This is a genomic window from Brachybacterium sp. AOP43-C2-M15, assembly GCF_052446295.1.
Lineage (GTDB): Bacteria > Actinomycetota > Actinomycetes > Actinomycetales > Dermabacteraceae > Brachybacterium.
Genome location: NZ_JBQSWB010000022.1, coordinates 1 through 47,592, shown reverse-complemented (window position 1 = coordinate 47,592; position 47,592 = coordinate 1). Strand labels below are relative to the sequence as shown.

Sequence of the window (47,592 nt, the reverse complement as noted above, 5' to 3'; positions counted from 1 at the left end):
ATGCCGTGCCTCGGCACCACGCAGCGGCGCACCGGGCCGGGCGCCGCGGCGGGCGCCGGATCGCGGCGCCGCAGCGCTCAGAAGCCCACGCGCTCCCGCACGATGACGGCGAGGCGCTCGGCGACCTCGGAGGCCTGCTCGTCGGTGGGCGCCTCGACCATGACGCGCACCAGCGGCTCTGTGCCGGAGGGTCGCAGCAGCACGCGCCCGGACTCCCCCAGCTCCTTCTCCGCGGCGGCGACGGCGTCGGTCACCCCGCGGTCGATGGTGGCCTTGGCCTTGTCGACGTCCTTGACGTTGATCAGCGCCTGCGGGAGGCGGGTCATGACGTCGGCGAGCTCGCGCGCGGAGCGCCCGGTCCCCGCGATGCGCTGCAGCAGGTGCAGGGCGGTCAGCTCGCCGTCACCGGTGGTGGCGTGCTCGGCGATGATCACGTGGCCGGACTGCTCGCCGCCGATGGAGTAGCCGCCGAGGTTCATCTCCTCGAGCACGTAGCGGTCGCCCACTCCCGTCTGGCCGAGCACGATGCCGTGCTCCCTCATGGCGAGCTTGAGGCCGAGGTTGCTCATCACGGTGACCACGAGGGTGTCGTCGTGCAGCTTCCCGCGCTCCTTGAGGTCCAGGGCGAGGATCGCCATGATCTGGTCGCCGTCGATGACCTCCCCGTCGGCGTCGACCGCGAGGCAGCGGTCGGCGTCGCCGTCGAAGGCGACGCCGATGTCGGCGCCGTGCTCGCGCACCGCGGCCTGCAGCGGACCGAGGTGGGTGGAGCCGACGCCGTCGTTGATCAGGCCGCCGTCGCTGAGGTCCCCGATGACGTGCACGGTGGCGCCGGCGCGCCGCAGCGCCTCGGGCCCGGTGACCGAGGCGGCGCCGTTGGCGCAGTCGGCGACGACGGTGAGCCCGTCGAGGGAGCGGTCCAGGGTCGCCACGAGATGCTCGACGTACGCCTCGACGGCACCCTCGTACCGGGTGATGGTGCCGACGTCGCTGCCCTGGGGGCGGTCCCATTCCTCGCCGAGGCGGGCCTCGATCGCGTCCTCGACCTCGTCGGGCAGCTTCACGCCGCCGCGGGCGAAGAACTTGATGCCGTTGTCCGGGGCGGGGTTGTGGGAGGCGGAGATCATCACGCCGAGGTCCGCGCCGGTGGACTGCACAAGGTGGGCGAGCCCCGGGGTGGGCAGCACCTCGGCGTCGAGCACGTCGACCCCGGCGGAGGCCAGCCCGGCGCTGACCGCGGCGGAGAGGAAGTCGCCCGAGGGGCGGGTGTCGCGGGCGACGATGGCGCGGGGGCGGGTGTCGTCGCGGGTGCCGTTGAAGGCGCCGAGCGTGCCGAGCACGTGGGCCGCGCCCACGGACAGCTCCACCGCGAGCTCTGCGGTGATGTCGCCGTTCGCGCGTCCGCGCACTCCGTCGGTGCCGAAGAGTCGTGCCACAGGGTTCTCCTTGCGAGGATCGGGATCCGGGTGTCCGCCGCGGGCGCTGCCCCGCGGCGGGGCCGGGAGCGGGAGCGGGTCCGCAGGTGCGCTGTGAGACTACCCGCTGGAGGCCCGCTGTTCCGTCATGGCTCTCGTCACCGGCGGTCCGTGGCGGTTACTTTGGAGGGATGCCCGATCCCGTCCTGCTCCCCCGCCTGCTCCCCTCGGCGATCAGCCACCACGTGGGCGATCGCAGCGCGAGCCGGGGCCTGGCCGCGGCGCGGGCCGGACGTGTCGACGATCTCGCCTGGGATGTCGCGTCCTCGGTCGTGTCGGCGCGGGTGAGCGATGAGGACGGTGCGTCCCGTCGTGCCGAGGTGGAGCTGGTGGAGTACGAGGACGACTCCGTCTCGCGCCGCTTCCACGCCCCCGGGCCCGGAGGGCTGTGGCGTCCGCGCGGATCCGGCTGCGACTGCGTCGTCGGCGAGGCCTGCGTGCATGTCGCCGCGACGCTCTACCGGCTCAACGACCTCGGCACCCGGGCGATGCAGGAGGCCCCGCCCGCGGAGTGGCGCAGCGTGCTGCGTCCGCTGCTGAGCAGCTCGTCCTCCACCGGCTCCGGCACCTCGACGCCGCCGCGTCCCCTCGCGCTGCGCTTCGATCTCGAGGCGGGCACCTCGGGCACCGGCACCTCCCGCCACCATCGCGAGGTCGCGACCCCCGCCCGAATCGCCGCGGGCGCCGATCTGTGGCTCGGGATGCGGCCCCTGACGCGGGGGCGCAAGGGGGCCTGGATCAAGGGGGACCTGTCCTGGCGCACGTTCGAGTACCGCCTCGCCGGGCGCGAGTACGACCCGGCCCAGGGCGAGGCGCTCACCCGCCTCTTCGCCGCCGCCTCGGTGGAGCGCTCCTACTCCAGCGGCGCGATCGAGCACCTGTGGCTGAACTCGATCACCTCGCCGCTGCTGTGGCAGTCGCTCGAGCACGCCCGCGCGGCCGGGGTCGAGTTCCTGCCCGGCAGCGGGCTCGCCGCCGTCGAGCTCCTCTCCCACGCCGAGGTGGGGCTGGACCTGCAGTCCGACGGGGCGACCGGCGATCTCCGGGTCCTGCCGCGCACCGCGATCGCCGGGGAGAGGGCCGACGGGAGCCGGCTGCTGGGCGCCTCCGGAGTGCTCGACGTCGAGGCGGCCGACGACGATCTGCTCATCGCGCGCATCGCCCCTCTGGGCGCTTCGGTGCCCCGCGATCTGCGGGCCCTGCTGCACCGGCGCGAGCCGCTCACGGTCCCGGCCCCGGACCGCGAGGCGTTCCTCGAGGTCGCCTATCCCCGGCTGCGCTCCCTCACCGCGGTCACCAGCGTGGACGGCAGCGTCGAGCTGCCCGCGGCACGTCGGCCCACCCTGCACCTCACCGCCGCCTACGCCTCCGGGGACCGACTCTCGCTGCGCTGGTCCTGGCAGTATCACGACCCCCATCGGGTGCTGCCCATGGACCGGCGCCAGGGCGCTCACCGCGACCACGCCCATGAGGACGCCGTGATCGCCGAGGCGATGACGCTGTGGCCGCTGAGCGCCACCGACTCCCCCGAGCTGCTCAGCGGCACCGACACGGCGCGCTTCACCGAGCACGTGCTCGACGACCTCGCCGCCCTCGACCATGTCGAGGTCGAGATCACCGGCACCCGGCACGCCTATCGTGAGCTCGACGGGGCCCCGCAGGTGCGCGTGACCCAGCAGGCCTCGCCGGGCAAGAACGACTGGTTCGACCTCGGTTTCGAAGTCACGATCGAGGGACGGCAGATCCCGTTCCCGAGCCTGTTCGTGGCCCTCGCCCAGGGCCGGTCCAAGCTGCTGCTGCAGGACCGCACCTACTTCTCCCTGGATCATCCGGCCTTCGACGCGCTGCGGGAGCTGATCCGGGAGGGCGAGGCGCTCTCCGAGTGGGAGCCGGAGCGCCAGCGGATCTCCCGCTTCCAGGTGGACATGTGGGACGACCTCCAGGAGATCGCCGACGAGACCGTGGCGAGCCGGGAGTGGAGCGCCACCGCCCTGTCCCTGCGCGACCTCGAGGTCGCTCCCGCGCCGCCCCTGCCCCGATCGGTGCGGGCCGAGCTGCGCGACTACCAGCACGAGGGATTCGGCTGGCTCGCCTTCCTGTTCGCGCACGGCCTCGGCGGGGTGCTGGCGGACGACATGGGCCTGGGAAAGACGCTCCAGACCCTCTCCCTGATCGCGCACGCCCGCGAGGAGGACCCGTCGGCCGCTCCCTTCCTCGTGGTCGCCCCCGCCTCGGTGCTGCCGGTGTGGCGGCGCGAGGCGGAGCGCTTCACCCCGGACCTGACCGTGCGGGTGCTGGACCGCACGGCGGCCGCGCGGGGAGCGGATCTGTCGTCGGCGACCGTCGGCGCGGACCTGGTGGTCACCAGCTACTCGGTGCTGCGCATCGACGAGGAGGAGTTCGCCGGGTCCTTCTTCCAGGGGTTCGTGCTGGACGAGGCGCAGTTCGTCAAGAATCGCCGTTCCCGCACCCACCGCGCGGCCCAGGGCGTGCGGGCACGGTTCCGGCTCGCGATCACCGGTACGCCGATGGAGAACTCCCTGGACGACCTGTGGGCGATCCTCGACCTGGTGACGCCCGGTCTGCTGGGCACTGCGATCGGGTTCCGCAAGCGGTACACCCTCCCGATCGAGACCGGGGACCATCCCGGGCGGATGGAGCTGCTGCGCCGACGCGTGCGCCCCTTCCTGCTGCGCCGCACCAAGGAGCTGGTCGCCGCCGAGCTGCCCGAGAAGCACGAGGAGGTGCTCACGGTGACCCTCTCCCCGGAGCATCGCGCGGTCTACGACTCGGTGCTGCAGCGCGAGCGGAAGAAGGTGCTGGGCCTGATCGACACCGATCTGGACCGCAGCCGCTTCATCGTGTTCCGCTCGCTGACCCTGCTGCGGATGATGGCGCTGGACCCGGCCCTGGTCGACGGCGAGGAGTACGCGGACGTGCCCAGCTCGAAGCTCGAGGCGCTGTTCGACCGGCTCGACGAGGTGATCGGGGACGGGCACCGGGTGCTGCTGTTCAGCCAGTTCACCTCCTACCTGGACCGCGTCGCCGCCGAGCTGGACCGGCGCGAGGTCCGCTATGCGCATCTGGACGGCTCGACGAAGGACCGCGACGCTGCGGTGGCGGGCTTCCGGGAGGGTGACGCCCCGGTGTTCCTCATCTCGCTGAAGGCCGGCGGCTTCGGCCTCACCCTCACCGAGGCGGACTACGTGTTCCTGCTGGACCCGTGGTGGAACCCGGCGGCGGAGAACCAGGCGGTGGACCGCGCGCACCGCATCGGGCAGGAGCGACAGGTGATGGTGTACCGGATGATCGCCGAGGACACCATCGAGGAGAAGGTGCTCGCCCTGCAGCGGCGCAAGGCCGAGCTGTTCGACGCCCTCACCGACGGCGGCGACGCCTTCCGCGCGGCGGTGACCGCCGAGGACCTCCGCGAGCTGCTGAGCTGACCCGGAGCGGCGTGCCGGAACGGTGTGCCGGAACGATGTACCGGAGCGGCGTGCCGGAGCGCCGTGCCGGAACGATGTGCCCCAGCCTGTGCCCGTACGCCGTCCGCGAGCGCGGTGTCGGCGGCGCGTCCGCTCCTCCCGCGCGACGTCGGAGACACACCGCGGGTCACCTCACCCATTCCCCCGAAACCCTTCACCGCTGGGAGAAATCGGGGGATCGGCTCGGCGCGTCGCTGTTCCGTCCGCTCTCAGACACGCCACGCCGCGCGGGCCTTCCCGAAGGGCCCCACCGCCTGCTCGAGCGTGCGGCCGTCGAGCAGGAGCGGCGGTGGAGCCACCACCAGCGGGCCGTCGGCCGACGGGACGGACACCAACGGGGCCCCGAGTGATGCCCCGGCGTCGGCCCGAGGCCCTGCGCCGGGCCGTCCTGCCCCCGGCGCCGCTCCATGCGCCGGCGGCTCCCCCGGTGCGGCGCGGTCCGGCGGCGGCTCCCCCGGTGCGGCGCGGTCCGGCGGCGGGATGTCGGTCAGCAGCGTCCGCGCCGCTCCGAGCAGGCTCGCCCGCACCGTGACGGCGCGGCCGCGGGCGAGGGCGTCGAGGATGTGCGCGGCCAGCAGGTGCCCGGTCGCGTGGTCGAGGGCTTGGACCGGCAGCGCTCCGGGCCGATCGACGCTGCCGCAGCGCACCGCGATCCCGGTCGCGGCCTGGACGATCGAGTCGAAGCCCGCACGCTGTCCCCAGGGTCCGTGCTCGCCCCAGGCGGAGAGGGAGCAGATCACCGCGCGCGGCGCCAGCCGTGCGAGATCTCCGGTCCCGACGCCGAGTGCGGCGAGGGCGCCGGGCCGATAGCCGTCGAGGATGACGTCGGCCCCCGAGGCGAGAGCGCGCAGCTGCTCCGCCTCGGCGCGACGGCGGAGATCCAGCACGGCGGACCGCTTCCCCATCCCGGTGGAGAGGTGCTGATCGAGGAGCTCGGGGCGATGCGGCGGATCGATGCGCAGCACGTCGGCCCCCAGACAGGCGAGCACCTGGGTGCAGGTGGGGCCCGCGATGACGCGGGTCAGGTCCAGCACGCGCACGCCCTCGAGCGGGAGCGGGAGCAGAGCGGCGTCCCCGGGGCCGACGGGCGCCGGCTCCACTGCTCCACGGCGGACAGGCGCAGGCGCCGCGCCGCTCCCGCCGACGGGCACCGGCCCATCGCCGATCGGACGCCGACCACCGCTCACCGGACCCGGGGCCGGGCGCTCGCCGCGGTCCTCGACGATCGACCACGGCTCCCCGGCGGTGGCTGTGGACTGCGGGTGCTCGCGCCACTGCTGCGCGGTGCGCACCGCGACCGCGATCCCTCCGGCGGCGGAGACCCGCTCCTCGATCTCGACCGCATCCCGGCGGCCGATATCGCGCTCGAGACCGGCCCGGTCGCGCACGCCCAGCGCATCGGTGAGCGCAGCGGCGTGATGGGGGTAGTTGCCGTGCAGGCGCACCCAGCCGTCCCGGGCCGCGACGAATCCGGAGAGCTCGCCCCAGGTCTGCGGGGCCCGGCCGTCGATCCGCAGGTGGTCGATCGCGGCGAAGGACGCGGCGATCAGCTCCTCAGGAGCGTCGATGCGCAGGTCCAGGCCACGGGCGGCGGCGAGCTCCCGGGCAGCGTCGCGGACGCGGAGTGCGGCGGTGCGTGCCAGCTGCTCCGTGTCGAGCGGGCCGCCCCACCAGCGCTGGGTCCGTGATGCCGTGGCCATCCTCGGAGCGTAGTGCCGAGGAGTGCTTCCGCCCATCCCCGGTCCTCTCTGCGTCCGCCGACCCCCGGCCCTCTCTGCGTCCGCCCTCGGCGTTCTCCGCGCGCCCGTTCCCGGCCGGTCCACGTCCCGGTGCGCCGTGGTGACGGGCGAACGGCCCGACGCACGACCACCGCCCGCGACGCGCCCCGGACGCGACGATGCCCCCGACCCGGAGGTCGAGGGCATCGTGCGTCCGGCGTGAGCGGTGCGGAGCGCCTGCTCCGCGGCCGATCAGCGCTTGGAGTACTGCGGCGCCTTGCGGGCCTTCTTGAGGCCTGCCTTCTTGCGCTCGATGATGCGGGCGTCGCGCTTGAGGAAGCCGGCCTTCTTGAGGGTGGCGCGGTTGGCCTCCTCATCGATCGCGTTCAGCGCGCGGGACACGCCGAGGCGCACGGCGCCGGCCTGTCCGGACGGGCCGCCGCCGTGCAGGCGGACGATGACGTCGAAGCGGCCCTGGAGGTCGAGGACCGTGAACGGGTCGTTGATCTCCTGCTGGTGCAGCTTGTTCGGGAAGTAGTCCTCGATCGTGCGGTCGTTGATGGTCCACTGGCCGGAGCCGGGGATCAGACGAACGCGGGCGATGGCCTGCTTGCGACGGCCGGTGCCGTAGCCCGCCTCGATCGCGGACTGGCCGGCGCCGACGGCGGCTTCGCCGGTCGACTCGGTGGTGTAGCTCTCCGGGGCGGACTCTTCGGTCACGGCCTCGAGGGTCTCGGGGGTGGTCTCAGTCACGGTTCTCCTTGGTTCTTCCGTGCGGCAGGGCGGAGTGGCGGGACGCCCCCGCTTACTGCGCCACCTGATCGATGGTGAAGGGGACGGGCTGCTGAGCGCTGTGGGGGTGCTCCGAGCCCGAGTAGATCTTGAGCTTCTTGATCTGCTGATCGGCGAGCTTGTTCTTGGGGAGCATGCCGCGGACGGCCTTCTCCACCGCGCGCTCGGGGTTCTTCTCGAGCAGCTCGGAGTAGGGGACGCCGCGGAGGCCGCCCGGGTAGCCGGAGTGGCGGTAGGCCAGCTTGGCCTCCCGCTTGTTGCCGGTCAGCGCGACCTTGTCAGCGTTGATGATGATCACGAAGTCGCCTGCATCCACGTGGGGTGCGAAGACCGGCTTGTGCTTTCCCCGGAGGAGCTGAGCAGCCTGGGAAGCGAGCCGGCCGAGGACGACATCCGCTGCGTCGATGACGTACCAGGAACGCTCGACATCGCCGGGCTTCGGGGTGAACGTACGCACTCGTGCCTTCTTCTCTCGTAGTGGTGCCCGGGCGGCGGACTGCCGTCCAGGCACGATTCGATGGACCGTGGGCACGCTTCCTTCGGGTAAAAGCATGGCCCCTGTGGCTGCACCCGGCCCGCTCCGCTCACGACGCGACGGCGGTCCTGGATGTGTGTGAGATGCCCTTTCGCGCCGGGCGTGAGAGAACGGCTGCGGAGTCGGGCACACATCGAGGCACAACGACCACTCATGCTACGGGGCGCCCGGCGGCAGCGTCAACGCGAGGAGGCCCTGTTCGGGGTGTGATCTGCGCCCGCCTCCGGATCCGGCTCCGCGGCAGTCTCGACGGACCCCGGGTCCGCCTCCGTCGGCAGCGGACGGCGCAGGGTCCGGGTGCGGGCGGCCCAGGCGGCGAGCTCCTCGTCCGGCGGGTAGGCAACATGGTCGAGGGTCAGGCCCTGCGGCGGGCACAGCGGCGCCGCGCCGGGGGCATCACGGGTGGAGGACTCACGGGTGCGGGCCGCCAGGACCCGGGTCGGCCAGCTCTCGTCCTTGCGCCCCTCCCCCACGCCCAGGAGCGCACCCACCAGGGAGCGCACCATGTGGTGGCAGAAGGCGTCGGCGACGACGGTGGCGACGATCAGGCCCTCGTCGGCCTGGCCCTCCCCGGGCCGCTCCCAGCGCAGCTCCCGCAGCTCGCGGACCGTGGTCGCGCCCTCGCGCGGACGACAGTAGGAGAGGAAGTCGTGCTCGCCGAGCAGCGGGGCGCTCGCCCGCGCCATCGCCTCGACGTCCAGCGGCCGACGGTGGCGCAGCACGTCGCGGCGCAGCGGGTCGTGAGCGGCCGGACCGTCGGAGATGCGATAGCGGTAACGGCGCCACAGCGCCCCGAAGCGGGCGTCGAAGTCGCGCGGCACCTCACGGGCCACGTGCACGACGACGTCCGCGGGCAGCACCCCGGCGAGGCGGGTCACGAGAGCGTCCGCAGGGCTGCGGTCCGAGCGCCCGGGCAGGGTGGCGAGCGCGTCGTCGGGCAGATCCAGATGGCAGACCTGCCCCCGGGCGTGGACGCCGGTGTCGGTGCGTCCGGCGACGGTCACCCGGGCGGGGAACCGGGCGATGCGGCCGAGTGCCTGCTCGAGCTCGCCCTGGACGGTGCGCTGACCGGGCTGGGCGGCCCACCCGTGGAAGTCGGTGCCGTCGTAGGACAGGTCCAGGCGCAGTCGCGTCGTGCGCGGTCCGCGCGGCGTCGGATCCGGTGCGGACGCGGCAGGGTCGGGAACCTGGGGCTCGGCGGGCATGCGCCCGATCGTAGCGGCGAGCGCACCTGCGGTCGCAAGACCGTCGGCGCGGCCGACGGCCTCGACCGGACCGGGTCTCCCCCGCACGGCAGAGCACCCGGATATGCTCGATCCCGACCTTCCGCGCACCAGGAGAGGTGCGCGGACCCCGGCGCCGGTCGACCTGGCGCGCCCGGGCAGATCTCACTGCACACCGGAGCGCCCCATGCCCACGAACACCCCTCGCGCCACCGCATTCGTCGATGGAACCCAGATGCTCTATCGAGCAGAGTTCGGGTTCCCTTCGCGCATCCGCAACCGAGCCGGCCATGACGTCACCGGCCTGTTCGGCTTCTTGGCTCTGACCAGGAAGGCTCTGTCCAACTCCCCGATCAGGCCCACGCATGCGCTCGTCGTCTTCGACGCCGACGCGCCGACGCGCCGCTCTCGCCTCGACGCGAGGTACCGCGCAGGGCGTCGGCTCCCGGCCGCGGGAGCTGAGCACAGTCCGTTCCGACACCTGCCGTGGATCGTGCGTGCTCTCGAGGTCTGGAAGATGTCCTGCATCGAGCACGAGAGCGCAGAAGCCGACGACGTCATCGCGTCCTCGATCGCCCAGGGCAGCGCCCGGCGGGGCCGCTCGATCCTGGTGAGCCGGGACAAGGACTTCCATCAGCTGGTGACTGCTCACGTCACCCAATGGGACTCCGCGCGCGGCACGGTGATGGGCTGGACGACACCCGAGAGGATCGTGGAGCGTTACGGGATTCGCGCGAGCCAGTGGTGCGACTACGTCGCGCTCGTCGGCGACCGGTCCGACGGCATGCCCGGAGTCCGGGGCATCGGCCCGATCACCGCAGCCCGCTTGCTCCGAGAAGGACGCGACCTCGACGACATCGCCGAGGAGCTCACCGACTCGAACCTCGCGGAGGCACGTCACCAGCGAGATCTCCATCGCCTGCTCACCGATGTCGAGCTCCCGTCCACGGAACCGTCTCCGCTCCCCGCCGAGGGACCGACCCCGGCAGCCTCGGTGCTCGATGAGCTCGGGCTCTGGGACGCGACCTATCCATGACGAGTCCACGACGAGCTGGCTGGCAACCGGCGTCGTCCCCACGGTGTCGCAGTGCGGGCACTTCTCCGGCGCCCCGTGGGCCGTGGGTACGCTGACCCGCGTGAAGATCCTCGTCATCGGCTCCGGAGGTCGCGAGCACGCGATCGTCCGCCGCCTCGCAGCAGACCAGCCCGCTCCCGAGCTGCACGCCGCGCCCGGCAACCCCGGCATCGCGCAGCTCGCCACCTGTCACGACGTCCCCGTCTCCGACCTCGACGGGCAGGTCGCCCTGGCCCGGGAGCTGCGCGCAGACCTCGTGGTCATCGGCCCGGAGGCCCCGCTCGTGGCAGGCTCCGCGGATCGCCTGCGCGAGGCGGGGCTGACCGTCTTCGGCCCGTCGGCCGCGGCCGCCCGTCTCGAGGGCTCGAAGTCCTGGGCGAAGGAGATCATGGCCGCCGCAGGCGTGCCGACCGCCGCCTCGGTCACGGTCACCGCCCTCGAGCAGCTCGACGCCGGCCTGGACCGGGTCAACCCGCTGGGCGACGTGCCCTTCGTGGTCAAGGCCGACGGGCTCGCCGCCGGCAAGGGCGTGGTGGTCACCGAGGACCGTGCCGCGGCCGTCGCGCATGCGCAGTCGGTGCTCGCCGCGGGCGGCTCGGTGGTGCTCGAGGAGTTCCTCGACGGGCCCGAGGTGTCCCTGTTCTGCCTCAGCGACGGCACCCGGGTGGTGCCGCTGGCCCCCGCGCAGGACTTCAAGCGCGCCCTGGACGACGACGAGGGCCCGAACACCGGCGGCATGGGCGCCTACTCCCCGCTCCCCTGGGCTCCCGAGGGTCTGGTCGAGGAGGTGGTGCGCACCGTCGCACAGCCCACGATCGACGAGCTCGCCGGGCGCGGCATCCCCTTCGTGGGCGTGCTGTACTGCGGCCTGGCCCTGACCTCGCGCGGACTGCGGGTGGTCGAGTTCAACGCCCGCTTCGGCGACCCCGAGACCCAGGTGGTCCTCGAGCGCCTCACCTCCCCCTTCGCCCCCCTGCTGCTGGCCGCCGCCCGCGGTGAGCTCGCCACGGAGGAGGAGCTGTCCTGGAGCGAGGAGGCCGCGGTGACGGTGGTCCTCGCCTCCGCCGGCTATCCCGGCTCCTCCCGCAGCGGGGACGCGATCACCGGGATCGAGGAGAGCGAGAGCCTCGGCGCGCACGTGATCCATGCCGGCACCGCCACCGCGGACGAGGTGCTGGTCAGCGCCGGCGGGCGGGTGCTGTCCGTGGTCGCGACCGGTGCGGATCTCGAGGCCGCTCGGACCCTGGCCCTGGCCGCGACCGGGCGTATCGGCCTCGAAGGCTCCCACCACCGCACCGACATCGCGCGCCGCGCCGCGGCCGACGAGCAGGCAGCCACGGAGGATCGCGCATGAGCTCCACCACCACCGCCCCGCTGATCGAGGCCCCCCGGCTGGAGGGCTGGGACCACGTGGTCTCGGGCAAGGTCCGCGAGCTCTACGTGCCCACGGGCGTCGACCCGTCGGCCGCCACCGAGGTGCTGGTCCTGGCGACCGACCGCATCAGCGCCTACGACCACTCCTTGCAGCCCGGCATCCCGGACAAGGGTCGCCTGCTCACCGGCATCAGCCTGTTCTGGTTCGAGCAGCTGGCGGACATCGTCCCCCATCACGTGCTCTCCGCGACCGACGTGCCGGCGTCGGTGACCGGCCGCGCGCTGCGCTGCCGCGGCCTGGACATGGTGGCGCTGGAGTGCATCGCGCGCGGCCACCTCACCGGCTCGGGACTGGCCGACTACCGCGCCGGCGGCTCCGTCGGCGGGCACGTGCTGCCTGCGGGGCTGGTGGAGGCCTCGCGGCTGGAGCCGGCGATCTTCACGCCCTCCACCAAGGCGGAGGCCGGGGAGCACGACGAGAACATCACCGTCGCCCAGGCCCGCGAGCTGCTGGGCGAGCAGCTCACCGAGCAGCTCGAGTCCCTCACCCTGGCGCTGTTCGAGCGGGCCCGCAGGATCGCCGCCGAGCGCGGGATCATCCTGGCCGACACCAAGTTCGAGTTCGGCCGCTCGCGCCTGGACGGCACGCTCGCGCTCGGCGACGAGGTGCTCACCCCGGACTCCAGCCGTTTCTGGTCCGCGGACGCCCACACCCCGGGCCGCACCCCGCCGAGCCTGGACAAGCAGTTCGTGCGGGACTGGCTGACCTCCCCCGCCTCCGGCTGGTCCAAGGGCTCGCAGGAAGCGCCGCCCGCGCTGCCCTCCGAGGTGGTCGCGCAGACCCGTGCTCGCTATGTCGAGGCCTACGAGCGGCTGACCGGCGAGAGGTTCTGAGTCCTGCCCGCTCCGGCGGGCACGGCCGACGAGGGTCAGTCGTCCTCGATGAGCGGCACGAAGCGGTAGGCCCCGTGGATGCTCTCGTGCAGCTCCTCGCCGTCGCGGACGATGCGCCGCATCTGCTCGGCGACGGGGAGCACCATCACGCCGCCGTCGGCGAGCTGCTCGACCAGTCCGGGCGGGTGGCGCCGCGCCCCCGCGGAGACGAGGATGCGGTCGAAGGGACCGTCCTCGGGCAGCCCGAGCACGCCGGGGAGGGCGGCGCGGATCTCCGCGCGATCGTCGGGGACGGTCCGCGCGATCGCCTCCCGGGCGGGATCGAGCAGGCTCTGCTGCCGCTCCACCCCGAGCACCCTCCCGGTGGGGCCGACGAGATGGGCGAGCAGCGCGGTGGTCCAGCCGGACCCGGACCCGAGGTCGAGCACGCGCTGCCCGGGGTGCACCGCGAGCAGACGCAGCATGTCCACGACGGTGCTCGGCTGCGAGTTCGTCTGTCCGTCGCCGATCGGCAGTGGGGCGTCGAGCCGCGCCCGGTCGCGGACCTCCGCCGGGAGGAACTGCTCGCGCGGCACGGCGCGCAGGGCGCGCGCGACCGGGTCGTCGTCTCGTGCGTCGTGCGTCCTCACCGCGTCCCCTTCCGTGTCCGCATGCCGCCCGCGCGACCGCCGCTCAGGAGGCCGGGATCTCGACCGTGCCGTTCTCCGGCCAGTCCCGCACCTCGGTGCCCTCGGGGGCGAGGGCCGTGGACTGGCGCAGGTAGATCGGGCGGCCGTGGTCGCTCGCGACCGCGTCGTGCACGGGCAGCGCGAGCACGGGGCCGACAGCCCGCAGGAAGTCGATGGTCTCGGCCATCTTCGACCAGGGGGCGACGACCGCGAAGGCGAGCACGTCGATGCCGTGGAACTGCGGGACCGGCTCGAGGGAGTCGCCGGTCACGCCCAGCCGGGGCTCGTCCCCCGCGGAGAGCACGATCCCGCTGTTGCCCACCCGCGGGATGTCCGGGTGGATGATCGCGTGGTGCCCGCCGACGGCCTCGATCCGCAGCGGCGCCTCGCCCTCGACGGCGGGCAACTCGTGGGTCGCCCCGGCGGCGAGCGACAGCAGCTGCTCGGAGGTGAGCGCGGCCGCACCCTCCCCTCCGGGCTCGGCGAGCACCTCCGCGGTCTCCGGCTCCGCGATCACCTCGGCCTCCGGCGACAGCGCGAGCACCTCGTCCAGCAGCGCCCGGTCCAGGTGATCGGGATGCTGGTGGGTGACCAGCACGGCGTCGATCCCCGCGAGCACCTCCTCGCCGAGCCCGCGCACGGCCTCGCCGCTGAAGCCGCCGGGATCGATGAGCAGTCGCCGGCCGGCGACCTCCACGAGCAGGCACGAATGGACGAGATGGCGGATCTTCATCGGTTCCTCCGGAGGTCGAGGTCTGAGGAGTGTGTCTGAGGAGCGGGGTGCCGGTGCCCTCGAACCTATCTCCGACGCGGTGCCTTTGCCCAGGGCGGCGGCGACCGCTCGCCCTGCTGTGGGCGCGGCGACTGCGACGGGGAGGCTGCGACGGGGAGGCGGATCGCACCCTGGGCGGCCCGGCGCGCCTCCTGCCCCACTCGGTACCATGAGCGAGGTCGGGTTCGCCCCGTCGGACGCCGTGTGCGCCGACGCCGCGCCCGCTCGCCGCATCCACTCGTCCGGCCCGCCCGTCGGACCGTCGTCCCCCAGGAGAGCACCCATGCCACGTGTCGTGGTCCACGTCATGCCCAAGCCGGAGATCCTCGACCCGCAGGGCAAGGCCGTCGCCGCCGCGCTGCCGCGCCTCGGCTTCGAGGGCATCGCCTCGGTGCGCCAGGGCAAGCGGTTCGAGCTCGAGGTCGAGGGAGAGGTCACCGACGAGGTCCTCGCCTCCCTCCGCGAGGCCGCGACCACGCTGCTGTCCAACCCCGTGATCGAGGACGTCGTCGCGATCGACGTCGAGGACGCGGCCGACGGGGAGGCGCAGGGCTGATGCGCATCGGTGTGGTGACCTTCCCGGGCACGCTGGACGACCGGGATGCGCTGCGCGCCGTGCGACTCGCGGGCGCCGAGCCGGTCGCGCTGTGGCACGGCGAGGACGATCTGCAGGGCGTCGAGGCGGTGGTGCTCCCCGGCGGCTTCTCCTACGGCGACTACCTGCGCGCCGGGGCCATCTCCGGGTTCGCGCCGGTCATGGGGAAGGTCGTCGACGCCGCACGCGGCGGGATGCCGGTCCTCGGCATCTGCAACGGCTTCCAGATCCTCTGCGAGACGCATCTGCTGCCCGGCGCGATGATCAAGAACGCGCACCGCTCCTTCCTCTGCCGCGACCAGCCGCTGACCGTCGAGAACACCCGCACCGCCTGGACCACCGGCTACGACACCGGCCAGGTGATCCGGATCCCGCTGAAGAACCAGGACGGCCAGTACGTCGCCGACGAGCGCACGCTCGCCGAGCTCGAGGACGAGGGCCGCGTCGTCTTCCGCTACGCCGCCGGCGCCACCCACGGCCCCGCCGGGTTCGAGCAGAACCCCAACGGCTCGCGTCACGACATCGCCGGCATCACCAACGCCGAGGGCAACGTGGTGGGCCTGATGCCGCATCCCGAGCACGCGGTCGAGGCCGGCTTCGGGCCGGACCATCCCGGCGAGGGCACCCGCACCGGCACCGACGGGCTGGGCATGTTCACCTCGGTGCTGCGCAGCCTGGTCCGCTGACCCTCCCCCTCTCGCCCCCGCCCCGCGACTCCCCGCGGCAGGACCTCCTCCGGGCAGCCCTTCCGCTAGGCAGATGTGCGCGGTGCGGGGCCGGTCAGCGCACCTCGGCGACCTCGCCGTCGATGATGAGCACCTGCCCGTCGCGCAGGCCCCAGTAGGGGGCCCCGGCAGCCTCGTACCGCCGCGCAACCTCGCCCAGCAAAGCCGTCTCCGGATGCCCCGGGGAGTCCAGATGGGGCACGACGGGACGATCCAGCACGCCCAGGGCATCGAATCGCACCTCGCCGTGCGCGGCGAGGCAGTCGTCCACCGGATCGCACAGCTCGAGCCCTTCGAGGGACGGTGCGAGCACGCACGGACCGGCGCTGAACCCGGCATAGACGAAGGCGTCCCGCGCTAGACCGTCCACGATGACAGCGTCCAGTCCCGAGCGTGCCATCGCCATGCGCAGGGTGAACACGTTGCCGCCGCGGATCCAGAGGAAGTCCGGCTCGCCGACCGAGTCCCGGATCGTGGACGGGCGGTGCTCGCGCAGGTCGAGATCCGTCGCCGTGAGCCCGAGCTCCGCGAGCATCGCGATCTGGCGACGGGTGTCCTCCTGCCGCCGTGTCTCATCGCCCCCGTCGAGGGCATTGGCGACGACGAGCCCGTGCCCGAGCCCGCTGCCGAGCACCATGTCCCGCAGCCTCGGCCCCTGCTCGCCCAGCTGATAGGAGGAAAGGTAGAGCCTCATGCCGCCGCGCTCCTCAGGGCCGGGCCGCGCGGGCCACGGCGCTGAGCACGGTGAAGCGGCGGTCCCGGGCACGCTGGCGGACGCCCTCGAAGCGGGCCTCGAGCTCAGGGCGGTAGCGCAGGTGGGAGTTGTGCACGAACCACAGTCGGCCGCCCGGGCGGAGCACGCGCGCCGCCGCGTCCAGCACACCCTGCACCAGGGTCGGGTCCACCACGGTCCCGTCATGGAAGGGCGGGTTCACCAGCACCAGGTCAGCGCCCTCCTCCACCGTTCCCGTCGGCTCCTGGGACAGTGAGTCGTCCCAGCTCACGCGCACCGTGTCACGCTCGAGCCCGGAGTCGGCGAGCGTCGCGCGGGTGGAGGCGACCGCGTCGGCGTCGTCATCGCTGCCCAGGACCGTCGACTCCGACAGGGCGGCGGCGAGATAGGCGGTGAGCAGTCCGTTGCCGCTGCCCAGGTCGACGGCGGTGCGCACCTCGATCTCGCCCGCGGCGAGCGCGGCATCGAGCGTCTCGAGCAGCAGCAGGCTGCCGGCATCGGCCCGGGCACCGCCGAACACGCCGCCGATCCCGCGCAGCGCGAGCTCGCGCCGCTTCCCGTGGACGGGCACGGTCACGGCGCCGGTGGCGGGCTCCGGCGCGGCGACGCCGGCCCGCGGACCGGTGGCGAGCAGGGCCCGGGACTTGCCGAGGCCGCGGGAGGCACGGACCTCGGCGAAGGCGGTGGCGAGCACGTCGTTCTGGGAGCGGGTCATGTGCTTGACGCGTCCGCCCGCGATCAGCGTGAGGTCCTCGCGCCCGCCGACGGCGGCGAGCAGGGCGACGCGTCGGGCGAGATCCTCGAGGGCGGCGAGCGACTTGGGCAGGCGGGCGAGCACGAGGCGGGCTCCCGATCCTGCGGCGAACTCCTCGAGCGGCTGCGGGTCATGGTCCGTCGGCAGCACCAGGCGGCCCGCCTCGAGCTGGGCGGGGAAGCGTTCGGCGAGCGCCGCCGTCTCCGCACGGGAGGCGCTCCAGGACCAGACCCGCGCCCCGGGGTGCTCGGCGGCGAGGTCGAGCGCGGCGGCGGTGAGGGCGCCGGTGGTGTCCCCGACGACGATCCGGTCGCCGGGGCGGCCTCGGCCGCCTTCCTCCTCGGCGCTGCGCAGCATCACCCGCTCGGTCTGATCGGGCGCGGGGTTCCCCGGGGCGGCGGACGGCCCGGAGTCGGTGGTCGCGACGGAGGTGGCTGCGTCGGGGGTCTCTGCGGAGGGCAGATCGGGAGTGGTCACGTCGTCCTTCATGGGGTTGTCGGCTCGGGGATGTCTGTCAGGGGTGGCGCCGTGCGGTGTGCGGGAGCGGAGACGGAGGTCAGCCGGGCGGGCCGTGACGGCCGCGCGAACGCAGGCGTCCGTTCGGCAGCATCGGGGCCGGGAGCGCGGCGGGGGTGTGCGCGGCGAAGGGCCCGAACTGCTCGTCCTCGGCGGAAAGGCCCGCCCGCTCGCGGACGATCGGGGCGATCGGGGCCTGATCGAGGGAGAGCTCGTGGCCGATCTCGGCCTGGTAGCGGCCGCGGAAGGCTGCGATCTCCTCGTGGGTGCGCGCCACGAAGTTCCACCACATGATGATGTCCTCGCCGAGCGGCTCCCCGCTCAGCAGCATCACGCGCAGCTCCTCACCCTCCTCGGCGTGCAGCTCCAGCCGGGAGGTGGCGTCGGGCAGCACCACCAGCTCCCGGCGCCCGGCGGAGGCGGTGCGCTCCCCGGCGCGCAGTCGCGCGGCGCCGGAATCCACGAGCAGGCCGTGCTCGTGCCGCGCGTCCAGCTCGAGGGACAGGCCGCGTCCCGCCCGCACCTCGATCTGGGCCATGCCGAGCGCCGTATCGGTGACCACGGGACTGGTGTCCTCGAGCTCGGCGCCGTCGTCGTCGGTGGCGCGCAGCCGCCCCATCCCCACCCGGGCACGGGCGGCGCCGGTCGTGATCACGGGCGGGGTGTGCACCTCGAAGTGCTGATCGCGGAAACGGGTGCGCTCGGGCAGGGCGTACCAGAGCTGGACCCCGTGGAGGATCGTGGTGTCGGCGACGGAGTACTCCGAATGGGTGATGCCGGAGCCGGCGACCATGAGGTCCACGTCGCCGGGGCGCACCAGCGCGTGGCTGCCGATCGAGTCGCGGTGGGTGATCGCGCCCTCGAACAGCCAGGAGACGGTCGCGAGTCCCGTGTGGGGGTGGCGCGCCACCTGCATCCCGCCGTCGGAGACGTCGTCGGGCCCGAAGTGGTCCACGAAGCACCAGGCGCCGATGAGCGAGGTGCGCTTCGCCGGCAGGGTGCGGTGCACGGTCATGCCGCGGGGTCCGCCCAGCGGGACCTCCCTGGGGTCCAGGGTCACGAAGTCCTCGAAGGTGCTCATGGGTCGAGTCTAGGGAGGGGCAGGTCCGGGGAGCGACACGGCCGCGTGCGCCTGCCGGGCGCGCCCCGGCCCGTACCCTGGGCCGCATGTCGACGCCGACCACGTCCGCCGCCCGACTCCTCGAGAACGCCGTCGCCGACGGCATCGTGCCCGGCGGGGTGATCGCGCACGGCCATGATCCCGAGCCCGTCGCCGCCGGTGCCCTGGCGGTGGACGGACCCCCGATGCGCCCCGACGCGATCTTCCGCATCCAGTCGATGACGAAGCTGGTCACGGCCGTGGCGGCGCTGCGCCTGGTGGAGCGGGGCGAGCTCGCGCTGGACTCCCCCGTCGCGCCCTGGATGCCGGAGCTCGCCGCTGCGCGCGTGGTGCGCTCCCCCGGGGCTGCGCTGGAGGACACCGTCCCCGCCGACCGTCCGATCACCCTGCGCCACCTGCTGACCTGCACCTCCGGCTACGGGATGATCCTCGCCGAGAGTCCGCTGCAGCGGGCCATGGCCGAGAGCTCCACCGAGGCGGGCCCGCTGCCGCCGACGCTCGGCGCCGAGGACTGGCTGGCAGCGCTCTCCGCTCTCCCGCTGGTGGGGCAGCCGGGCGAGGTGTGGCGCTACCACCACTCCTTCGGCCTGCTCGGCATCATGCTGGCACGGATCTCCGGGGAGAGCACGGCGGCGCACCTCGAGCGCACTCTGTTCGCGCCGCTCGGCCTGCGCGACACCGGGTTCACCGTTGCCGAGCAGGAGCGGGACCGGATCCCGGCCGCCTACGCGGTCGAGGGAGACCGGCTGGTCGAGCGCGAGGCGGCCGGCGGCGGCGTCCACGTCGGCGAGCCGCCCGACGACCTGGGCCACGGCGAGCTGCTCTCCACCGCCTCCGACTACCTGCGCTTCCTGCAGGGACTACGGGACGGCGAGCTGCTGGGCGCCGAGCACCTGGAGATGCTGCGCAGCGACCAGGTGCCGCCGGAGGCGAAGGACCCGGCCGCGTTCTTCCCCGGGTTCTGGGAGGCCTCGAGCTGGGGCTTCGGGGTGTGCGTGGTGACGGAGGGGCCCCACCGCGGGCGTTGGGGCTGGTCCGGCGGCGCGGGCACCGACTTCTTCGTCGACCCCGACGGGACGCTCGGTCTGCTGCTCACCCAGGTCGAGATCGGATCGCGGATCATGCCGCTGCTCGAGGCGTACCAGGAGCTGCCCGCCCCGCCGCGGTGAGGCGGCACCGGTGCCGCCGGCCGGCGATCGGCGGTCGGGCCCGACCCGATGCGCGGGGACGTGATGGGATGGCGCCATGGACAACCTGCCCTTCTTCCTCCTGCTCCTCGTCGCACTGATCGATGCCGCCCTCGCGGCCTGGTTCATCGGTCAGGGTGCGAGGGCGGGGGCGGCCTCCGATCAAGCGCGCCCCCGCCTGGTGCTCGGCGGGACGTTGCTGATGGGTGCGCTCGTCATCGCCGCCCTCGCGTTCTTCCTCTTCCCGCCGTTCGGCTGACGTCCCTGACGGGGCGGTCCACGGCGGGACGGCCGACGGGGAGGCCGTCGGCGGCAGGGCCATCGGCGGCGAATCCGTCGACTGCAGGAGGGTCGGCGGCGAATCCGTCGACGGGAGGGCGCTGACGACGGGCCCGCACCCGTCCGGCCCCGCACCCGTCAGCGGGATGCGCCCGCCCCGTACGCTGATGCCATGCGCGCTCCCTTCCTCATCGACTGCGACACCGGCATCGACGATGCGATCGCGCTGTCGTATCTGGCGTGCCGGGCGGACGTGGAAGTCGCCGGGATCGTCTCCACCGGCGGGAACGTGCCGGCGGCGACGGTGCACCGCAACAACCTCGTGCTCACGGGACTGCTGGGGCTCGAGGTCCCCGTCGCCCTCGGCGCGGACCGGCCGCTGGTCGAGCCGCCGATGTTCGCCGACGACACCCACGGCCCCGCGGGCCTCGGCCATGCGGTGCTCCCCGACCCCGTCCGTGCCGAGGATCCGCGCCGCGGGGCTCAGCTGTGGATCGACCTCGCACGGGAGCGACCCGGTGAGCTGACCGGTCTGGTCCTCGGCCCGCACACGAATCTCGCCCTCGCCCTCGAGCTCGAGCCGGAGCTGCCGCGCCTGCTGAGGCGCCTGCACGTGATGGGCGGGTCGATCCACCACCGGGGCAACACGGGGCCGACGAGCGAGTGGAACATCGCCGTGGATCCGGAGGCGGCGCAGCGCGTGCTCGCCGCTTTCGCCACCGCACCACGACGACCGGTGCTCGGCGCGCTCCAGGCGACCGAGCGGATCGTCTTCTCCGCGACACAGCTCGAACGTCTCGAGCAGCTCGCCGAGCGCTCACCGCACCCGGTCGCGCGGATCCTCGCCGACGCGGTGCGCTTCTACTTCGAATTCCACCGGGCCGACGGCTTCGGGTGGATGGCGCACGTGCACGACCCGCTGGTCACCGCCCACGCGGTGACGGGAGATTTCGCCGGAACCCGTCCTCTCGCGGTCGACGTGGAGCTCGCCGGAACCCTCACCCGCGGTCAGACCGTCGGGGACGAGCTGGGACGCTGGGGCCGGGAGCCGACCGTGGACCTCCTCGCCGAGGTGCGCCCGGCGGAGTTCGTCGAGCACCTGCTGTCGACCCTCGAGGCCGGGCTGGGCTGAGACGGACAGGAGGCCTTCCCCTCAGGCCACGTCCTGCGTCGGGGGCTCCTCGCCCGTGGCCGAGAGGTGCCACAGGACATGCAGGTCGAGGCGCAGCGGGCGTCGCCGCCCGGCGTGCCGGTCTCCCCGACGTGCGGATCCTGTGTCCGCCGGCCCGGGCCCTGCGCGGTCGCTCGGGGCAGGGGCGGCTCCGTCCGGGACAGTCGCCGCAGGTCGACCCTCCGCAGCATCGCTCGGCCGGGAGGACTCTCGCGGTGCTCGGGGGTCCTGCAGCTCGGGCAGGGCACGCAATCGGTGCAGCAGCGTGAGCGGTCCACGCTCGCCCGCTCCGTCGGCCGGAGGATCGGCGGCGGTCTGCGCCGGCGGGGCGTGCACCGGGCTCTTCGCCTCGGGGTGCGGGCTCGTCGCGCGGGCGCGCGCCTGTTTCCGCATCGCCGTGCGGACGGGGTCGAAGTCGATGCCGCGCCGCCGGGCGGTCTGTCCGTAGCGGGTGACCCACTCGACCGTGCGACGGGTCCCGTTCTCGTCGGTGATCACGCGCGCTCCTGCCCCGGCCTCCTCCTTCTGGTTGTCGGCCGCGCAGAGTCCGTTCGCGTTGTCGCGGGAGGTGGGTCCTCCGCGGGAGAAGGGGCGGATGTGATCGATCTGCCGGATGTTCGCCTCGCAGTGGGGTGCACGGCAGGTCTGGTGCGCGAAGCGGACGAGGCGGGCGAGCGCACCGGGGAACTCCCGCGCGCGGGATTCGGCGGCGGCGAGCTGTCCGTCGTCCCTGTCCAGGTACAGCGTGCGGAGCGCGAGGGCGACCTCCGGATCCTCGTCGTCCAGGGCGCGCTGCATCTCCTCGCGGATGTGGTCGTAGGGCACGGGGCCGAAGCCCTCGACGGTGGCGGCATCGGCATGGGCGGGAGCGAGCAAGGAGCGATCGGTGATGATCACGCCGATGTCGAGGGTGGCGAGCTCGCCGCCCTCGCCGCGGTCGAGGAGCGAGTCGGCGAAGAGGTCCGCCATGATCTGCTGGTGGCCACGACGGTCGCCGCCGGCGCGCGCCTTCTCCGCCGCGACTGAGAGGTTCTTGCGGATCCGCGCCGCGTCGAGCCCTCCGAGGTGCGCGGTGAGCGTCGCCATGCCGTGCCGCCCCCGTCGCACGGTCACGCCGCGCTCCCGCCGCGCCTCGCGGTGGCGGGCGGAGGCCCCCTGGGGGTCGAGGGCGTGCAGGATCCGCGCCGCCTCGTCGCCCCACTCCCCCGGACCGCAGTCCTCGAGGTCCGCGAGATGGGTGGAGAGGATCCGGTCGACCTGTCGCCGCTGCTCGGGCGTGGCCGGCCCCACCGCCCTGCCCACCTGATGGCAGGCCGCCGGAGCGGACCGGCCGTGCGCGAGCGCGGTGAGCATGCCCGGCATCGAGCTGACCAGCCTTCGGCACGTGGACATGCTCCGGCCCGCGGCGGAGGTCGACCTCTTCAGAGCGAGGGAGGCTTCGGCGCGGGCGATCTTCCGCGCCTGCTTCGGCGCCTCGCCGCGGCGGCGGCTCTCCTCGGCGACGGCCGTCTCGAGCTGGACGAGCGCGCGGGCCTCCACGGCGGCCACGGCGCCCGAGAGCTTCTGCAGCTCCTTCAGCAGCTCGACCGTCGCCTCCGGAGCGAGAGCGGTGAGTGCGGTCGACCCGTAGGCGCCGAGCCGGGCGAGCGCGGAGCGCGTCGCGGCGACGTCGATGCCGTGGACGGCGACCTCCTCGCCCTCCACCACGAGCTCCGCCGGGCGCCGCCCGGCCCACGATCCTGTCCGAGGCGCGTCCGGTCCGGAGCCGGACTCGGCCGACCCGGCGCGCGGCGCGCCGTCGGCCCGAGGGGCTCCCCCGTCGGGTCCGGGGCTCTCGGCGGGCCCGCCACGCGATTCGAACGACATGCCATCATTTTCGCACAGGCGTTCGAGGGAGGGAAGGGCGGTACGAATATGACTGCGCAGTAGTATGCAATTGTGGATAACCACCCTCTGGGGAGGAACGATGGATTCGTCCGCGCCGGATTTCGACGTCCCCCGCAGGGTCGTCGACCACGGATGACCACGGCACCCCCACCGCCCGTGATCGACGACGACAGGCCCCGCCGCTCCCGCCCATGGCGAGTGACGGCTTTTCGAACACGCACTTCTCACTCACCTCCATGATCCCGATGATCATGGCGACGAATACCCCCTACTCCGGCCTGCTCTCCCGGCAGTGCACGTCCATCGACCGGACGCAGCGGGCCCCGTCGCTCAGGTTCTCGAGCCGGGAGAAGCCGGTGCGACCGAGCTCGCGGCGGTCGCCCCAGACGGAGTTGTCGTCCTCGTCGCGGCAGGCGCCCTCATCCGGCTCACCGCTCCCACGTCGTCACCTCGACCTCGAAGCAGCGTCGCGGACCCTTCTCCCCGCGACCGGCGCGCCAGCCCACGCAGCGCACCGAGCCCGCGTCGGCGTCGTCCGAGTAGGCGACGAGCACCGACCCGGGCAGGGTCACCGGCGCGTCGAAGGACACGTCCCAGCGCAGCGGCCGGGAGAGGTCCACCCGCGACTCGGTGAAGGCTCGCGAGGCGGTGTACATGCCGTGGGCGATCGCGCGCGGGAACCCGAAGGCCTTCGCGCTCAGCGCGGACATGTGGATCGGGTTCACGTCACCGGCGACCGCCGCGTACCGGCGGCCGATGTCCGCCGCGAGGCTCCAGCGACCCGTCGGTCGCGGCGCGGTGAACTCCCGGCGCGGGCCCGAGCCGTCCCCGGCGGCCGACGGTGCAGCGTCCGACGGCGCAGCGTCCGACGGCGCAGCGTCTGATGAGGCCGCGGACGACGGGACGGTGCCCGAGGGCTCCCCCGAGGTCGGGGCGTCGCCGCGGACCAGATAGGTCGAGACATCGGTCGCGATGATCTCCCCGTCCTCGCCCAGGATCGTCGAGACCGCCTCGAAGGTGCGGCCCTTGCGGTGCGGGCGCAGGTCCCGCACCCGGCACTCGACGTCCACCAGCTCGCCGACCCGGACGGGACGGTGCTGGAGCACCTGGTTGCGCAGGTGCACCAGGCCCAGCAGGGCGAAGGGGAAGTCGCGCCGCGCCATGAGCGCGAGCGATATGGGGAAGGCGAGCACGTGCAGCACCCCGGGATGGACCAGGTCGGTGGCGGGCCCGCCCATCAGGTGGTCGAAGTCGCGAGCCCGCTCGGCGTCGATGCGCACCTTCCTCACCCGGTAGGCGGTCTGCGGGAGCGAGGGCTTCCCGCGGCCCCGGCCTCGCGCGGACCGGGGATCGAGCGCCGCGGCGTAGACGGCGGGGAAGGAGGGGACGTCGGAGAGGTCCTTGATCCGCTCCCTCGGGTGCTCCTGGGCGGTCCTGGACACGGCGGCGCTCACCTCCCCACCATGTTCTGGCCGCACACGCGCAGCGTCTCGCCGCGGATCCCGCCGGCCTCCGTCGAGGCGAGGAAGGAGATCGCCTCGGCGACGTCGACGGGCAGCCCGCCCTGCTGGAGGGAGTTCGCGCGGCGGGCGACCTCGCGGGTCAGGGCGGGGATCTTGGCGGTCATCTCGGTCTCGATGAAGCCGGGGGCGACCGCGTTCGCGGTGCCGCCGAGCGGTGCGAGACGGGCGGCGAGCGCGTCGACGAAGGCCATCACCCCGGCCTTGGAGGCGGCGTAGTTGGTCTGGCCGCGGTTGCCGGCGATGCCGCTGGTGGAGGCCAGCGAGACCACCCGCACCTGCTCGCCGAGCACGTCCCCGGCCTCGAGGAGCGCGTCGGTGAGCGCGATCTGGCTGGTGATGTTCACGGCCAGCACCGGGTCCCAGCGGTCCGCGGTCATGTTGGCCAGCAGCTTGTCGCGGGTGATGCCGGCGTTCAGCACCACCGCGTCGAGGCTCAGCCCGCGCTCGCGGAGGAAGGCGACCAGCCGCTCCCCCGCTCCGGCGGAGGTGACGTCCAGCTGGATCGGCACCGCCCGCAGCTCGTTGGCCAGGCGCGAGAGCTCGGTGCCGGCGCCCGGCACGTCGAGCACCACGAGCTGCGCGCCGTCGGCCGCGAGGGTGCGGGCGATCGCGGCGCCGATGCCGCGGGCGGCGCCGGTCACCAGGGCGGTGCGGCCCGCGAGGGGCAGCGTGGCGTTCTCGCTCGCGCTGCCGTCCGTCGAGGAGACGGTGAGGAACTGGCCGGTGACGAAGGCGCTGCGGGAGGAGAGGAAGAACCGCAGCGCGCCGAGGACCGCCGGGGCGTCGAGCTCCACGCCGTCCCGGACCAGGATCCCGTTGGCGGTCGCGCCGCCGCGCATCTCATGGGCCAGCGAGCGCAGGAAGCCCTCCACGCCGCCGCGGGCCGCGGCTCGGGAGGCCTCCTCCGTCGACGCGGGCCGGGAGATCGTGACCACGCGGGCACCGGGGGCGAGGGTCCGCATCGCCCCGGCGAGCGGCAGCACGAGGGATCCCAGGTCCGCGGGGGCCTCGAGCTCGTCGGCCACCAGGACCACGGAGCCGACGCTGCGCAGCTCGTCGAAGCGACGGCGCACGTCGGCGCCCTGGTCCAGCAGCAGGTGGGCGATCCGGTCGGCGCCCGCGGAGGCGCCGAGGACCACGACGGGGCCGAGGACCGGCTCGGGCCGGTCCTCGCGGCGCAGCAGTCTCGAGGGCCGCGGCAGGCCGAGCTGCTTGGCCAGGAGCCCGCCGGGTGTCGAGCGGATGAAGCGGGTGTAGGCATCGGTCATGGGAACCTCCGGGTCAGGAGCGGGAGCGCCGGGCGGGCCGGCGCCGGGGTGTCGGCATCAGTCGGTGACGGATTCGAGCAGCAGGACCGTCCCCTGCCCGGCGGCGGCGCAGACGGAGATCAGTCCGCGCTGCACGCGGCCGGTCTCCACGGCGCGCTCGTGCAGGAGCTTGGCGAGGGTCGCGACCAGGCGGCCGCCGGTGGCGGCGAAGGGGTGGCCGGCGGCGAGGGAGGAGCCGGCGATGTTGAGCTTGTCGCGGTCGATGCTGCCGAGCGCCCCGCCGCGGCCCAGCCGCTCCCGGCAGAACTCCTCGGACTCCCAGGCCTTCAGCGTGGTCAGGACCGTCGAGGCGAAGGCCTCGTGGATCTCGTAGAGGTCGAGGTCCTGCAAGGTGAGGCCGTTGGCGTCCAGCAGCTCGGGCACCGCGTAGGCGGGAGCCATGAGCAGGCCCTCGTCCCCGTGCACGTAGTCGACGGCGGCGCTGCGGGCGTCGACCACGCGCGCGAGCGGGGTGAGCCCATGGGCGTCGGCCCAGTCGTCGCTGCCCATCAGCACCGAGGAGGCGCCGTCGGAGAGCGGGGTGGAGTTGCCCGCGGTCATGCTGGGCTCGGCGACCTGGGGCGCCTTCACGCCGAAGACCGGCTTCAGGGCGCCGAGCTTCTCGAGGGTCGAGTCGGCGCGCAGGTTCTGGTCGCGCGCGAGGCCGCGGTAGCCGGTGACGAGGTCGTCGAAGAACCCGGTGTCGTAGGCGGCGGCGAGATTGCGGTGGGAGGCCAGCGCCAGCTCGTCCTGGTCCTGGCGGCTGATGCCCCACTGGGCGGTGGTCAATGCCTGGTGCTCGCCCATGGACAGCCCGGTGCGGGGCTCGCCGTTGCGGGGCGGGACCGGGGCGAGGTCGGCGGGGCGGATCGCGCTGAGCGCCTTGACGCGCTGCATGGCGGTCTTCGCACCGAAGGCGCGGTGGAGGATGCGGCGCAGGCGCGGGGTGACCTCGATCGGGGAGTCCGAGGCGGAGTCCACGCCGCAGGCGATCCCGGAGTCGATCTGGCCGAGCTGGATGCGGTTGGAGACGTGGACGACGGTCTCGAGGCTGGTCGCGCAGGCCTTGGACATGTCGACCGTGGGGGTGCGCGGGTCCAGGGGCGTGCCCAGCGCGCTCTCGCGGGTGAGGTTGAGGTCGCCGGCGAGCTTGAGCACGGCGCCGCCGGCGATCTCGCCGAGCTTCTCGCCCTGCAGCCCGTAGCGGGCGACGAGCCCGTCGAGCGCGGCGGTGAGCAGGTCCTGGTTGGAGATGCCGGCGTAGGGGCCGCCGGAGCGGGCGAACGGGATGCGGTTGCCGCCGAGGATCAGGGCGTCTCGCGGGTGATCGGTCACTGTGTGCACCTCTTCGTGGTCACTGCGGTGGTCGGGCCGCGGCGCCCGTGCGGGGCGCGGTCCGGAGGTCGTCGTCGGAGAGGACTTTACATAGAACCGACGGTACTTGATACCCTAGGTTCCGTGAATGCGACGATGCAAGCCCCCGTGGACGGCCGCTCGGCCCGTTGGGCCCGCCACCGGGAGGAGAGGCGCGCCGAGCTGCTGGACGTGGCCCGGCACCTCATCCATGAGAAGGGTCCCGACGTGACGATGGAGGACATCGCCGCGGCCTCCGGCACGTCCAAGTCCATCGTCTACCGCTACTTCGCGGACAAGGCGCATCTCCAGCGTGCGCTGGGCCGCAGCATCCTGTCCACGATGCACGGCAAGCTGCTCGAGGAGATGCGGGCCCTCGAGGCCCGTGTGGGCCGGGAGCCGGAGGCCGACGAGCGCATCCACGCCATGATCCGCGCCTACGTCGAGACCGCCCAGCGCTCCCCCGGCGTCTACCGCTTCGTGACCCGTCCCAGCGACGGGCTGAACCACTTCCTCGCCTCGGTCTCGCGCCTGGTCGCCACCTTCCTGCCGGCCGACGTCCCCGCACCGCAGGTGTGGGCGCACGGCGCGGTCGGCTTCGTCGAGCGCGCCGTGGACAACTGGATGACCGGCCAGGAGACCGGCGCCGACGACGAGCCCGACACCGACACCGACACCGACGACGGGCCCGGCACCGACGACGGGCCCGACGCCACGATCTCCGATCTCGGCGACCTCGAGACCTCCGCCCCCGACCCCGCTCCGCTCACCGCCGACCAGCTCGTGACCCACCTGGTCACCTGGCTCATGAAGGGACTGCACGCATGACCCCCGACTCCCGTCTCTCGCCCGCCGCCGCCGTCGACGCCGAGGCACCCGCCGCCGACGCGCCCGCCGCCGAGGACGGCGCCCTCGCCGACCGACCCACCACCGCGAACCCCACCGGCCCCGTCCCGGTGCCGCCCGGCGGCGCGCCGCGCCTGGACGTCGAGCACGTGAGCGAGGCCCTGCTGGGCCGGTGGGCCGAGGTGCGTCGGACCGCGCGCGAGCGCGCCGCCCGCCCCGAGCTGCACCGACCCGTGGACGCCACCGTCGCCGAGCACCGCGAACGCGTCTTCGAGCAGCTGCAGCTGCTCGCCGAGGAGAACGTCTCGCTCGCGATGCTGCCCGAGCACCTCGGCGGCCCCAACGACAACGGCGGCAACGTCGCCGGCTTCGAGGAGCTGGTCGTCGCCGATCCCTCCCTGCAGATCAAGGCGGGGGTGCAGTGGGGCCTGTTCACCTCGGCGATCGTGCAGCTCGGCAACGAGGAGCAGCAGAAGGCCTGGGTGCCCGCGGCGATGAGCCTGGAGACCCCCGGCGCGTTCGCGATGACCGAGATCGGCCACGGCTCCGACGTGCAGTCCCTCGCGACCACGGCCACCTACGACCCCTCCGGCGGGGAGGACGGCGAATGGGTGATCCACACGCCCTTCCGCGCCGCCTGGAAGGACTTCCTCGGCAACGCCGCGATCCATGCCCGGGCGGCCACCGTCTTCGCCCGCCTCATCACGAACGGCGTGGACCACGGCGTGCACTGCTTCTACGTGCCGGTGCGCGATGCGGAGGGCGAGCTGCTGCCCGGCGTCTCGAGCGAGGACGACGGCGAGAAGGGCGGGCTGAACGGCATCGACAACGGCCGCCTCGCCTTCGACCAGGTGCGCGTGCCCCGTACGAACCTGCTGAACCGCTACGGCGACGTGGCACCGGACGGCACCTACACCTCACCCATCGAGTCCCCGGGGCGCCGCTTCTTCACCATGCTCGGCACCCTCGTCCAGGGTCGCGTCTCGCTGGACGGGTCCGCGGTGCGCGCGAGCCAGCTCGCGCTGCACATCGCGATCACCTACGCGACCCAGCGCCGCCAGTTCACCGCCGCCGACCCCACCCGGGAGACGGTGCTGATGGACTACCAGGCCCATCTGCACCGCCTGCTGCCGAAGCTCGCCGCGACCTACGCCGGCGCCTTCGCCCACGAGCAGCTGCTGCAGGCCTTCGACGACGTGTTCTCCGGGCGGGCCGAGGACCCCGACTCCCGCGAGGACCTCGAGACCCTCGCCGCGACCCTCAAGCCCACCTCCACCCGCCTGGCCCTGGACACCATCCAGGAGTGCCGCGAGGCCTGCGGCGGATCGGGCTTCATGGCGGAGAACCAGCTGGTGGGCCTGCACCAGGACCTCGACGTCTATGCGACCTTCGAGGGCGACAACACGATCCTGCTGCAGCTGGTCGCCAAGCGCCTGCTCTCGGACTACACCTCGGAGCTGAAGAGCGTGGACCGCGCCGGCATCGGCCGCTTCATCTCCCAGCGCGCCGAGGTGCTCGCCAAGCGCCACACCCCCTGGGCCCGGCTCGGGCAGAGCGTGGCCGACCGCGGCAACGCCCGGCGCGCCTTCGACTCGATGAGGCAGGCCGAGTTCCAGGAGGAGATGCTCGCCGACCGTGCCCGGGTCAAGGTCGAGGAGGTCGCCCTCGCGCTGCGGGGCGCGGCGAAGATGAGCCCCGCCGACGCGGCCGCCGAGGTCAACAAGCACCAGGTGGAGATGCTCGACGCCGCCCGGGCCCACGCGGACCTGGTGCGCTGGCGCGCCTTCACCACCGGGATCGAGGGACTCGAGGACGAGGGGTCGCGCGCCGTGCTCACGGACGTGCGCGACCTGTTCGGGCTCACCGCGATCAACGACGACCTCGCCTGGTTCCTGCTCAGCGGCATGATCTCCTCCCAGCGCGGACGCCAGATCGAGGGCGACCTGCGCCGCCTTCTGTGGCGGCTGCGCCCGCACGTGCTGGACCTCATCGCCGCCTTCGACATCCGCCCCGGCCACGTGCGGGCGCCGATCGCGCTCGGCGGCGAGCAGGAGCGGCAGGACGAGGCGGCCGCCTACTTCCGCGCCCAGCGCGCCGGGAACGACGCGCCCGTCAGCGAGAAGACCCTGCGCGACCGGGAGAAGAGGGCGCGGCGGGACGCGGAGAAGCGCGCCGGGAGACGCTGACCCGTCGCGCGCCCCGTGCCGCCTTGGTCTCAGCCCTCGCTCCACGGCGCCCTCGGGGCGCGCCGCGCTCGTAGACTGGGGGAGCCGCGCCGGGTCCCGGGCCCGCCGGTCCCCCAGCCCTCGTGACGAACGGATCCGACCCCGCGATGACCGCTGAGAACGCCCCCTCCACCCAGCACGGCCCGGCCGCGGACGTCGACACGGTCGAGAACGCCGCGGCCACGCCCGAGCAGGCGCAGCCGTTCGCCGAGCTCGGGCTCAAGGACGACGAGTACGCCAGCATCCGCGAGATCCTCGGGCGCCGCCCCACCAACGCGGAGCTGGCCATGTACTCGGTGATGTGGTCGGAGCACTGCTCCTACAAGTCCTCCAAGAAGCACCTGAGCACCTTCGGGAAGCACACCACCGAGACGATGCGCGAGAAGCTGCTCGTCGGCATGGGCGAGAACGCGGGCGTCGTCGACATCGGCGACGGCTGGGCGGTGACCTTCAAGGTCGAGTCCCACAACCACCCCTCCTACGTCGAGCCCTACCAGGGCGCGGCCACCGGCGTCGGCGGCATCGTGCGCGACATCATCTCGATGGGCGCCCGCCCCGTCGCCGTCATGGACCAGCTGCGCTTCGGCGCGATCGATCACCCCGACACCGCCCGCGTGGTCCACGGCGTGGTCTCCGGCGTGGGCGGCTACGGCAACTCCCTGGGCCTGCCGAACATCGGCGGCGAGACCGTCTTCGACGCCGCCTATCAGACCAACCCGCTGGTCAACGCCCTCGCCCTGGGCGTGCTGCGCCATGAGGACATCCACCTGGCCTCGGCCACCGGCGCCGGCAACCAGGTGGTGCTGTTCGGCGCCCGCACCGGCGGCGACGGCATCGGCGGCGCCTCGATCCTGGCCTCGGAGACCTTCGACGAGGGCGGCCCCGTCAAGCGTCCGAGCGTGCAGGTGGGCGACCCCTTCATGGAGAAGGTGCTCATCGAGTGCTGCCTCGAGCTGTTCGCCGCCGGCACCGTCGAGGGCATCCAGGACCTCGGCGCCGCCGGCATCTCCTGCGCCACCAGCGAGCTGGCCGCCAACGGCAGCTCGGGGATGCACATCCATCTCGAGAACGTGCTGCTGCGCGACCCCACCCTCACCGCGGGAGAGATCCTGATGAGCGAGTCGCAGGAGAGGATGATGGCCGTGGTCAGCCCCGAGAAGCTGGCCGAGTTCCAGGCGATCACCGCGAAGTGGGACGTCGAGGCGGCCGTGATCGGCGAGGTCACCGGCGACGGGCGGCTCACCATCGATCACGACGGGCACCGCATCGTCGACGTGGATCCCTCCACCGTCGCGATCGACGGCCCCGTCTACGACCGCCCCTACGCCCGCCCCGACTGGCAGGACGCGCTGCAGGCCGACACCGCCGAGGCGCTGCCCCGCCCGGGGACCGCCGAGGAGCTCGCCGCGACGCTGCGCGCGCTGATCGCCTCCCCCAACCTCGCCTCGAAGGGCTGGGTCACCGACCAGTACGACCGCTACGTGGGCGGCAGCACCGCGCTCGCGATGCCGGACGACGCCGGGGTGCTGCGCGTGGACGAGACCACCGGTCGCGGGGTCGCGCTCGCGACCGACGCCAACGGCCGCTACACGAAGCTCGACCCGCGCGCCGGCGCCCAGCTGGCCCTGGCCGAGGCGTACCGCAACGTCGCCACCGCCGGCGCGGTGCCGCTCGCGGTCACCGACTGCCTGAACTTCGGCTCCCCCGAGGACCCGGGCCCGATGTGGCAGCTGGTCGAGGCCATCGGCGGTCTCGCCGAGGCGTGCGCGACGCTCGAGGTCCCGGTGACCGGCGGCAACGTCTCGCTCTACAACTCCACCGGGGAGCCCGGCAGGATCGACTCCGCGATCCACCCCACCCCCGTCGTCGGCGTGCTCGGCGTCCTCGAGGACGTCGCCCGCCGCGTCCCCTCCGGCTGGCAGGAGGACGGGCTCACGGTGCTGCTGCTGGGCACCACGAGGGAGGAGCTCTCCGGCTCCGCCTGGGCCCAGGTGGCCCATGACCACCTCGGCGGCCTGCCCCCGCGGGTCGATCTGGAGGCGGAGCGCGCCCTGGCCCGGGTGCTGATCGGCGCGGCCGAGCAGGGCCTCGCCGCAGCCGCGCACGATCTCTCCGAGGGCGGCCTCGCCCAGGCTCTGGTGGAGTCGGTGACGCGCTTCGGCACCGGCGCCGCGGTGGATCTCACGGAGCTCACGCAGCGGGACGGCGTGGACCTCGCCTCGGCGCTGTTCTCCGAGTCCCAGGCCCGCGCCCTGGTCGCGGTCCCGGCCGCCCACCAGGAGCGCTTCGGCGCCCTGGCCGCCGAGCACGGCGTGCCCGTGCTGGCCCTCGGCACCACCGGTGGCGCCGGACTGGACCTCGCAGGGGTCGGCGCCTTCGCCGTCGGCGAGCTGCGGGAGCTGCGCGAGGGGACCCTCCCGCGCTACTTCGGCTGACCTGACCGCGCCGCTCCCCGCACAGCCCGCCGGGCCCCCGGCCGCCGGGCCCCTGCCCGACGGGCTCCGTCACGGCTCAGAGGCGTCCGGTGATCCGCATCCAGCGGATCAGGAACGCGGACATCTGGTCCCGCGGCACCCGCCTGCCCGGCAGGTACCGGCCGTCGGCGTAGCCGCGGGTGATGCCCGTCTCGGCGAGCCAGCTGATCGCGGAGGCGTGGGGGTGGGTGGCCGGGACGTCCGTGTACGGGCCTCCCGCCGGTGCGGACGGCCGCCCCGCCGCGTTCCAGAGGATGGTGGCCAGGTGGTCGCGACGCACCGTCTCGGCCGGCTCGAAGGTGCCGTCGGCGCGCCCGGTGACGATGCCCTGCTCCTGCGCCCAGGTGATCTGCCGGTAGTAGGCATGGCTCGTCGGCACGTCCGAGAACGGTGAGTCGACGGGAGGGGTCGAGGCCGGCGATCCCATGGCCCGGTGGAGGAACACGATCAGGTGGTCGCGCCGCAGCAGCTCGTCGGGCCGGTACTCCGTCCCCCCGAAGCCGTTCACGACGCCCGCCTCCACCAGGTCGGCGATGTCGAGGAAGAAGGCCCGACCGGGAGGGACGTCCGCGAACCCCGGCTCGACGAAGCGGACGGCGCCGTCCTCGAGGGCGGCCATCCCGAAGGAGAAGGCCTGCACGGTGCGGTCGCCGTCCGCGGAGGGCCGCCCCGCGGGCCGGCCCCAGGACGCCGTCCACTCCCCCGCCATCGGCGAGACGTAGGCGGTGGCGGCCCCGCCCTGATCGAGGACCAGCCCGTCGCCGGTCACCGTCACGGTGTAGACGCGGTCGCGCTCGGGGGCGCGCAGCACGTGCGCGGTGCGCACCACGGGCCCGAGCACCTCGGAGCCCCCGCCGCGCTCGTAGGCACGCAGGTGCGTGGTCCATCCGCCGTCGACGGCGGCCTGCGCCTCGTCCCGGATCGCGCCGAACTGGTCGTACAGGCGCTGCCCCGGGCACTCGGTGTGGTTCACGTCGCGGTGTCCCAGCATCCTCGGCAGCGTGACCGGCACCCCCTCGGGGAAGCGGGTGCCGCTGCCGGGGGTCCAGCTCGCGGTGCCGCGCACCTCCGTCTGGAAGGTGCTCAGCAGCCGCCAGGCCACGAGACCGGACACCGCCGAGCGCGCCGCGCTCGGGACCGCGGTCGCGCTGTGGTCGCCCATCACCGAGATGCCGAAGGAGCCGGTGTTGAACCCGTAGGCGTGGGCGCCGACGATGTGGCGGTGCAGGCCGCCGCTGCGGCCCTCGAAGATCTGGCCGTACTTCGAGACCAGCACGTTGTACCCGATGTCCGCCCAGCCCAGGGACTCCGTGTGGTAGGCGAGGATCCCGCGGACGATCTGCGCGGACTGCGCCGAGGTGTAGGAGTTCGTGCCCGCCGTGTGATGGATGATCACGGCCTTGAGCCGGCTCGCGCTGCTCGTGCCGCGGACGGCGGACTCGTCCGCGCCCCAGGAGACGCGGGAGACGTAGGCGGGCGCGCCGGGACCGAGCTCGGGGGTGACGGGGTTGACGGCCGCCGCCGCGCCCGTGCTCGCCCTCCGCGCCTGCTCGTCCTGGCCGATGCGTGCATCGGGACCGCTCATCTCCGCGACCCTCTCGTCCGTGGGAGCGGGCGAGGTCGTCACGACGCGGGCGACCAGGGACTCCGTGACGTCCTCTCCGTCGAGCTCGGCGCGGATCTGCAGGGCGGAGACCGCACCGAGCCAGCCGGCCTCGGTCCCCGCGGCATCCTCACCGGTCTCGGGATCCTCCTCGGTCTCGAGCGGCATCCACGCGGTCCAGGTGCCGTCGCCGTCGAGCCCCCGGGCACGCACCGTCGGGGCATCGGTCTCGGGGGGCCAGGTCACCCCGATCATCGTCGCCGGCTGCTCGGCGAGGTCACGGACCGCGGCACCGTCCTCCTCGACGAGGGGCACCTCGGCGAGGGGCACGTCGACCACACGGGTGCGGCCGTCGGTCACCGCCGGGTCGGCCAGGGCCGGTGCGGGCGCGAGCACGGCCGCGCCGGCGGGAACGGCGACGGCCGTCGCCGCGGTGCCCGCCAGCAGGGCCCGGCGGCTCAGCGACGTGAGCGGACGAGCAGCAGTGGGGGCAGCGACCGCGCGGGCGGCGGGGAGGGAGGCGGGGCGGGAGGCGGGCGAGGACCTTCGAGGCATGGGATCGGGCTCCGGGCGGGTGGGACGGCAGGGCGGGGCCGGGTCCCGGGACCGGCGCGGGAGCGGGGGCGAGGACCGCGGCCCTCGACACGCTAGCCCACGCTCCGCGCTCTGCCATCGGGGACGAGGGTCACGATCCGGAGACGTCCGGGCGCTCGACGAGGGCGGGCCGTCGGGATCTCTCCCGGCGACCCGCCCTCGGCGTGGTGCTGTGCTGCGGGGCCGGAGCCCGTCGCGACGAGGCTCAGGCCTCGGGCTTCTCCTCGGCCGCGTCCTGCGAGCCCTCGGCGGACTCGACCGGAGCGGTCTCCTCGGCAGCGGCGGTGTCATCGGCCGTGGACGCGCTCTTGGCGGCGCCCTCGGCCTCCTTCACCACGGCCTGCTTCGGGGAGTACTCCTCCGTGACCAGCTCGATGACGGCCATCGGGGCGTTGTCGCCCTTGCGGGGGCCGATCTTGGTGATGCGGGTGTAGCCGCCGGGACGCTCCGAGAAGGTCGGTGCGATCTCCTCGAACAGGACGTGCACGACGCCCTTGTCGCGGATGGTCTGCATCACGCGGCGACGGGAGGCGAGGTCACCCTTCTTCGCCTGGCTGATGAGACGCTCGGCGTGGGGACGCAGGCGCTTGGCCTTGGTCTCCGTGGTGGTGATCGCCTTGTGGCGGAAGAGCTCGGTGGCGAGACCCGCGAGGATCATCCGCTCATGCGCGGGGGATCCGCCGAGGCGCGCGCCCTTGGTGGGTGCAGGCATGGTCGTTCTCCTTGGTGAAGATGAAGGTCAGTACTGATCGCCGAAGTCGTCGGAGTAGGAGTCCAGGGCCGACGGGTCGAAGCCGGCCGGGGAGTCCTTCAGCGACAGTCCGAGGTCGGCGAGCTTCGCCTTGACCTCGTCGATGGACTTCTGGCCGAAGTTGCGGATGTCGAGCAGATCGGCCTCGGAACGGGCGGTCAGCTCGCCGACGGTGTGGACACCCTCGCGCATCAGGCAGTTGTACGACCGCACGGTGAGGTTGAGGTCGTTGATCGGCAGCGCCAGGTCGGCGGCCAGGGCCTGATCCGTGGGCGAGGGGCCGATCTCGATGCCCTCCGCCTCCTGGTTCAGCTCGTGGGCCAGGCCGAACAGCTCGACGAGGGTCTTGCCGGCAGAGGCCACCGCGTCGCGCGGGGAGATGGCCGGCTTGGACTCGACGTCCACGATCAGCTTGTCGAAGTCGGTGCGCTGCTCGACACGGGTCGCCTCGACCTTGTAGGTCACCTTGAGCACGGGCGAGTAGATCGAGTCCACCGGGACCCGGCCGATCTCGCCGTCCACGCCCTTGTTCTGCGCGGCGGAGACGTAGCCGCGACCGCGCTCGACGATCAGCTCGATCTCCAGACGGCCCTTCTCGTTGAGGGTCGCGATGTGCAGGTCGGGGTTGTGGATCTCCACACCGGCCGGCGGGGTGATGTCGGCGGCGGTGACGCGACCGGCTTCCTCACGGCGCAGGTACATCACGACGGGCTCGTCGTTCTCCGAGGAGACGACGAGGTTCTTGATGTTGAGGATGACCTCGGTGATGTCCTCCTTGACGCCGGGCACGGTGCTGAACTCGTGCAGCACGCCGTCGATGCGGATCGACGTGACCGCGGCGCCGGGGATGGAGGACAGCAGGGTGCGGCGCAGGGAGTTGCCGAGGGTGTAGCCGAAGCCCGGCTCGAGCGGCTCGATGACGAACCGTGAGCGGTTGTCCGACACGACCTCTTCGGTCAGCGTGGGGCGCTGTGCAATGAGCACTGTGGATCCTTTCCGCGAGCGTCCGCCATATGACGCTCAGAAGGGGGCGGTGGGCCTAGAAGGTGAGTGGTGTCCAGGGTGCCGGGCGCGGCGCGGCCCCGCCCGGCACGGGTCGGCCGGGACGGAGTGCTGGGGCTCCGCCGTGACCGACGAGGTCAGACGCGGCGGCGCTTGGCCGGGCGGGTGCCGTTGTGCGGCTGCGGGGTGACGTCCTGGATCGAGCCGACCTCGAGGCCGGTCGCCGTGAGCGAGCGGATCGCGGTCTCGCGGCCGGAGCCCGGGCCCTTGACGAAGACGTCGACCTTCTTCATGCCGTGGTCCTGCGCCTGGCGCGCGGCGGCCTCGGCGGCCATCTGTGCGGCGTAGGGCGTCGACTTGCGCGAGCCCTTGAAGCCGACCTGGCCCGCGGAGGCCCAGGAGATGACGGCGCCGGCCGGGTCCGTGATGGACACGATCGTGTTGTTGAACGTGCTCTTGATGTGGGCCTGGCCGTTGACGACGTTCTTCTTGTCCTTGCGGCGCGGCTTGCGCGCAGCGGCCTGACGGGTCTTGGTTGCCATGCGGCAGAACTCCTCTGGTGGGTATGGGGTGCGCCGGATCCCTCAGCGGCGCGAAGTGACTGCGGGCTCCGGAGACGGAGCCGGGCGGCCGATCAGCGGGCTGCGCTGATCAGCGAGCCTTCTTCTTGCCGGCGACCGTGCGCTTCGGACCCTTGCGGGTGCGCGCATTGGTCTTGGTGCGCTGACCGCGCACGGGGAGCCCGCGACGGTGGCGCAGGCCCTGATAGCTGCCGATCTCGACCTTGCGGCGGATGTCGGCGGCGACCTCGCGGCGCAGGTCGCCCTCGATCATGTAGTTCGCCTCGAGGTGATCACGAAGCTTGACGAGGTCCTCGTCGCTGACCTCGCGCACCCGGAGGTCACCGGAGACGCCGGTCGCGGCCAGGGTCTCCTGGGCGCGGGTGCGGCCCACGCCGAAGATGTACGTCAGGGCGACTTCGAGGCGCTTCTCGCGCGGAAGGTCCACTCCCACCAGACGTGCCATGTGCAGATACTCCTACTGTCTCGGAGGCCTGATCCGACACCTCGCCCCGGTCTGTCCCAGGACGCCGCAGCCTCCGCGCTGCGGGTGGCCGGCCGATGGCCGGTGGTGTCGGTTCTTCTATTGTGTGTCCGACGGATCGGACGGGTGCCCCTGTCGGGGCGGCCGCACGGGGCGGCGGTCACGGCAGCTGCCGGGAGGAGCGGATGCTCAGCCCTGCGACCTGGCGCTGAGCTCCTGCCGCTCGACCTCGGGGACGACTCGTTCGTCGCCGCTCCCTCGGTCGCGCAGCACGTCGCTCAGCCCTGGCGCTGCTTGTGACGGGGGTTCGAGCAGATGACCATGACTCGCGAGTGGCGACGGATCACCTTGCAGTTGTCACAGATCGGCTTGACGCTCGGCTTGACCTTCATTGCGTTCCTTCTCCCGGGACGATCACTTGTAGCGGTACACGATGCGGCCCCGGTCGAGGTCGTAGGGGCTCAGCTCGACGACCACACGGTCCTCGGGAAGGATGCGGATGTAGTGCTGGCGCATCTTCCCGGAGATGTGCGCGAGCACCATGTGCCCGTTGTCGAGCTCGACGCGGAAACGTGCATTCGCAAGCGCCTCCGTGACCGTGCCCTCGACCTCGATCACGCCGTCCTTCTTCGCCATGCCTCCCCAATCTCTCGCCTCCGGCGGTGCCGGGGCCGAGTTCCGCGATCCTGACGTCCCGGGCTGGCCGAGCCGTCAGGCTGTGCGCACCGACCGTCGGCGACGGTCCGGTGCCCTGGAGGGTGAGTCCGCGACATGTCCTCTGCCTCGCTGGCCGACACGGCGGAGCCGGTCGACCTGTCGGCGCGACGGGACTGCACGACCTGCGATGCGGACGACGCGCGCGGAGCACACCCGATGGACCAGCCTACACGCGCCCCCCGGTTCAGGCGAGGGGACGGGGCGATGACGCCGGTCACGTCACAGTCGACCGGGCCGCGGCGGGCGCTGCCCGTTCCCCGGCGTCTCAGTCGGCGGCGTCTCAGTCGGCGGCATCTCCGCCGGCGCCGTCGGCCAGGGGGTCCGGGGCGGCGACGACGCCGCGCCGAGCGAGCTCGGCGGCTCCGCCGTCCCCTGCGGTCAGCACCAGCAGGCCCCGGTCGGTGACGGCGACCGAATGCTCGGCATGGGCCGCCCGGCCGCCGCCGGTGGCCCGCACGGTCCAGTCGTCGTCCTCGAGCTCCCAGTTGCCGGGGCCCTGGATCAGCATCGGCTCGATCGCGACGCACAGGCCGGGGCGCACACGGGCCCCGCGCGAGCGGGTGCGGTAGTTCATGACGTCCGGGGGCTGGTGCATGGCGGTGCCGATGCCGTGGCCGCCGAAGCCCTCGAGGTGCGAGAGCGACTCCCCCGCCGCCTCGGCGACGCAGTCCTCGATGGCGGCGCTGACCTCGCCCACCCGCTCGGCCGACGCCAGAGCGGCGATGCCCGCCCAGAGGGCGTCCTCGGTGATGCGCACCAGATCCTCGTCGGCGACCGAGCGCGGGCTGCCCACGATGTGGGTGCGGGCGGCGTCCGAGTGCCAGCCCTCGACGATGCAGCCGCCGTCGATCGAGACGACGTCGCCCTCCTCGAGGGGGCGGTCGTCGGGGATCCCGTGCACCACCACGTCGTTGACGCTGATGCACAGCGTCGCCGGATAGCCCTGGTAGCCGAGGAAGTTCGGGGTCGCGCCCTCGTCCCGGATCATGTCATGGGCGAGGGTGTCGAGCTGGTCGGTGGTGATCCCGGGGCGGATCCGCTCCGCGAGCATCTCGTGCACGCGATGGAGCAGCTGCCCGCTGCGGCGCATGACCAGGATCTGCTCGGGGGTCTTCAGCTCCACCCGCTCGGGCAGGATGCTCATCGGCCGGCGAGGGCCTCGCGCAGCGCGGCGGTGACCTCGTCGATCGAGGCCATGCCGTCGACCCGGCGCACCAGGCCCCGCGCGTCGTACACGTCGATCAGCGGGGCGGTCTGCTCCGCGTAGACCTCGAGGCGACGCCGGATGGTCTCCTCGGTGTCGTCGCTGCGGCCCTGCTCGGCGCCGCGGGCGACCAGGCGGCCCACGACCTCCTCGGTCTCGACCACGAGCAGCAGCACCCGGTCCAGGCCCGTCCCCAGCTCGGAGAGCATGCCGTCCAGCGCCTCGACCTGGTCGAGGGTGCGGGGGTACCCGTCCAGCAGGAAGCCGCCCCGGGCGTCGTCCTCCGCCAGGCGCGAGCGGACCATGTCGTTGGTCACCGAGTCCGGCACGTACTCGCCCTTGTCCATGTAGGACTTCGCGAGCACGCCGAGCTCGGTCTGCCCGGAGACGTTGGCCCGGAAGATGTCCCCGGTGGAGATCGCCGGGATGCCGAGCTGCTCGGCGATGCGCACGGCCTGGGTGCCCTTGCCCGCTCCGGGCGGGCCGACGATCAGCAGTCGGCGGGCCGGGGCGGAGGAGGCGTCGGAGGTGGGGGTGCTCACCTGAGGATCCCTTCGTAGTGGTGCTGCTGGAGCTTCGCATCGATCTGCTTCACGGTGTCGAGTCCGACGCCGATGATGATCAGCAGGGACACGCCGCCCAGCGGGAAGTCCTGCGAGGTCCCGAGGTAGACGAGCGCGAACAGCGGGATCAGGCAGATCACTGCGAGGTAGACGGCGCCGGCGGACTGGATCCGGTTGATCACGTAGCGCAGGTAGTGCTCGGTGGGCCTGCCCGCGCGGACGTTGGGGATGAAGCCGCCGTACTTCTTCATGTTGTCGGCGATCTCCTCCGCGTTGAAGGTGATCGAGGTGTAGAAGAAGGCGAAGAACACGATCAGTGCCACGTAGACGACCGCGTAGATCCAGGAGAAGGAGAAGCCGAGCACGAGGTGGGAGTTGACCCACTGCACCCAGCCGTCCTCCGGATCGCCGAAGGAGGTCGCCATCTGCGGCAGCGCCAGGATGGACGAGGCGAAGATGACGGGGATGACGCCGGCCTGGTTGACCTTGACCGGGATGTAGGTCGAGGTGCCGCCGTACATCCGTCGGCCCACCATGCGCTTGGCGTACTGGACCGGGATCCGCCGCTGGGACTGCTCGACGAAGACCATGCCCACCATGACCACCAGGGCCACCAGGATCACCAGCGAGAAGGTGAGCCAGCCCTGCATCTGGAAGACCTGGCCGAAGGAGCCGGGGAAGGAGGCGGCGATCGAGGTGAAGATCATCAGCGACATGCCGTTGCCGATGCCGCGCTCGGTGATCATCTCGCCCATGAACATGATCAGGACGGTGCCCACGGTCATGGTCATCACCATGAGCAGCAGGGCGGGGATCGACTGGTCGGGAACCAGCTCGAGGGTGCAGCCCACGAAGAAGTTGCCCGAGCGCACCAGGGTGATGATCGTGGTCGCCTGGAGGACGGCGAGCCCGATGGTGAGATAGCGGGTGTACTGGGTGAGCTTCGCGGTGCCGGAGGCGCCCTCCTTGTGGAGGGCCTCGAAGCGCGGGATCACCACGCGCAGGAGCTGCACGATGATCGAGGCGGTGATGTAGGGCATGACGCCCAGGGCGAAGATGGACAGCTGCAGCAGGGCTCCGCCGGAGAACATGTTGATCATGCCCAGGACGTTGGAGCCGCCGGCCGAGGCGGCCTGATCGGCGCAGATCATCACGTTGGTGGCGTCGAATCCCGGGGTGGGGATGAAGACGCCGAGGCGATAGACCGCGATCAGGCCGAGCGTGAAGAAGATCTTCGCTCTCAGCTCGGGAGTGCGCAGCGCGCGCACGAGCGAGTTCACCAGTTTCCCTCCTGGAGGTCCGGGGGACGGGACCGACGGCGACACGACCGAGGGCGATGCGTTCCGTCCCGGTGCCGCAAGATCTGCACGGCCCGGGGACCGGCCCCGACGGGACGTCGGGATATGACGACGGGGCACCGCGGTGCAGAGTATTCTGCGCCGCGGTGCCCCGTCAAAAGAGACTCACGCGGAGGTGACGGACCCGCCAGCCGCCGCGATCTTCTGCTCCGCCGAGGCGGAGAACTTCTGCGCCGTGACGTCGAGCTTGACGCTCACGTCGCCGGAGCCCAGCACCTTGACGGGCTGGTTCTTGCGCACGGCGCCCTTGGCGACGAGATCCTCGACCGTGACGGTGCCGCCCTCGGGGAACAGCTCCTGCAGGGTCGCCAGGTTCACGACCTGGTACTCGACGCGGAACGGGTTGGTGAAGCCGCGGAGCTTGGGCAGCCGCATGTGCATCGGCATCTGCCCGCCCTCGAAGCCGATCGGCACCTGGTAGCGGGCCTTGGTGCCCTTGGTGCCGCGACCTGCGGTCTTGCCCTTCGAAGCCTCACCACGGCCGACGCGGGTGCGTGCGGTCTTGGACCCGGGCGCGGGGCGCAGGTCGTGGAGCTTCAGCGGGCTCTGCTGGGAATCAGTCATGTCAGTCCACCTCTTCGAACGTCACCAGATGGGTGACGGTGCGGATCATGCCGCGGATCTCAGGGCGGTCGTCCTTCACCACGGTGTCACCGATGCGCTTGAGGCCGAGGCCGCGCAGGGTGGCTCGCTGGCTCTTGGTGCCGCCGATGTCGGAACGGACCTGGGTCACCTTGATCTGCATCAGGCACCCACCTTCTCCGCACGGGCCGCGGCGCGACCCTCGGCCTGGGCCCGCAGGAGCGCCGCCGGGGCGACGTGCTCGACCGAGAGACCGCGACGGGCGGCCACGGCCTCGGGCTCCTCGAGCTGCTTGAGCGCGTCGACGGTGGCCCGCACGATGTTGATCGCGTTGGTCGAGCCGAGCGACTTGGAGAGCACGTCGTGCACTCCGGCGCACTCGAGCACGGCGCGGACCGGACCGCCGGCGATCACACCGGTGCCGGGGGCGGCGGGACGCAGCAGGACGACGCCCGCCGCATCCTCACCCTGGACGGGGTGCACGACGGTGCCCTGGATGCGCGGGACGCGGAAGAAGTTCTTCTTCGCCTCCTCGACGCCCTTGGAGATCGCCGCGGGCACCTCCTTGGCCTTGCCGTAGCCGACGCCGACGGTGCCGTCGCCGTCACCCACCACCACGAGGGCGGTGAAGGAGAACCGACGGCCGCCCTTGACGACCTTCGAGACGCGGTTGATGCTCACGACGCGCTCGAGGAACGCCGACTTCTCGGCATCCTGTCCACGGCCGCGACCGCCCTGACGACCGCCCCGGTCACCGCCCTGGCGACCGCGATCGTTGCTCGTGCTGTTGTTGGTGCTGTCGTCCCGCCGGCCGGAGGCCGCGGGACCGTTGTTCCGCTGCTGTGCAGCCATATTCAGATCCTCTTCTCGTCCTGTGTCCGGGCGGCGATCACAGCGCCAGTCCGGCCTCGCGGGCGCCGTCCGCGACGGCGGCCACACGGCCGTGGTACTTGTTGCCGCCGCGGTCGAACACGACGGAGTCGATCCCGGCGGCCTTGGCACGCTCGCCGACCAGGGCGCCGACGGAGCGGGCCTTGTCCGACTTGGTGGCCTCGCTGGCGCGCAGGTCCGCCTCCATGGTCGAGGCCGACGCGAGCGTCTTCCCCAGGGCGTCGTCGACGACCTGGACGAACACGTGACGCGACGAGCGGGTGACCACCAGGCGGGGACGCTGGGCGGTGCCGACGACGCGACGACGGACGCGCAGGTGACGGCGGCCGCGCGAACGCAGCTTGCTGCCGCGGTTGCCCTTGGTGTGCTTGAGTGCGTAACCCATGATCACTTACCAGCCTTTCCGGCCTTGCGGACCACGACCTCGTCGGCGTACCGCACACCCTTGCCCTTGTAGGGCTCGGGCTTGCGGATCTTGCGGATGTTCGCCGCGACCTCGCCCACCTGCTGCTTGGAGATGCCGCTGACCGAGAACTTGGTCGGGGACTCGACGGTGAAGGTGATGCCCTGGGGCGCCTTGACCGTGACGGGGTGGGAGAAGCCGAGGGCGAACTCGAGGTCCGTGCCCTTCGCGGTGACGCGGTAGCCCGTCCCCACGATCTCCAGCTTCTTGGTGAAGCCCTCGGTGACACCGAGGACGATGTTGTTGATGAGCGTGCGGGTCAGGCCGTGGAGGGCCTTGTTCTCGCGCTCCTCGTCGGGGCGGCTGACCACGATGGTGCCGTCCTCACCGCGCTCGACGGTGAGGGGAGCCGGCACCTCGTGCGTGAGCTCACCCTTGGGACCGCTCACCGTGACGGTGCGATCCTCGATGGTGACGTTCTGGACAGTGGCCGGCACTGCGACCGGCAGGCGTCCGATGCGGGACATAGCTGTTCTCCTCTCCCGCTCACCAGATGTAGGCGAGGACTTCCCCACCTACACCCTTCTGGGCAGCCTGCTTGTCGGTCAGAAGGCCGGAGGACGTGGACAGGATCGCCACGCCCAGTCCGCCGAGGACCTTGGGCAGGTTGGTGGACTTCGCGTACACACGCAGGCCGGGCTTCGAGATGCGGCGGATCCCGGAGATGGCACGCTCACGGCTGTCGGAGTACTTGAGCTCGAGGACGAGCTTGCTGCCCACCTCGGCCTCTTCCTCGCGCCAGCCGAGGATGTAGCCCTCTGCCTTCAGGATGTCCGCGATGCGGGCCTTCAACTTCGAGTACGGCATGGACGCGGTCTCGTGGTACGCCCCGGAGGCGTTCCTGATCCGCGTGAGCATGTCCGCGATCGGGTCGGTCATGGTCATGTCTGTTGCTTCTTCCTCACCTGGTTTCCCGCCGTCGCGATGAATGCGACCGGGGACCTCTGGCGGTAGTCCTTACCAGCTGCTCTTGGTGACGCCGGGGAGCTCTCCGCGGTGAGCCATCTCGCGAAGGCAGACACGGCAGAGGCCGAACTTGCGGTAGACCGAGTGCGGTCGACCGCAGCGCTGGCACCGGGTGTAGGCGCGCACCGCGAACTTGGGCTTGCGCTCCGACTTCTTGATCAGGGCTGTCTTCGCCATATCAGTTCTCCTTGAAGGGGAAGCCGAGCAGCTTGAGCAGCGCGCGTCCCTCGTCGTCGGTCTTCGCGGTGGTCACGACCGTGATGTCCATACCGCGGACGCGGTCGATCTTGTCCTGGTCGATCTCGTGGAACATGACCTGCTCCGTGAGACCGAAGGTGTAGTTGCCGTTCCCGTCGAAGTGCTTCGGGGACAGGCCACGGAAGTCACGGATGCGGGGAAGGGCCGTGGACAGCAGACGGTCCAGGAACTCCCACATCCGGGCGTTGCGCAGGGTGACGTGGGCGCCGATCGGCATGCCCTCGCGCAGCTTGAACTGCGCGATGGACCGACGGGCCTTGGTGACCTGGGGCTTCTGGCCGGTGATCGCCGCGAGGTCCTTGATGGCGCCGTCGATGACCTTGGAGTCGCGAGCGGCGTCGCCGACGCCCATGTTCACGACGATCTTGGTCAGGCCGGGCACCAGCATGGAGTTCTCGTAGCCGAACTGCTCGGTCAGCTGAGTCCTGATGGTCTCGTTGTACTTGCTCTTCAGACGCGGGGTGGGCGCCTGGGTGGCGGTCTCGCTCATCTCAGATGTCCTTCCCGGAGCGCTTGGCGACGCGGACGCGCACCTGCTTGGTGCGGCCGTTGTCGAGCTCGACGGTCTCGACGCGGTAGCCGATCTTGGTCGGCTTGTTGTCCTCCGGGTCGACCAGGGCCACGTTCGAGACGTGGAGGGGTGCCTCGCGCTGCTCGATGCCGCCCGCTCCGCCGGCCTGGTTGGGCTTGACGTGGTGGGTGCGGCGGTTGATGCCCTCGACCAGCACGCGCTGGGTATCGGGGAACACCTGCAGGACGCGGCCCTGCTTGCCCTTGTCGCCGGCTTCGAGGCCGCGCGCGGCGGCCTTGTCGCCGTCGCTGGTGCGACCCGTGATCACCTGGACGAGGTCGCCCTTCTTGATCTTCATCTTTGCCATGTCACAGCACCTCCGGTGCCAGCGAGACGATCTTCATGAAGCGCTTGTCACGCAGCTCGCGGCCGACAGGGCCGAAGATGCGGGTACCGCGCGGCTCGCCGTCGGTCTTGAGGATGACAGCCGCGTTCTCGTCGAAGCGGATGTAGGAGCCGTCGACGCGACGGACTTCCTTGGACGTGCGGACGACGACCGCCTTGACGACGTCGCCCTTCTTGACGTTGCCACCGGGGATGGCGTCCTTGACGGTCGCCACGATGGTGTCGCCGATGCTGGCGTAACGGCGACCGGAGCCACCGAGAACACGGATGCAGAGAATCTCCTTGGCACCCGTGTTGTCGGCGACCTTCAGTCGCGACTCCTGCTGAATCACTCGTTCTCCTATCGTCTCACCGGTTCTCTTCCTGCTCGCGGGAGCGGGCAGGCCGAGCCTGGCGGAACGGAATCTGGACACTGCGCATTGCACCGGAGCCGCCTCGGCCGCTGCTGCGACCACGGCCGTCACCGGCGACCGGTCCCGGGCACCAAAAAACCCTCTGCCGGACTCAGGCACTGGCGTGGTGAACGCGGGGCGTTCGCCTCAGGTGCGAGGTCTCCGACGAGGACGGACCTGGTGGTACCGGATCCAGTCACGGAGGTCCGGGCTCCGACACCCAGGGGTGCGGGGCGCAGTTCTCCGCCAACTGCTCAAGACTACGCTCCCGCACCCGTGCATGTCACCCCGCAGGGCCCGACCGAGGCGTGTGTGCTTGCTCTCCTGCCGGCTGCCGCCGTCCGTCGCCCCGCCTGCACGTCCCCGTGTCCGTGGCCCCGCGGCATCTCCGTCGTCCGCCGGCCGCGCCTCACCTCGTCGGCACGGTCCACTCCCCGCCCGCCCGCCCGCACCTCACCCGGTCGGCACGGTCCGCTCCCCGCCCGCACCTCACCTCGTCGGCACGTCCGTTCCCCCTTCGGCGTCCCGTCACCCCGTCCGGCGGCAGTGCGGGCATAGGGTCGGGTCATGATCGACATCGACATCGCACGCCGCCTCCGGGACGCCGGGCTGGTCTGGGAACCGGCCGACGGGGACCGGTTCGTCATCGACAACGAGCTCCTGCGGGAGGAGAGCTTCATGCTCTCCTCGATGGTGATCGAACGTGGGCTCAGCCGCACCGGCGGGAAGGTGTTCCGGTTCAACGGCACCACCGAATGGGCGCTGGACTCCGTGGAGCAGCACGAGGCGCTGTGGATCCCCCGCGAGGACCAGCTGCGCGAAGCACTCGGCGACGCCTTCCTCGCGCTGCGCCGCGCCGGGGACGGCAGCTTCGCCGTGACCCTCGTCCGGAGGGACGGTGCGGAGCGGGAGGTGCCGGCGCCCCGGGCGGAGGACGCCCTGGCCGGCGCACTGCTGATCCACCTCACCGACCGCTGACCAGCACCGCCCGTGCCGAGGTCGTCCCGCTCCTGCGACCACGGCTCCGCGGCAGCGGCCCACCCGGCCCGCCCCGGGCACTGTGCCCACCCCCACCGTCCGCCCGGCGAGTCCGGCCACCCCGGGCACCGGGCCCACCCGTCCACCCCGTCCACGTCCGCTCCATCGCTAGTCGGGACACGCTGTTCCGTTCCACCGAAATCGCCCAGACTCGGTAGATATCGGGGGATCCGCCGACTCCAGATCGGCGCGTCGCCCGCACCGCAGCTGATGGCACGGCGCTGCGCCTCGTACTCAGCGTCTCGCGGCTCGCGGCTCGCAATCCCCGCCTCCCACAGCGCGCCTCGCACACTCCGCGCCCTCCCCACGGCACGCCTCGCACAGCGTTCCGCGCACGGCGGCACCGCGCACAGCGCTCCGCACCTCCCACGGCGCACCTCGCGCCTCGCACCTCGCACAGCGCACCTCGCACCTCACACCTCACACCGCGCACAGCGCACCTCGCACCGCGCACCGCGCACCTGCCTCAGCGCCGCCGGACCTCGCCACGACGACGAGAAGGGGCGGGTGCCCCCCGGGGGGACCCGGCCGGCGCACGGACCCG

The 47,592-nt window shown here is 72.6% G+C and carries 47 protein-coding genes; 13 read left to right on the top strand and 34 right to left on the bottom strand.

What is annotated here, in order from left to right:
- Positions 1 to 77 precede the first annotated feature (77 nt).
- The gene (gene glmM / locus ACT3SP_RS17245; RefSeq protein ID WP_444588527.1) at positions 78 to 1,436 is read right to left on the bottom strand and encodes a phosphoglucosamine mutase; all 1,359 of its coding nucleotides are present in this window, start codon (positions 1,434 to 1,436) and stop codon (positions 78 to 80) included.
- A gap of 170 nt (positions 1,437 to 1,606) precedes the next feature.
- Here glmM and ACT3SP_RS17240 point away from each other — a divergent pair, with 170 nt between their 5' ends.
- Positions 1,607 to 4,921, top strand: coding sequence for a DEAD/DEAH box helicase (locus ACT3SP_RS17240; RefSeq protein WP_444588526.1), 3,315 nt, complete (start codon positions 1,607 to 1,609; stop codon positions 4,919 to 4,921).
- Between the two features lie 248 nt (positions 4,922 to 5,169).
- Here the strand turns inward: ACT3SP_RS17240 and ACT3SP_RS17235 are convergent, their stop codons facing one another.
- From ACT3SP_RS17235 to truA, 4 genes are all read right to left on the bottom strand, one after another.
- Positions 5,170 to 6,660, bottom strand: a complete 1,491-nt coding sequence (locus ACT3SP_RS17235) for a CoA transferase (protein WP_444588525.1) — start codon at positions 6,658 to 6,660, stop codon at positions 5,170 to 5,172.
- Positions 6,661 to 6,930: 270 nt separating this feature from the next.
- On the bottom strand, positions 6,931 to 7,431 hold the full coding sequence (gene rpsI / locus ACT3SP_RS17230) for a 30S ribosomal protein S9 (protein ID WP_444588524.1): 501 nt from the start codon (positions 7,429 to 7,431) through the stop codon (positions 6,931 to 6,933).
- Between the two features lie 52 nt (positions 7,432 to 7,483).
- Positions 7,484 to 7,927 carry a 50S ribosomal protein L13 gene (gene rplM / locus ACT3SP_RS17225; RefSeq protein WP_444588523.1) on the bottom strand — a complete coding sequence of 148 codons (444 nt, stop codon included), beginning with the start codon at positions 7,925 to 7,927 and terminating at the stop codon, positions 7,484 to 7,486.
- 257 nt (positions 7,928 to 8,184) lie between these two features.
- Entirely contained in the window at positions 8,185 to 9,210 is a 1,026-nt protein-coding gene (gene truA, locus ACT3SP_RS17220; RefSeq protein ID WP_444588522.1) for a tRNA pseudouridine(38-40) synthase TruA, read from the bottom strand.
- Between truA and ACT3SP_RS17215 the strand changes: the two genes are divergently transcribed.
- From ACT3SP_RS17215 to ACT3SP_RS17205, 3 genes are all read left to right on the top strand, one after another.
- Positions 9,209 to 10,264 carry a 5'-3' exonuclease gene (locus ACT3SP_RS17215; protein WP_444588521.1) on the top strand — a complete coding sequence of 352 codons (1,056 nt, stop codon included), beginning with the start codon at positions 9,209 to 9,211 and terminating at the stop codon, positions 10,262 to 10,264. The genes truA and ACT3SP_RS17215 overlap by 2 nt on opposite strands.
- Before the next feature lie 100 nt (positions 10,265 to 10,364).
- Positions 10,365 to 11,657: a phosphoribosylamine--glycine ligase gene (gene purD / locus ACT3SP_RS17210; protein WP_444588520.1), complete on the top strand. Its 1,293-nt coding sequence runs from the start codon at positions 10,365 to 10,367 to the stop codon at positions 11,655 to 11,657.
- The gene (locus ACT3SP_RS17205) at positions 11,654 to 12,571 is read left to right on the top strand and encodes a phosphoribosylaminoimidazolesuccinocarboxamide synthase (RefSeq protein WP_444588519.1); all 918 of its coding nucleotides are present in this window, start codon (positions 11,654 to 11,656) and stop codon (positions 12,569 to 12,571) included. The genes purD and ACT3SP_RS17205 overlap by 4 nt, the downstream gene beginning before the upstream one ends.
- Before the next feature lie 35 nt (positions 12,572 to 12,606).
- Here ACT3SP_RS17205 and ACT3SP_RS17200 read toward each other — a convergent pair whose 3' ends face one another.
- Complete coding sequence (locus ACT3SP_RS17200) at positions 12,607 to 13,200, bottom strand: protein-L-isoaspartate O-methyltransferase family protein (protein WP_444588518.1); 594 nt, start codon at positions 13,198 to 13,200, stop codon at positions 12,607 to 12,609.
- A gap of 43 nt (positions 13,201 to 13,243) precedes the next feature.
- A complete protein-coding gene (locus ACT3SP_RS17195; RefSeq protein ID WP_444588517.1) occupies positions 13,244 to 13,972 on the bottom strand; it encodes an MBL fold metallo-hydrolase in 729 nt (242 codons plus the stop codon).
- A gap of 322 nt (positions 13,973 to 14,294) precedes the next feature.
- On the opposite strand from ACT3SP_RS17195, the gene purS reads away from it, so the two are divergent.
- Together purS and purQ are read left to right on the top strand one after the other, a co-directional pair.
- Complete coding sequence (gene purS / locus ACT3SP_RS17190; protein WP_444588516.1) at positions 14,295 to 14,567, top strand: phosphoribosylformylglycinamidine synthase subunit PurS; 273 nt, start codon at positions 14,295 to 14,297, stop codon at positions 14,565 to 14,567.
- Positions 14,567 to 15,292 (top strand): phosphoribosylformylglycinamidine synthase subunit PurQ, encoded by a 726-nt coding sequence (gene purQ, locus ACT3SP_RS17185; RefSeq protein ID WP_444588515.1) that lies wholly within the window; start codon positions 14,567 to 14,569, stop codon positions 15,290 to 15,292. Before purS ends, purQ begins: the two co-directional genes overlap by 1 nt.
- A gap of 94 nt (positions 15,293 to 15,386) precedes the next feature.
- Here the strand turns inward: purQ and ACT3SP_RS17180 are convergent, their stop codons facing one another.
- The 3 genes from ACT3SP_RS17180 to ACT3SP_RS17170 form a co-directional block, all read right to left on the bottom strand.
- On the bottom strand, positions 15,387 to 16,025 hold the full coding sequence (locus ACT3SP_RS17180) for a Type 1 glutamine amidotransferase-like domain-containing protein (RefSeq protein ID WP_444588514.1): 639 nt from the start codon (positions 16,023 to 16,025) through the stop codon (positions 15,387 to 15,389).
- Positions 16,026 to 16,038: 13 nt separating this feature from the next.
- Positions 16,039 to 17,295, bottom strand: coding sequence for a class I SAM-dependent methyltransferase (locus ACT3SP_RS17175; RefSeq protein ID WP_444588513.1), 1,257 nt, complete (start codon positions 17,293 to 17,295; stop codon positions 16,039 to 16,041).
- A 79-nt stretch (positions 17,296 to 17,374) separates the two neighbouring features.
- Positions 17,375 to 18,415 (bottom strand): pirin family protein, encoded by a 1,041-nt coding sequence (locus tag ACT3SP_RS17170; RefSeq protein WP_444588512.1) that lies wholly within the window; start codon positions 18,413 to 18,415, stop codon positions 17,375 to 17,377.
- A gap of 86 nt (positions 18,416 to 18,501) precedes the next feature.
- Here ACT3SP_RS17170 and ACT3SP_RS17165 point away from each other — a divergent pair, with 86 nt between their 5' ends.
- The 3 genes from ACT3SP_RS17165 to ACT3SP_RS17155 all read left to right on the top strand — a co-directional run bounded on the left by ACT3SP_RS17165 (position 18,502) and on the right by ACT3SP_RS17155 (position 21,052).
- Positions 18,502 to 19,623 carry a serine hydrolase domain-containing protein gene (locus tag ACT3SP_RS17165; RefSeq protein WP_444588511.1) on the top strand — a complete coding sequence of 374 codons (1,122 nt, stop codon included), beginning with the start codon at positions 18,502 to 18,504 and terminating at the stop codon, positions 19,621 to 19,623.
- 76 nt (positions 19,624 to 19,699) lie between these two features.
- A complete protein-coding gene (locus ACT3SP_RS17160; RefSeq protein ID WP_444588510.1) occupies positions 19,700 to 19,900 on the top strand; it encodes a hypothetical protein in 201 nt (66 codons plus the stop codon).
- A 192-nt stretch (positions 19,901 to 20,092) separates the two neighbouring features.
- On the top strand, positions 20,093 to 21,052 hold the full coding sequence (locus tag ACT3SP_RS17155) for a nucleoside hydrolase (protein WP_444588509.1): 960 nt from the start codon (positions 20,093 to 20,095) through the stop codon (positions 21,050 to 21,052).
- A gap of 21 nt (positions 21,053 to 21,073) precedes the next feature.
- Here ACT3SP_RS17155 and ACT3SP_RS17150 read toward each other — a convergent pair whose 3' ends face one another.
- The 4 genes from ACT3SP_RS17150 to ACT3SP_RS17135 all read right to left on the bottom strand — a co-directional run bounded on the left by ACT3SP_RS17150 (position 21,074) and on the right by ACT3SP_RS17135 (position 27,143).
- The gene (locus tag ACT3SP_RS17150) at positions 21,074 to 22,957 is read right to left on the bottom strand and encodes an HNH endonuclease (protein WP_444588508.1); all 1,884 of its coding nucleotides are present in this window, start codon (positions 22,955 to 22,957) and stop codon (positions 21,074 to 21,076) included.
- Positions 22,958 to 23,406: 449 nt separating this feature from the next.
- Positions 23,407 to 24,432, bottom strand: a complete 1,026-nt coding sequence (locus tag ACT3SP_RS17145; protein WP_444588507.1) for a MaoC/PaaZ C-terminal domain-containing protein — start codon at positions 24,430 to 24,432, stop codon at positions 23,407 to 23,409.
- Positions 24,429 to 25,769, bottom strand: coding sequence for a 3-oxoacyl-ACP reductase (locus ACT3SP_RS17140; protein ID WP_444588506.1), 1,341 nt, complete (start codon positions 25,767 to 25,769; stop codon positions 24,429 to 24,431). Before ACT3SP_RS17140 ends, ACT3SP_RS17145 begins: the two co-directional genes overlap by 4 nt.
- A 57-nt stretch (positions 25,770 to 25,826) precedes the next feature.
- Positions 25,827 to 27,143: an acetyl-CoA C-acetyltransferase gene (locus ACT3SP_RS17135; protein WP_444588505.1), complete on the bottom strand. Its 1,317-nt coding sequence runs from the start codon at positions 27,141 to 27,143 to the stop codon at positions 25,827 to 25,829.
- Positions 27,144 to 27,266: 123 nt separating this feature from the next.
- Here ACT3SP_RS17135 and ACT3SP_RS17130 point away from each other — a divergent pair, with 123 nt between their 5' ends.
- The 3 genes from ACT3SP_RS17130 (at position 27,267) to purL (ending at position 32,667) form a co-directional block, all read left to right on the top strand.
- On the top strand, positions 27,267 to 27,989 hold the full coding sequence (locus ACT3SP_RS17130; protein ID WP_444588504.1) for a TetR/AcrR family transcriptional regulator: 723 nt from the start codon (positions 27,267 to 27,269) through the stop codon (positions 27,987 to 27,989).
- Positions 27,986 to 30,193: an acyl-CoA dehydrogenase family protein gene (locus tag ACT3SP_RS17125; RefSeq protein ID WP_444588503.1), complete on the top strand. Its 2,208-nt coding sequence runs from the start codon at positions 27,986 to 27,988 to the stop codon at positions 30,191 to 30,193. Before ACT3SP_RS17130 ends, ACT3SP_RS17125 begins: the two co-directional genes overlap by 4 nt.
- 146 nt (positions 30,194 to 30,339) lie before the next feature.
- A complete protein-coding gene (purL, locus tag ACT3SP_RS17120; RefSeq protein ID WP_444588502.1) occupies positions 30,340 to 32,667 on the top strand; it encodes a phosphoribosylformylglycinamidine synthase subunit PurL in 2,328 nt (775 codons plus the stop codon).
- Between the two features lie 76 nt (positions 32,668 to 32,743).
- On the opposite strand, the gene ACT3SP_RS17115 is transcribed toward purL, so the two are convergent.
- From ACT3SP_RS17115 to rplN, 20 genes are all read right to left on the bottom strand, one after another.
- Entirely contained in the window at positions 32,744 to 34,864 is a 2,121-nt protein-coding gene (locus ACT3SP_RS17115) for an S-layer homology domain-containing protein (RefSeq protein WP_444588501.1), read from the bottom strand.
- 244 nt (positions 34,865 to 35,108) lie between these two features.
- Positions 35,109 to 35,615, bottom strand: a complete 507-nt coding sequence (gene rplQ, locus ACT3SP_RS17110; RefSeq protein ID WP_444588500.1) for a 50S ribosomal protein L17 — start codon at positions 35,613 to 35,615, stop codon at positions 35,109 to 35,111.
- Between the two features lie 27 nt (positions 35,616 to 35,642).
- Positions 35,643 to 36,638: a DNA-directed RNA polymerase subunit alpha gene (locus ACT3SP_RS17105; protein ID WP_444588499.1), complete on the bottom strand. Its 996-nt coding sequence runs from the start codon at positions 36,636 to 36,638 to the stop codon at positions 35,643 to 35,645.
- 155 nt (positions 36,639 to 36,793) lie between these two features.
- Positions 36,794 to 37,198, bottom strand: coding sequence for a 30S ribosomal protein S11 (gene rpsK, locus ACT3SP_RS17100; protein WP_444588498.1), 405 nt, complete (start codon positions 37,196 to 37,198; stop codon positions 36,794 to 36,796).
- 109 nt (positions 37,199 to 37,307) lie between these two features.
- Positions 37,308 to 37,682, bottom strand: coding sequence for a 30S ribosomal protein S13 (gene rpsM / locus ACT3SP_RS17095; protein ID WP_444588497.1), 375 nt, complete (start codon positions 37,680 to 37,682; stop codon positions 37,308 to 37,310).
- A 296-nt stretch (positions 37,683 to 37,978) separates the two neighbouring features.
- Positions 37,979 to 38,092, bottom strand: coding sequence for a 50S ribosomal protein L36 (gene rpmJ / locus ACT3SP_RS17090; protein WP_010532506.1), 114 nt, complete (start codon positions 38,090 to 38,092; stop codon positions 37,979 to 37,981).
- Positions 38,093 to 38,114: 22 nt separating this feature from the next.
- The gene (gene infA / locus ACT3SP_RS17085; RefSeq protein ID WP_010550308.1) at positions 38,115 to 38,336 is read right to left on the bottom strand and encodes a translation initiation factor IF-1; all 222 of its coding nucleotides are present in this window, start codon (positions 38,334 to 38,336) and stop codon (positions 38,115 to 38,117) included.
- Between the two features lie 361 nt (positions 38,337 to 38,697).
- On the bottom strand, positions 38,698 to 39,561 hold the full coding sequence (map, locus tag ACT3SP_RS17080) for a type I methionyl aminopeptidase (protein WP_444588496.1): 864 nt from the start codon (positions 39,559 to 39,561) through the stop codon (positions 38,698 to 38,700).
- On the bottom strand, positions 39,558 to 40,163 hold the full coding sequence (locus ACT3SP_RS17075; protein WP_444588495.1) for an adenylate kinase: 606 nt from the start codon (positions 40,161 to 40,163) through the stop codon (positions 39,558 to 39,560). Before ACT3SP_RS17075 ends, map begins: the two co-directional genes overlap by 4 nt.
- Positions 40,160 to 41,464 carry a preprotein translocase subunit SecY gene (gene secY, locus ACT3SP_RS17070; protein WP_444588494.1) on the bottom strand — a complete coding sequence of 435 codons (1,305 nt, stop codon included), beginning with the start codon at positions 41,462 to 41,464 and terminating at the stop codon, positions 40,160 to 40,162. The genes ACT3SP_RS17075 and secY overlap by 4 nt, the downstream gene beginning before the upstream one ends.
- A gap of 183 nt (positions 41,465 to 41,647) precedes the next feature.
- Complete coding sequence (gene rplO / locus ACT3SP_RS17065; protein ID WP_444588493.1) at positions 41,648 to 42,106, bottom strand: 50S ribosomal protein L15; 459 nt, start codon at positions 42,104 to 42,106, stop codon at positions 41,648 to 41,650.
- A gap of 1 nt (position 42,107) precedes the next feature.
- Entirely contained in the window at positions 42,108 to 42,290 is a 183-nt protein-coding gene (gene rpmD / locus ACT3SP_RS17060) for a 50S ribosomal protein L30 (RefSeq protein ID WP_157975593.1), read from the bottom strand.
- Entirely contained in the window at positions 42,287 to 42,976 is a 690-nt protein-coding gene (gene rpsE / locus ACT3SP_RS17055; protein WP_444588492.1) for a 30S ribosomal protein S5, read from the bottom strand. The genes rpmD and rpsE overlap by 4 nt, the downstream gene beginning before the upstream one ends.
- A gap of 37 nt (positions 42,977 to 43,013) precedes the next feature.
- Positions 43,014 to 43,400, bottom strand: a complete 387-nt coding sequence (gene rplR, locus ACT3SP_RS17050) for a 50S ribosomal protein L18 (RefSeq protein WP_444588528.1) — start codon at positions 43,398 to 43,400, stop codon at positions 43,014 to 43,016.
- A 2-nt stretch (positions 43,401 to 43,402) separates the two neighbouring features.
- On the bottom strand, positions 43,403 to 43,945 hold the full coding sequence (gene rplF, locus ACT3SP_RS17045) for a 50S ribosomal protein L6 (protein WP_444588491.1): 543 nt from the start codon (positions 43,943 to 43,945) through the stop codon (positions 43,403 to 43,405).
- Positions 43,946 to 43,964: 19 nt separating this feature from the next.
- On the bottom strand, positions 43,965 to 44,363 hold the full coding sequence (gene rpsH / locus ACT3SP_RS17040) for a 30S ribosomal protein S8 (protein ID WP_444588490.1): 399 nt from the start codon (positions 44,361 to 44,363) through the stop codon (positions 43,965 to 43,967).
- A 72-nt stretch (positions 44,364 to 44,435) separates the two neighbouring features.
- Positions 44,436 to 44,621, bottom strand: coding sequence for a type Z 30S ribosomal protein S14 (locus tag ACT3SP_RS17035; RefSeq protein ID WP_010550318.1), 186 nt, complete (start codon positions 44,619 to 44,621; stop codon positions 44,436 to 44,438).
- Position 44,622: 1 nt separating this feature from the next.
- Entirely contained in the window at positions 44,623 to 45,192 is a 570-nt protein-coding gene (gene rplE / locus ACT3SP_RS17030) for a 50S ribosomal protein L5 (RefSeq protein WP_444588489.1), read from the bottom strand.
- Position 45,193: 1 nt separating this feature from the next.
- Positions 45,194 to 45,580: a 50S ribosomal protein L24 gene (rplX, locus tag ACT3SP_RS17025; protein ID WP_444588488.1), complete on the bottom strand. Its 387-nt coding sequence runs from the start codon at positions 45,578 to 45,580 to the stop codon at positions 45,194 to 45,196.
- A gap of 1 nt (position 45,581) precedes the next feature.
- Positions 45,582 to 45,950, bottom strand: a complete 369-nt coding sequence (gene rplN / locus ACT3SP_RS17020; protein ID WP_102235363.1) for a 50S ribosomal protein L14 — start codon at positions 45,948 to 45,950, stop codon at positions 45,582 to 45,584.
- Positions 45,951 to 46,577: 627 nt separating this feature from the next.
- Between rplN and ACT3SP_RS17015 the strand changes: the two genes are divergently transcribed.
- A complete protein-coding gene (locus tag ACT3SP_RS17015) occupies positions 46,578 to 46,988 on the top strand; it encodes a hypothetical protein (protein ID WP_444588487.1) in 411 nt (136 codons plus the stop codon).
- Positions 46,989 to 47,592: the final 604 nt, after the last annotated feature.

What these genes read in the sequence shown, in the direction of transcription:
- ACT3SP_RS17240 (WP_444588526.1), top strand. Translation starts at nt 1,607, where the DNA reads ATGCCCGATCCCGTCCTGCTCCCCCGCCTGCTCCCCTCGGCGATCAGC.
- ACT3SP_RS17235 (WP_444588525.1), bottom strand. Translation starts at nt 6,660, where the DNA reads ATGGCCACGGCATCACGGACCCAGCGCTGGTGGGGCGGCCCGCTCGAC.
- ACT3SP_RS17215 (WP_444588521.1), top strand. Translation starts at nt 9,209, where the DNA reads ATGCGCCCGATCGTAGCGGCGAGCGCACCTGCGGTCGCAAGACCGTCG.
- truA (WP_444588522.1), bottom strand. Translation starts at nt 9,210, where the DNA reads ATGCCCGCCGAGCCCCAGGTTCCCGACCCTGCCGCGTCCGCACCGGAT.
- ACT3SP_RS17205 (WP_444588519.1), top strand. Translation starts at nt 11,654, where the DNA reads ATGAGCTCCACCACCACCGCCCCGCTGATCGAGGCCCCCCGGCTGGAG.
- ACT3SP_RS17195 (WP_444588517.1), bottom strand. Translation starts at nt 13,972, where the DNA reads ATGAAGATCCGCCATCTCGTCCATTCGTGCCTGCTCGTGGAGGTCGCC.
- purS (WP_444588516.1), top strand. Translation starts at nt 14,295, where the DNA reads ATGCCACGTGTCGTGGTCCACGTCATGCCCAAGCCGGAGATCCTCGAC.
- purQ (WP_444588515.1), top strand. Translation starts at nt 14,567, where the DNA reads ATGCGCATCGGTGTGGTGACCTTCCCGGGCACGCTGGACGACCGGGAT.
- ACT3SP_RS17180 (WP_444588514.1), bottom strand. Translation starts at nt 16,025, where the DNA reads ATGAGGCTCTACCTTTCCTCCTATCAGCTGGGCGAGCAGGGGCCGAGG.
- ACT3SP_RS17170 (WP_444588512.1), bottom strand. Translation starts at nt 18,415, where the DNA reads ATGAGCACCTTCGAGGACTTCGTGACCCTGGACCCCAGGGAGGTCCCG.
- ACT3SP_RS17165 (WP_444588511.1), top strand. Translation starts at nt 18,502, where the DNA reads ATGTCGACGCCGACCACGTCCGCCGCCCGACTCCTCGAGAACGCCGTC.
- ACT3SP_RS17160 (WP_444588510.1), top strand. Translation starts at nt 19,700, where the DNA reads ATGGACAACCTGCCCTTCTTCCTCCTGCTCCTCGTCGCACTGATCGAT.
- ACT3SP_RS17155 (WP_444588509.1), top strand. Translation starts at nt 20,093, where the DNA reads ATGCGCGCTCCCTTCCTCATCGACTGCGACACCGGCATCGACGATGCG.
- ACT3SP_RS17150 (WP_444588508.1), bottom strand. Translation starts at nt 22,957, where the DNA reads ATGTCGTTCGAATCGCGTGGCGGGCCCGCCGAGAGCCCCGGACCCGAC.
- ACT3SP_RS17140 (WP_444588506.1), bottom strand. Translation starts at nt 25,769, where the DNA reads ATGACCGATGCCTACACCCGCTTCATCCGCTCGACACCCGGCGGGCTC.
- ACT3SP_RS17125 (WP_444588503.1), top strand. Translation starts at nt 27,986, where the DNA reads ATGACCCCCGACTCCCGTCTCTCGCCCGCCGCCGCCGTCGACGCCGAG.
- purL (WP_444588502.1), top strand. Translation starts at nt 30,340, where the DNA reads ATGACCGCTGAGAACGCCCCCTCCACCCAGCACGGCCCGGCCGCGGAC.
- ACT3SP_RS17115 (WP_444588501.1), bottom strand. Translation starts at nt 34,864, where the DNA reads ATGCCTCGAAGGTCCTCGCCCGCCTCCCGCCCCGCCTCCCTCCCCGCC.
- rplQ (WP_444588500.1), bottom strand. Translation starts at nt 35,615, where the DNA reads ATGCCTGCACCCACCAAGGGCGCGCGCCTCGGCGGATCCCCCGCGCAT.
- rpsK (WP_444588498.1), bottom strand. Translation starts at nt 37,198, where the DNA reads ATGGCAACCAAGACCCGTCAGGCCGCTGCGCGCAAGCCGCGCCGCAAG.
- rpsM (WP_444588497.1), bottom strand. Translation starts at nt 37,682, where the DNA reads ATGGCACGTCTGGTGGGAGTGGACCTTCCGCGCGAGAAGCGCCTCGAA.
- rpmJ (WP_010532506.1), bottom strand. Translation starts at nt 38,092, where the DNA reads ATGAAGGTCAAGCCGAGCGTCAAGCCGATCTGTGACAACTGCAAGGTG.
- infA (WP_010550308.1), bottom strand. Translation starts at nt 38,336, where the DNA reads ATGGCGAAGAAGGACGGCGTGATCGAGGTCGAGGGCACGGTCACGGAG.
- map (WP_444588496.1), bottom strand. Translation starts at nt 39,561, where the DNA reads ATGAGCATCCTGCCCGAGCGGGTGGAGCTGAAGACCCCCGAGCAGATC.
- rplO (WP_444588493.1), bottom strand. Translation starts at nt 42,106, where the DNA reads ATGACTGATTCCCAGCAGAGCCCGCTGAAGCTCCACGACCTGCGCCCC.
- rpsE (WP_444588492.1), bottom strand. Translation starts at nt 42,976, where the DNA reads ATGGCTGCACAGCAGCGGAACAACGGTCCCGCGGCCTCCGGCCGGCGG.
- rplR (WP_444588528.1), bottom strand. Translation starts at nt 43,400, where the DNA reads ATGGGTTACGCACTCAAGCACACCAAGGGCAACCGCGGCAGCAAGCTG.
- rplF (WP_444588491.1), bottom strand. Translation starts at nt 43,945, where the DNA reads ATGTCCCGCATCGGACGCCTGCCGGTCGCAGTGCCGGCCACTGTCCAG.
- rpsH (WP_444588490.1), bottom strand. Translation starts at nt 44,363, where the DNA reads ATGACCATGACCGACCCGATCGCGGACATGCTCACGCGGATCAGGAAC.
- ACT3SP_RS17035 (WP_010550318.1), bottom strand. Translation starts at nt 44,621, where the DNA reads ATGGCGAAGACAGCCCTGATCAAGAAGTCGGAGCGCAAGCCCAAGTTC.
- rplE (WP_444588489.1), bottom strand. Translation starts at nt 45,192, where the DNA reads ATGAGCGAGACCGCCACCCAGGCGCCCACCCCGCGTCTGAAGAGCAAG.
- rplX (WP_444588488.1), bottom strand. Translation starts at nt 45,580, where the DNA reads ATGGCAAAGATGAAGATCAAGAAGGGCGACCTCGTCCAGGTGATCACG.
- ACT3SP_RS17015 (WP_444588487.1), top strand. Translation starts at nt 46,578, where the DNA reads ATGATCGACATCGACATCGCACGCCGCCTCCGGGACGCCGGGCTGGTC.